The sequence below is a fragment of the [Clostridium] celerecrescens 18A genome (genome assembly GCF_002797975.1).
GTDB classification, from domain to species: domain Bacteria; phylum Bacillota; class Clostridia; order Lachnospirales; family Lachnospiraceae; genus Lacrimispora; species Lacrimispora celerecrescens.
Map to the genome: position 1 here is coordinate 749,731 of NZ_PGET01000001.1, position 57,671 is coordinate 807,401.

General features: G+C 41.6%; 62 protein-coding genes and 1 other annotated feature (2 of these 63 only partly in view). Of the genes, 50 read left to right on the top strand and 12 right to left on the bottom strand.

Annotated elements, in window-relative coordinates; all coding sequences use genetic code 11:
- The 17 genes from H171_RS03585 to H171_RS03660 form a co-directional block, all read left to right on the top strand.
- Positions 1-1,368, top strand: the 3' portion of a protein-coding gene (locus tag H171_RS03585) for a BglG family transcription antiterminator (RefSeq protein WP_166433589.1). 522 nt of this gene lie to the left of the window's left edge; only the last 1,368 of its 1,890 coding nucleotides appear in the window; the start codon falls outside the window, past its left edge; it ends in the stop codon at positions 1,366-1,368.
- Positions 1,369-1,402: 34 nt separating this feature from the next.
- Positions 1,403-1,735: a PTS sugar transporter subunit IIB gene (locus H171_RS03590; protein ID WP_100303923.1), complete on the top strand. Its 333-nt coding sequence runs from the start codon at positions 1,403-1,405 to the stop codon at positions 1,733-1,735.
- Complete coding sequence (locus H171_RS03595; RefSeq protein WP_100303924.1) at positions 1,732-2,964, top strand: PTS sugar transporter subunit IIC; 1,233 nt, start codon at positions 1,732-1,734, stop codon at positions 2,962-2,964. Before H171_RS03590 ends, H171_RS03595 begins: the two co-directional genes overlap by 4 nt.
- Positions 2,965-2,989: 25 nt before the next feature.
- The gene (locus tag H171_RS03600; protein WP_100303925.1) at positions 2,990-3,355 is read left to right on the top strand and encodes a PTS lactose/cellobiose transporter subunit IIA; all 366 of its coding nucleotides are present in this window, start codon (positions 2,990-2,992) and stop codon (positions 3,353-3,355) included.
- A 12-nt stretch (positions 3,356-3,367) separates the two neighbouring features.
- Positions 3,368-4,825 carry a glycoside hydrolase family 1 protein gene (locus H171_RS03605; RefSeq protein WP_100303926.1) on the top strand — a complete coding sequence of 486 codons (1,458 nt, stop codon included), beginning with the start codon at positions 3,368-3,370 and terminating at the stop codon, positions 4,823-4,825.
- 160 nt (positions 4,826-4,985) lie between these two features.
- Positions 4,986-5,846: an AraC family transcriptional regulator gene (locus tag H171_RS03610; RefSeq protein WP_100303927.1), complete on the top strand. Its 861-nt coding sequence runs from the start codon at positions 4,986-4,988 to the stop codon at positions 5,844-5,846.
- Between the two features lie 40 nt (positions 5,847-5,886).
- Complete coding sequence (locus H171_RS03615) at positions 5,887-6,645, top strand: class I SAM-dependent methyltransferase (protein WP_100303928.1); 759 nt, start codon at positions 5,887-5,889, stop codon at positions 6,643-6,645.
- Between the two features lie 291 nt (positions 6,646-6,936).
- Entirely contained in the window at positions 6,937-7,092 is a 156-nt protein-coding gene (locus H171_RS24865; RefSeq protein WP_157803108.1) for a DUF6506 family protein, read from the top strand.
- A gap of 44 nt (positions 7,093-7,136) precedes the next feature.
- The gene (locus H171_RS03620; RefSeq protein ID WP_100303929.1) at positions 7,137-7,637 is read left to right on the top strand and encodes a GNAT family N-acetyltransferase; all 501 of its coding nucleotides are present in this window, start codon (positions 7,137-7,139) and stop codon (positions 7,635-7,637) included.
- A gap of 53 nt (positions 7,638-7,690) precedes the next feature.
- The gene (locus tag H171_RS03625) at positions 7,691-8,353 is read left to right on the top strand and encodes a response regulator transcription factor (RefSeq protein ID WP_100303930.1); all 663 of its coding nucleotides are present in this window, start codon (positions 7,691-7,693) and stop codon (positions 8,351-8,353) included.
- A complete protein-coding gene (locus H171_RS03630; protein WP_100303931.1) occupies positions 8,350-9,360 on the top strand; it encodes a sensor histidine kinase in 1,011 nt (336 codons plus the stop codon). The genes H171_RS03625 and H171_RS03630 overlap by 4 nt, the downstream gene beginning before the upstream one ends.
- 135 nt (positions 9,361-9,495) lie before the next feature.
- A complete protein-coding gene (locus H171_RS03635) occupies positions 9,496-9,957 on the top strand; it encodes a VOC family protein (RefSeq protein ID WP_100307406.1) in 462 nt (153 codons plus the stop codon).
- A 236-nt stretch (positions 9,958-10,193) separates the two neighbouring features.
- Complete coding sequence (locus H171_RS03640) at positions 10,194-10,823, top strand: biosynthetic peptidoglycan transglycosylase (protein ID WP_100303932.1); 630 nt, start codon at positions 10,194-10,196, stop codon at positions 10,821-10,823.
- 184 nt (positions 10,824-11,007) lie between these two features.
- Positions 11,008-11,820 carry a TraX family protein gene (locus tag H171_RS03645; RefSeq protein WP_100303933.1) on the top strand — a complete coding sequence of 271 codons (813 nt, stop codon included), beginning with the start codon at positions 11,008-11,010 and terminating at the stop codon, positions 11,818-11,820.
- Between the two features lie 17 nt (positions 11,821-11,837).
- Entirely contained in the window at positions 11,838-12,602 is a 765-nt protein-coding gene (locus H171_RS03650; RefSeq protein ID WP_100303934.1) for an ABC transporter ATP-binding protein, read from the top strand.
- The gene (locus H171_RS03655; RefSeq protein WP_100303935.1) at positions 12,592-14,565 is read left to right on the top strand and encodes an FtsX-like permease family protein; all 1,974 of its coding nucleotides are present in this window, start codon (positions 12,592-12,594) and stop codon (positions 14,563-14,565) included. Before H171_RS03650 ends, H171_RS03655 begins: the two co-directional genes overlap by 11 nt.
- Before the next feature lie 140 nt (positions 14,566-14,705).
- The gene (locus tag H171_RS03660; RefSeq protein WP_100303936.1) at positions 14,706-15,305 is read left to right on the top strand and encodes a hypothetical protein; all 600 of its coding nucleotides are present in this window, start codon (positions 14,706-14,708) and stop codon (positions 15,303-15,305) included.
- Between the two features lie 120 nt (positions 15,306-15,425).
- On the opposite strand, the gene H171_RS03665 is transcribed toward H171_RS03660, so the two are convergent.
- Entirely contained in the window at positions 15,426-15,770 is a 345-nt protein-coding gene (locus H171_RS03665) for a cupin domain-containing protein (RefSeq protein WP_100303937.1), read from the bottom strand.
- A 139-nt stretch (positions 15,771-15,909) separates the two neighbouring features.
- Here H171_RS03665 and H171_RS03670 point away from each other — a divergent pair, with 139 nt between their 5' ends.
- The 4 genes from H171_RS03670 (at position 15,910) to H171_RS03685 (ending at position 19,597) form a co-directional block, all read left to right on the top strand.
- Positions 15,910-16,791, top strand: coding sequence for a LysR family transcriptional regulator (locus tag H171_RS03670; protein ID WP_100303938.1), 882 nt, complete (start codon positions 15,910-15,912; stop codon positions 16,789-16,791).
- 257 nt (positions 16,792-17,048) lie between these two features.
- Positions 17,049-17,609 carry a YdeI/OmpD-associated family protein gene (locus tag H171_RS03675; RefSeq protein ID WP_242976851.1) on the top strand — a complete coding sequence of 187 codons (561 nt, stop codon included), beginning with the start codon at positions 17,049-17,051 and terminating at the stop codon, positions 17,607-17,609.
- A 337-nt stretch (positions 17,610-17,946) separates the two neighbouring features.
- Entirely contained in the window at positions 17,947-19,029 is a 1,083-nt protein-coding gene (locus tag H171_RS03680) for a DUF1648 domain-containing protein (RefSeq protein ID WP_100303939.1), read from the top strand.
- 46 nt (positions 19,030-19,075) lie between these two features.
- On the top strand, positions 19,076-19,597 hold the full coding sequence (locus H171_RS03685) for a GNAT family N-acetyltransferase (RefSeq protein ID WP_157803109.1): 522 nt from the start codon (positions 19,076-19,078) through the stop codon (positions 19,595-19,597).
- A gap of 64 nt (positions 19,598-19,661) precedes the next feature.
- Here H171_RS03685 and H171_RS03690 read toward each other — a convergent pair whose 3' ends face one another.
- Positions 19,662-21,356 carry a flavin monoamine oxidase family protein gene (locus H171_RS03690; RefSeq protein ID WP_100303941.1) on the bottom strand — a complete coding sequence of 565 codons (1,695 nt, stop codon included), beginning with the start codon at positions 21,354-21,356 and terminating at the stop codon, positions 19,662-19,664.
- A gap of 254 nt (positions 21,357-21,610) precedes the next feature.
- Between H171_RS03690 and H171_RS03695 the strand changes: the two genes are divergently transcribed.
- The 3 genes from H171_RS03695 (at position 21,611) to H171_RS03705 (ending at position 24,226) form a co-directional block, all read left to right on the top strand.
- A complete protein-coding gene (locus H171_RS03695; protein WP_100303942.1) occupies positions 21,611-22,573 on the top strand; it encodes a helix-turn-helix transcriptional regulator in 963 nt (320 codons plus the stop codon).
- A gap of 80 nt (positions 22,574-22,653) precedes the next feature.
- The gene (locus H171_RS03700) at positions 22,654-23,169 is read left to right on the top strand and encodes a VOC family protein (RefSeq protein ID WP_100303943.1); all 516 of its coding nucleotides are present in this window, start codon (positions 22,654-22,656) and stop codon (positions 23,167-23,169) included.
- Between the two features lie 46 nt (positions 23,170-23,215).
- Positions 23,216-24,226 carry a GNAT family N-acetyltransferase gene (locus H171_RS03705; protein WP_100303944.1) on the top strand — a complete coding sequence of 337 codons (1,011 nt, stop codon included), beginning with the start codon at positions 23,216-23,218 and terminating at the stop codon, positions 24,224-24,226.
- Between the two features lie 141 nt (positions 24,227-24,367).
- Here H171_RS03705 and H171_RS03710 read toward each other — a convergent pair whose 3' ends face one another.
- Complete coding sequence (locus H171_RS03710; RefSeq protein ID WP_100303945.1) at positions 24,368-25,609, bottom strand: GNAT family N-acetyltransferase; 1,242 nt, start codon at positions 25,607-25,609, stop codon at positions 24,368-24,370.
- A 238-nt stretch (positions 25,610-25,847) separates the two neighbouring features.
- Between H171_RS03710 and H171_RS03715 the strand changes: the two genes are divergently transcribed.
- From H171_RS03715 to H171_RS03800, 19 genes are all read left to right on the top strand, one after another.
- Entirely contained in the window at positions 25,848-27,107 is a 1,260-nt protein-coding gene (locus tag H171_RS03715; protein WP_100303946.1) for an alkaline phosphatase family protein, read from the top strand.
- 4 nt (positions 27,108-27,111) lie between these two features.
- Positions 27,112-28,326, top strand: coding sequence for an ROK family protein (locus H171_RS03720; protein WP_100303947.1), 1,215 nt, complete (start codon positions 27,112-27,114; stop codon positions 28,324-28,326).
- Between the two features lie 72 nt (positions 28,327-28,398).
- Positions 28,399-29,718 (top strand): ABC transporter substrate-binding protein, encoded by a 1,320-nt coding sequence (locus tag H171_RS03725; protein WP_100303948.1) that lies wholly within the window; start codon positions 28,399-28,401, stop codon positions 29,716-29,718.
- A 71-nt stretch (positions 29,719-29,789) separates the two neighbouring features.
- Complete coding sequence (locus tag H171_RS03730) at positions 29,790-30,680, top strand: carbohydrate ABC transporter permease (protein WP_100303949.1); 891 nt, start codon at positions 29,790-29,792, stop codon at positions 30,678-30,680.
- Positions 30,681-30,700: 20 nt separating this feature from the next.
- Positions 30,701-31,534 carry a carbohydrate ABC transporter permease gene (locus tag H171_RS03735; RefSeq protein WP_100303950.1) on the top strand — a complete coding sequence of 278 codons (834 nt, stop codon included), beginning with the start codon at positions 30,701-30,703 and terminating at the stop codon, positions 31,532-31,534.
- 12 nt (positions 31,535-31,546) lie between these two features.
- On the top strand, positions 31,547-32,323 hold the full coding sequence (locus H171_RS03740) for a PHP domain-containing protein (RefSeq protein WP_157803110.1): 777 nt from the start codon (positions 31,547-31,549) through the stop codon (positions 32,321-32,323).
- Positions 32,324-32,353: 30 nt separating this feature from the next.
- Positions 32,354-33,343 (top strand): Gfo/Idh/MocA family protein, encoded by a 990-nt coding sequence (locus H171_RS03745; RefSeq protein WP_100303952.1) that lies wholly within the window; start codon positions 32,354-32,356, stop codon positions 33,341-33,343.
- A gap of 102 nt (positions 33,344-33,445) precedes the next feature.
- Positions 33,446-34,450 carry a Gfo/Idh/MocA family protein gene (locus H171_RS03750; RefSeq protein WP_100303953.1) on the top strand — a complete coding sequence of 335 codons (1,005 nt, stop codon included), beginning with the start codon at positions 33,446-33,448 and terminating at the stop codon, positions 34,448-34,450.
- Positions 34,451-34,466: 16 nt separating this feature from the next.
- Positions 34,467-35,483: a Gfo/Idh/MocA family protein gene (locus H171_RS03755; RefSeq protein ID WP_100303954.1), complete on the top strand. Its 1,017-nt coding sequence runs from the start codon at positions 34,467-34,469 to the stop codon at positions 35,481-35,483.
- Between the two features lie 146 nt (positions 35,484-35,629).
- Positions 35,630-36,322 (top strand): aspartate/glutamate racemase family protein, encoded by a 693-nt coding sequence (locus H171_RS03760; protein ID WP_100303955.1) that lies wholly within the window; start codon positions 35,630-35,632, stop codon positions 36,320-36,322.
- A gap of 26 nt (positions 36,323-36,348) precedes the next feature.
- A complete protein-coding gene (locus tag H171_RS03765; RefSeq protein WP_100303956.1) occupies positions 36,349-37,044 on the top strand; it encodes a metallophosphoesterase family protein in 696 nt (231 codons plus the stop codon).
- A 61-nt stretch (positions 37,045-37,105) separates the two neighbouring features.
- A complete protein-coding gene (locus tag H171_RS03770) occupies positions 37,106-37,537 on the top strand; it encodes a GNAT family N-acetyltransferase (protein WP_207655171.1) in 432 nt (143 codons plus the stop codon).
- A 187-nt stretch (positions 37,538-37,724) separates the two neighbouring features.
- Positions 37,725-38,018: an MBL fold metallo-hydrolase gene (locus tag H171_RS03775; protein ID WP_242976853.1), complete on the top strand. Its 294-nt coding sequence runs from the start codon at positions 37,725-37,727 to the stop codon at positions 38,016-38,018.
- A 176-nt stretch (positions 38,019-38,194) separates the two neighbouring features.
- A complete protein-coding gene (locus tag H171_RS03780; protein WP_100303957.1) occupies positions 38,195-38,599 on the top strand; it encodes a VOC family protein in 405 nt (134 codons plus the stop codon).
- A gap of 30 nt (positions 38,600-38,629) precedes the next feature.
- Entirely contained in the window at positions 38,630-38,767 is a 138-nt protein-coding gene (locus H171_RS24050) for a hypothetical protein (RefSeq protein ID WP_157803111.1), read from the top strand.
- A complete protein-coding gene (locus H171_RS03785) occupies positions 38,757-39,296 on the top strand; it encodes a hypothetical protein (protein WP_100303958.1) in 540 nt (179 codons plus the stop codon). The genes H171_RS24050 and H171_RS03785 overlap by 11 nt, the downstream gene beginning before the upstream one ends.
- Before the next feature lie 172 nt (positions 39,297-39,468).
- A complete protein-coding gene (locus H171_RS03790; protein ID WP_330404281.1) occupies positions 39,469-40,704 on the top strand; it encodes an MBOAT family O-acyltransferase in 1,236 nt (411 codons plus the stop codon).
- An 11-nt stretch (positions 40,705-40,715) separates the two neighbouring features.
- Positions 40,716-41,822, top strand: a complete 1,107-nt coding sequence (locus H171_RS03795; protein WP_100303959.1) for a DHHW family protein — start codon at positions 40,716-40,718, stop codon at positions 41,820-41,822.
- Positions 41,823-41,885: 63 nt separating this feature from the next.
- Positions 41,886-42,482 (top strand): DNA-3-methyladenine glycosylase, encoded by a 597-nt coding sequence (locus tag H171_RS03800; RefSeq protein ID WP_100303960.1) that lies wholly within the window; start codon positions 41,886-41,888, stop codon positions 42,480-42,482.
- Between the two features lie 26 nt (positions 42,483-42,508).
- Here the strand turns inward: H171_RS03800 and H171_RS03805 are convergent, their stop codons facing one another.
- The gene (locus H171_RS03805) at positions 42,509-43,240 is read right to left on the bottom strand and encodes a class I SAM-dependent methyltransferase (protein ID WP_100303961.1); all 732 of its coding nucleotides are present in this window, start codon (positions 43,238-43,240) and stop codon (positions 42,509-42,511) included.
- Between the two features lie 358 nt (positions 43,241-43,598).
- Between H171_RS03805 and H171_RS03810 the strand changes: the two genes are divergently transcribed.
- The 6 genes from H171_RS03810 to H171_RS03835 all read left to right on the top strand — a co-directional run bounded on the left by H171_RS03810 (position 43,599) and on the right by H171_RS03835 (position 48,865).
- Complete coding sequence (locus H171_RS03810; RefSeq protein WP_242976854.1) at positions 43,599-44,174, top strand: NUDIX hydrolase; 576 nt, start codon at positions 43,599-43,601, stop codon at positions 44,172-44,174.
- 54 nt (positions 44,175-44,228) lie between these two features.
- On the top strand, positions 44,229-45,179 hold the full coding sequence (gene msrB / locus H171_RS03815) for a peptide-methionine (R)-S-oxide reductase MsrB (protein WP_100303963.1): 951 nt from the start codon (positions 44,229-44,231) through the stop codon (positions 45,177-45,179).
- Positions 45,180-45,259: 80 nt separating this feature from the next.
- Complete coding sequence (locus tag H171_RS03820) at positions 45,260-45,802, top strand: beta-class carbonic anhydrase (protein ID WP_100303964.1); 543 nt, start codon at positions 45,260-45,262, stop codon at positions 45,800-45,802.
- 41 nt (positions 45,803-45,843) lie between these two features.
- Complete coding sequence (locus H171_RS03825; protein WP_100303965.1) at positions 45,844-46,212, top strand: HsmA family protein; 369 nt, start codon at positions 45,844-45,846, stop codon at positions 46,210-46,212.
- Between the two features lie 45 nt (positions 46,213-46,257).
- Positions 46,258-47,247: a Gfo/Idh/MocA family protein gene (locus tag H171_RS03830; protein WP_100303966.1), complete on the top strand. Its 990-nt coding sequence runs from the start codon at positions 46,258-46,260 to the stop codon at positions 47,245-47,247.
- Between the two features lie 78 nt (positions 47,248-47,325).
- Positions 47,326-47,579 (top strand) — a binding site (T-box leader).
- Positions 47,580-47,647: 68 nt separating this feature from the next.
- Positions 47,648-48,865 (top strand): pyridoxal phosphate-dependent aminotransferase, encoded by a 1,218-nt coding sequence (locus H171_RS03835; RefSeq protein WP_100303967.1) that lies wholly within the window; start codon positions 47,648-47,650, stop codon positions 48,863-48,865.
- 56 nt (positions 48,866-48,921) lie between these two features.
- On the opposite strand, the gene H171_RS03840 is transcribed toward H171_RS03835, so the two are convergent.
- The 8 genes from H171_RS03840 to H171_RS24785 all read right to left on the bottom strand — a co-directional run bounded on the left by H171_RS03840 (position 48,922) and on the right by H171_RS24785 (position 57,207).
- Positions 48,922-49,887, bottom strand: coding sequence for a hypothetical protein (locus H171_RS03840; protein WP_100303968.1), 966 nt, complete (start codon positions 49,885-49,887; stop codon positions 48,922-48,924).
- Positions 49,888-49,898: 11 nt separating this feature from the next.
- Complete coding sequence (locus H171_RS03845; RefSeq protein WP_100303969.1) at positions 49,899-51,482, bottom strand: MBOAT family O-acyltransferase; 1,584 nt, start codon at positions 51,480-51,482, stop codon at positions 49,899-49,901.
- A 3-nt stretch (positions 51,483-51,485) separates the two neighbouring features.
- Positions 51,486-51,713, bottom strand: a complete 228-nt coding sequence (locus tag H171_RS03850) for an acyl carrier protein (RefSeq protein ID WP_100303970.1) — start codon at positions 51,711-51,713, stop codon at positions 51,486-51,488.
- Positions 51,714-51,726: 13 nt separating this feature from the next.
- On the bottom strand, positions 51,727-52,899 hold the full coding sequence (locus H171_RS03855) for a diaminopimelate decarboxylase family protein (RefSeq protein ID WP_100303971.1): 1,173 nt from the start codon (positions 52,897-52,899) through the stop codon (positions 51,727-51,729).
- Complete coding sequence (locus tag H171_RS03860; RefSeq protein ID WP_100303972.1) at positions 52,896-54,413, bottom strand: amino acid adenylation domain-containing protein; 1,518 nt, start codon at positions 54,411-54,413, stop codon at positions 52,896-52,898. The genes H171_RS03855 and H171_RS03860 overlap by 4 nt, the downstream gene beginning before the upstream one ends.
- Positions 54,414-54,419: 6 nt before the next feature.
- Positions 54,420-55,748: a HAMP domain-containing sensor histidine kinase gene (locus H171_RS03865; RefSeq protein WP_100303973.1), complete on the bottom strand. Its 1,329-nt coding sequence runs from the start codon at positions 55,746-55,748 to the stop codon at positions 54,420-54,422.
- Entirely contained in the window at positions 55,738-56,445 is a 708-nt protein-coding gene (locus tag H171_RS03870) for a response regulator transcription factor (RefSeq protein WP_100303974.1), read from the bottom strand. Before H171_RS03870 ends, H171_RS03865 begins: the two co-directional genes overlap by 11 nt.
- A 123-nt stretch (positions 56,446-56,568) precedes the next feature.
- Positions 56,569-57,207, bottom strand: a complete 639-nt coding sequence (locus H171_RS24785; RefSeq protein ID WP_100303975.1) for a DUF1801 domain-containing protein — start codon at positions 57,205-57,207, stop codon at positions 56,569-56,571.
- Positions 57,208-57,333: 126 nt separating this feature from the next.
- On the opposite strand from H171_RS24785, the gene H171_RS03880 reads away from it, so the two are divergent.
- Positions 57,334-57,671: the 5' portion of a ferritin family protein gene (locus tag H171_RS03880; RefSeq protein WP_157803112.1), read on the top strand. 223 nt of this gene lie beyond the right edge of the window; only the first 338 of its 561 coding nucleotides appear in the window; it begins with the start codon at positions 57,334-57,336; the stop codon falls past the right edge of the window.

Sequence of the window (57,671 nt, forward strand, 5' to 3'; positions counted from 1 at the left end):
TATGAAACTTTTGAAGAAGCTGAGATAATCAGAAAACAGATATTAGACAATATCCGCGAGAGGGGATATACCATTTACGAGACGGATATTTCCAACATTGTTCTCCAAATTCAGATTGCTCTTTACCGATGGAAGATGGGGAGTGGTATCACCATGGAAGAGGTCGACAGCAAGGAGTGGCTGCAGGAGAGCGATATTAAGGTGGCCGGGAGGTGCAGTCTGGGTTTGGAGCATGCTCTGGGAATATGTATTCCGGTACCGGAAATCAAGTATCTTGCCATTCATTTGTCAGGGAAAAAGAAGCTGCTGGCCAGTGAACATGGGAATGTGGTCATTGATATGGAGATAAATCAGCTGGTCAATGAGATGCTGGAAAACGTTTATCAGGTATTTCAGCTGGATTTTAAATCGGATTTTGACTTAAGCACATCTCTGAGACAGCATATGATATCCCTGCGGATAAGGCTTCGGTATCATTTAAAACTTGAAAATCCTATGTTAAAAGAAATTAAGGAGGTATACAGCTTTCCATATGCAGTAGCGGCGCAGGCGGCTACCGTACTTTCTGAATATTTTCATGCAATGGTATCTGAAGATGAAATTGGCTATCTGGCATTATGCTTTGCTCTTTCCATGGAGCGGAATAAGAAAAAGAAAAAGCGAAATATTCTGCTGGTTTGTGCATCAGGAGAGGGCAGCGCCAGGCTGTTTAAATACCGGTTCAAAGAATTATTCGAGGGATATTTAAATAAAGTAGAAATCTGCGATATTGGTTCTCTGCCGGGCAAGGATTTTAATGATGTGGATTATGTGTTTTCTACAGTTCCCATAGCATTCCCTGTTCCGGTTCCAATTTACCAGGTGCAGTATTTTTTTGACAGACATAATATTAACCAGGTAAAGTGGATTTTAGAAGATAATCATCCAGATACGATAAAGCGTTATTTTTCTGAGGATTTGTTTTTTGTAGATGTAAAAGGGGAGAACCGTGAAGAGGTGATTCACACGCTTTGTCAGCGCATTGGAATGGTGCGAAAGACACCGGAAGAATTTGAAGAAAGTGTCTTATACAGAGAGAAGATCATGCAGACGGATTTTTGCGGACAAATTGCAATTCCTCATCCTTATAAGCCCTTGACGGATGAAACCTTTGTATGTGTTGCAATTTTAAATAAGCCCATACGATGGTACCATTGTGATGTGCAGGTAGTATTTTTGCTGTCAATTTCAACCCGGAAAGAAAATCTAGAAACTTTTTACAGAACAGCGCCCCGGATTATGATGGATGAAGACTGTATGAAACGCTTAATTAAGGACAAACGTTATGAAACCTTGATGGGGATTATTGAAGATATGGAGAAATGTTAATAAGACTGATGTGCAAAATTACGGAGGAGTTATTATGGGTACACTGAGAGTGTTATTGTGTTGTGGTGCAGGCTTTTCCAGCGGATTTTTGGCCCAGAAAGCCAGGCAGGCCGCAAAAAAAAGAAATCTGGATATGTCAATTGATGCCAGAAGTGAAAGCGTAGTCAGCGAATATGTGAATAAGATGGATGTGCTGTTAGTTGGTCCTCATTATGAAGGGGCCCTGGCCAAATTGAAAGAGGAATATGAACCTCTCGGAATAAAAGTGAAATTGATTCCTTCCGCTATTTATTCCGCTTTAGATGGAGAAGAACTGGTGAATCTGGCGATTCTGGCAGAAAGTGAAAAAGGAGGGACGTTGGTATGAATGGGCTGATGATTTGGTTATCCGATGTTTTTGCTCCAAAAGCCAGGAAAGTATTTGCCAATCCATGGATTGATGCAGTAGCCAGTACCATGAAAAAGGTACTTCCCTTTATTTTGACAGGCTCGCTGATCTTTTTCTATAATGTATTCCGGTCTTATCTGGCCTTTTTACCGGATTTAAGTGTAATAGCTAACTTTACTTTTGGACTTTTAGCTGTATTCGTGGTGTTTATCGTAACGCATGAGGCTATGATTAAGCTGGATCATGGGCAATATCAGATCAACGCTTCCCTGACAGCAATAGCAGCTTATTTATTGCTCTGTAAACCGCAGGTAGTTGATGGTGTTTTTCAGATCGCTAATGGCAGAATCGGAGCCGCAGGCATCATGTTTGCATTAGTTGTGGGAATTTATGTGGCAGTTGTGTTTCATTTTTATGCAAAGCTCCATGTGCTGGAGAATAATATGGCACTTCCTGATTTTGTCAGTGAATGGATTAACAATATCATCCCCATTACCATCACATTGGGAATTGCCATGGTTTTAGGGAATGTTCTGGGACTTGATTTCTATCAGCTAATTGTAAATCTTTTTATGCCATTGCAGAGAGGGGCTCAGACTCTCCCCGGATTTATTATGATCTGTTTTGTTCCTGTTATCTTTTACTCTATGGGAATTTCCAGCTGGGTATTCAATGCGGTGACGACTCCGATTTTTATGGCCGCCATTGCAGAGAATATAGCCGCAGTTGCAAATGGAGGAGCACCGTTAAATATCGCTACCAGTGAAGCTGTTTTTACAGCGGCATTGATTACCATGGGCGGCAGGGGAGGAACTCTTCCTCTTAATGTACTGATGCTTAAGTCGAAATCAAAAAAGCTTAGGACGATGGGAAAGATTTGTATCGGCCCGTCCGTGTTTAATATCAACGAGCCATTGATGTTTGGTGCGCCGGTAGTTTTTAATCCTCTGCTTATGCTTCCTATCTGGATAAACAGTATAATTGGTCCTGCAATTGTCTGGCTCACCATGCACTTTGGTCTTTTGAATATACCATCAAAGATGATACAGGTGGGACAGATTCCAGCGCCGTTTTCCAGCGTAATGATTACAGAAGACTGGCGGGCTGTGCCTTTGTATATTGTGCTGTTTGCTTTGTATCTTGTAATTTGGTACCCGTTTTATAAGGTGTATGAAAAACAGTGTATGGAGGAAGAGGCAGTAAAGTAAAGAAAGAAATATGAGGAGTTAATTTATGGAAAAACCGCAATTTAAGGATGAGGACATGGTAGTACAAGTGGCAATGGAAATTGTCATGGCAGCAGGAGATGCCAGAAACAAGGCTGGCAAAGCTCTGGATTGTGTGGAGACCTTTGATTTTGATGAAGCAAAAGAATATCTGGAGGAGGCAAAGCATGATATATTAAAAGCGCACAATGCCCAGACCGAAATAATTCAGGCAGAAATCTCAGGAGAAGAATCCATCCCGCCAAGTCTGTTGTTCAACCATGCACAGGACACGCTGATGACAATTATGACAGAAGTGAACCTGGCGGAAAAGATGATAGTGTTATTTGAAAAGTTTTATAACAAGATCGAAGAAAAAACGGTACATAAATAAGGAGATGTCGGAATGAATCAAAAACCAAAACAGATGCCGAAAGGCTTTTTGTGGGGGGCCGCCACTAGTGCATATCAGGTGGAAGGAGCCGCTGCAGAGGATGGAAAGAAGCTGTCCCAGATGGACGTGTTAAACCAGAATACAGGCTTTTCGGATGCCAGTATTGCCAGTGACCATTACCACCGGTATAAAGAAGATATAGCGTTAATGAAAGAGTGTGGATTTAATGCCTACCGTTTTTCTTTTTCCTGGTCCAGAATTTTTCCTGATGGAGTAGGAGACGTAAACCCAAAGGGTGTCGCGTTTTATGATGACTTGATCGATGAATTGCTGCGCAATGGGATTACGCCGGTCCCAACAATTTATCATTATGATATGCCTATGGCTCTGGTAGAAAAATATGATGGCTGGATCAGCAGACAAAGTGTGGAGGATTTTGCTTCTTATGGAGAATTTTTGATTCTGAGATACGGGGACAGGATTAAAAACTGGCTGATTATCAATGAGCAGAGTATTATAGTGGAATTCTGGAAAAAGAAAAACTATATTCCACCCAAATACCATGATAATCCCCAGATAAAATTTCAGATCAACCATCATATGAACTTAGCCCAGGCGAAGGTAAGCAGTCTGATTCATAAATATGTAAAGGATGGGCGGGCTGGATCAGCAATCGGATACTCCCCGGTATATGGCCTAAATTCTTCTCCTAAAAACATGTTGGCCATGTTAAATGCAGAGGATTTAAAGAATCATTTCTTCCTGGATATTTATTTCAGAGGAGAATATGCACCTGGTGCCTTGAATTATCTGAAAGAGCACCAGATGGCGCCGGTGATTCAGGAGGGAGATATGGAGGCCATACGGGAGGGCCGTCTTGATTTCCTTGGGGTCAACTATTATGCAAGTAAATGTGTAAAATACCCTGATAAGGAGAAAAATCATCTCATAGAGGCAAAAAGCAACTTAACAGGACAAAAAGGTGCTATGGGAGCCTATGAGGTGATGCCTGATTTTTATGAATACATCAAAAATCCCAATGCAGATACCAATGACTGGGACTGGACCATTGATCCGGATGGAATGGAATACTTGCTGCGTGATATTTATGAAAGATATCGGATCCCGATGATGATTACAGAAAACGGAATTGGTGCCAGGGATATGCTGGAAGCGGATGGAAGAATTCATGATGACTATCGGATCGATTACTGGAAGAAGCATCTTAAAGCGATACATCGTGCAATAGAAATGGGCGTGGAAGTAGAAGGATTCCTACCATGGTCGTTTGTGGATGTGCTAAGCACCAGCAACGGGTATCAAAAGCGTTATGGGCTTGTATATGTCAATCGGGATGATGAGAGCCCGAAAGATTTGAACCGAATGAAAAAGGATAGTTTTTATTGGTACCAGAAGGTCATTGAAAGTAATGGAGCTCTTTTATGGAATACGGATCCATTTGTTAGATAAGCAAATATGAATCATATGAATAAGGTGCGTTCTCCGGACATGGAAACGCACTTTATTTATATTAAAATGAAATTCCTACATTAACTTAGCAAGGCAGGAGCATCTTTCGTATAAATTGAATGCTATAATACCTTATAAGAAATGTCAGGAGGGATATACATTGAATTACAGAGAACATATAGAAAAAAGTATTGAGTTCATGGAAGACCATATCAGGGAAAACATTACGATAGAAGAAATTGCAAATCAATCCGGGTACTCTCTTTATCATTTTTGCAGGGTTTTCAATCTATGCATGGGTGTCTCTGCCATGGAATACATACGAGAGCGCAGATTGTCCTTGGCATCTGCGGAATTATTCAAGGGAAGGAAAGTCATTGACATCGCTGTAGATTATGGGTTTGAGACATCCGGCGGTTTCACAAAAGCTTTCCGTAAAGCCTTTGGCTATACGCCTACACAGTATGTGGAGCAGATGTCCGTGTATGCTGATGTAAATAATGCGTGTCCTGTTATTGTAAAGAGGCCCTCATTTAAGGTTGCCGGATATGGAATTAAAACAGATATTACCGGAGCTGCCTATACAAAGGATATTGCTTCTTTCTGGAGCAATTATAATGGCGAAAATTTAGAAAGTAAAATGTACAAAATTCTGAATCCTGCAAAGCATGGGGAAGTGGGATTGTATATTCCTTTATCAGAAGAAGGCAATGCAATATATCTTTTGGGCGTGATTGTGGATGATTTTACAAATGTCGGGGAAGATATGCTGACAGCAGAAATTCCTAATGCTGAGTACGCCGTTTTTACTACCAATCCTGTGGATACCACCAATGATAAGGAGCAAAAAGAGTTTGCTAAGGTTATTGCAGGAACATGGAAGTATATTTTTGAAGATTGGTTTCAGGATAGCGGCTATGTTTACGACGAAAGTAAATTTGATTTTGAATTCTACGATGAACGATGTCATCATAGGCAGGATACGGTTATGGATATCTATATTCCTGTTAAAAAAGCATAATGACAGAATGAGTATGATCAGGAAGGAAAGGTGATAAAGGATGTTGAACTATTATGGAAGATTGTCTTCCGAGGTGTATGATCTGGATAAGCCTGTGGGCCATTCTTTTGGAGACATAGAATTTTATGCAGATCGGTTAAAGTCATGTAAAGGCCCGATTCTCGAACCGGCAACAGGAACCGGCCGTGCATTGATTCCGCTTTTAGAAAAAGGATTCCATATTGATGGATTTGACAGTTCAACGGATATGCTGCGTATCTGTCATGATAATTGCAAAAGGAGGGGCTTTAATCCTGATCTTTTTGAGGCAAAGATGGAGTCTTTTTCATTGGAATCAAAATATGAGGCTATTATCGTACCAACGGGAACCATTCTTTTATTATACAAAAGAGCTGATTCCATAAAAGCATTACAAAACTTTCATCAGCATCTATCCGACGGCGGCCGGATCATCGTTGATATATTATTACAAAGTGATATTTCAAAAGGAATTGTAACCACAAGGACTTGGGAGTGTCCGAATGGGGATATCATTACATTAGAAAATAAAATTGTAGAAGTTGATTATATCAATCAATATACGATTTCCCACGGTCGGTATGAAAAGTGGCGTGACGGCGCGCTTATACAGACGGAATTAGAGCGTTTTCCGCTGCGGTGGTATGGCGTGGAAGAGTTTCGGTCATTGCTTGAAAACATCGGATTTAAAGATATTGAGATTTCTTCAGATTATAAACCGGGTAGATATCCAACATCACCAGAGGATATTATCACTTTTGAAGCTGTGGCAGCGAAATAACAAATAAACGTGCCTGCTAAAACGATAAGCAAAGATTATTGACGAATGATCCCATAAAATATATAATGATAACCAGTTGAAATGAATATTGTTATATAAAGTAAAAGATTAGGTTTTCTAGGGTTCCGCAGTTTTAACCGGTCTGTGACCAAGAGAGAACTCAGAGTTTTATAATTGAGGTGCGGAATAATAAAGGCCTGGGAGATATCTGTTTGATATCTTTCAGGCTTTATTGTCACTTGCTGCTGATTCGCCGGCTTGGGAAAGGAGAAGATAATATGAAGAAAAAATTTGCATGGGGCAGTTGAATTATACGGAGCATTTGGTGAAGAAGGCGCGCAAAAATTGATAGAACTGACAAACAATAAAATTGCTATAGGTTATGTCACCCACAAGCCGGAACAGGATCAGCTATTTGCTGGTTTCTTTTCAAACTTTGACCGATGAAACGAAAGCCATGCACAGTTAATAAACAGGAGGTATAAGGTTTTATGAATGTTATCATCAGACCTATTGAGGAAAATGATGCGGAATCACTTTGGCAAATGATGTCCGCACTTGATGCTGAAACAAAATATATGATGTATGAGCCAAAAGAACGGATGAAAAATATCGATAGAATAAAATCCACCATCAAGGAAGCTGTCACAGGCAATAATCTGTTTTTAGTTGCCGAAGCAGATCATGTAATTGTTGGATATATATCTGCGCAAAAAGGCATTTTAAGAAGAGTAAAACATTCTGCATATATCGTAGTGGGAATTCGTGCAGCCTATCAGCGGCAGGGAATCGGTACCTCATTTTTTAAGCAGCTGGACAAGTGGGCCGATGAGAAAGGGGTTACCAGGTTTGAATTAACGGTAATGTGTATCAATGATGCTGCGAGACGCCTCTACGAAAAAAATGGATTTGTCGTTGAAGGAATAAAGAAAAATTCCATGGTTGTGGACGGGACGTATGTGGACGAATATTATATGGCCAAGCTATTATAAGTGATGGGTATAATATCAATCCAATAAACGGAAATTTGGGAGGTTATTTCGATTTGAAGCTGTTTATTATAGAAGACGATATCGTTCTGAGAACAGAATTGGTTTCGCTGCTGGAAAGCTATAATTATTCTTGTGAAACAAGTGATAACTTTAAAAATATAATATCGGAAGCAACGGATTCAGATGCAGATTTGATTTTGCTTGATATCAATCTGCCTTATTATGATGGATATCATGTATGCCGGGAGATCCGTAAGGTTTCGGATGTGCCAATTATGGTTGTAACAAGCCGTAACAATGACATGGATGAACTGATGAGCATGAACCTGGGCGCAGATGATTTTATAACAAAACCCTATAACATTCAGATCTTGCTTGCCAGGATCGGAGCCATACTTAAACGCACCAACCAAAAGAATTATTCATCAGAAGTAGAATATAAGGGATTAACATTATCAATGGCAAAAAGCACGGTATATTATGAAAACAAAGAGGTTGAGCTTACGAAAAATGAATTACGGATTCTCTCTGCTTTAATGCAAAACGCAAACAGTATTATTTCACGGGATGATTTAATGGATGAGCTTTGGCAGTCGGATGAATTCGTTGATGACAATACACTGACTGTTAATGTGAACCGTCTGCGTAAAAAGCTGGAAGAAATCGGTGCTGCAGATTTTATAAAGACCAAGCGTGGCCAGGGGTATATGATATGAAGTTTTCAAGCTTTTTGAAAGATAAGATCCTGTTTTTATTGGCGCAAAGCTTTATTGCTGTTTTTTTGGTCTTCCTGTTAGATGTCTACCATATCAGCCGTTATGCCATAATACTTATTTGTACGACCATTATCATAACCTCTTTCGTTGCACTGGCTTACGAATACCTGATACGCAGCAGATATTATAAGAGATTAAATAAAACACTGGAGTCAATGGAGCAAAAGCAGTATGTCGCTTCCCTGTTAGAAGAGCCTAATTTTGCCGAAGCGGAAGTTCTGTGTGAAATTCTTAAGCGTGTTACGAAAGCTATGAACGATGAGATTGCATCCTATAAGATATCCCAGGAAGAATACCGGGAATATATTGAAACATGGATTCACGAGATTAAGATCCCTATTTCCTGCATCGATCTGATCTGTCAAAATAACCGCAATGACATAACAAAGAAAATATCCGAGGAAACTGTACGGGTAGATTCTTATATCGAACAGGCTCTTTATTATGCCCGGAGCAAAAATGTAGCGTCTGACTACAGCATCAGAAGGCTTTCTCTTGACAGTTTAGTGAAGGCCGCTGTAAAGAAACATTCAAAACAGCTGATAGGGTGCGGCGCACAGGTGAAACTGGACGATCTTGATCATACGGTTTATGCCGATGAAAAGTGGCTAGATTTCATTATTGGGCAGATTATTGCAAATAGCATCAAATATAAAAAGGCTGCTTTGACCCTATGGTTTTCGGCATCAGAAAACCAGGAGAATATTATTCTTTTTGTCCGGGATAACGGAATTGGAATTTCTGAAGGCGACCTTGGGAGAGTGTTCGAAAAGGGATTTACGGGTGAAAACGGAAGAGCATTCGCCAAATCTACGGGGATCGGTCTGTACCTTTGCAAAGAGCTTTGTAATAAGATGTATCTTGGTCTGGAAGCAGAGTCAACCGTGGGTGACGGTACAACAATTAAAATAACATTTCCAAAAGACAGACAGTCATTCCTGCAGTAAAGGGTTCCGCTTTAAATTTATCGCCCAGAAGTGAACTATAATTGTAGAATTGAAACTTGTACTGTATAATTGAGTTTGCAGCAAAGATATGCAGAACATTATTAATTATAAAACGGAAGAGGGGGATTAATGGTCATGTTCCGCTATGTACACACAAATATTATTGCTAAAGATGCAAATAAACTGATTGATTTTTATAAAAAGGTGTTTCACTGCAAAAGCATCAATGAAACACGTGATCTGCGAGGGGGATGGTTAGACGGACTAACAGGATTGAATGATGCACATATTACAGGAGAACATCTTCTTTTGCCCGGATACGTAGAAGACCATCCAACGCTTGAAATATTTTCATACGACTTGCTGGAAGGAACCATACCACCGGAGATTAATCGCCCGGGAATTGCACATATAGCTTTTGAAGTGGATGATGTGGAAGCAACCTTAGCGGAAGTTATTAGGGCGGGAGGAAGCAACGTCGGAGAGTTGGTTACTGCGGCATACCCAAACGGCAAAGAAGCGGTATTTGTTTATGCACGGGACCCTGAAGGCAATATTCTTGAACTGCAAAGCTGGAGACAGATAAATCAAACCTAAAGAATGAGGCGTTAATTTTAATTTATTGTTTTATGACGGCAACGCTGACAGAGCGTATAACACACGATACGCTGCAAGCAAAGCAGCGTGTCAACAATACAGGCTGTATGTTCCCTCTGCGGGAGCATACAGCCTTTTATCTTACAAATTTGTTCGATTGTCGTAAGTAAAATCTATGGTTCCATGATTCTTCTCCTGTTATACTGAGGAAGCAAATCAAGAAAGGAGTGATTTTGATGAAAAATAAAACAATTAGTATCAGTATATTGTTACTTGCTGTCATCAGCTTCCTTATGGGGAGTTTAAAAATATCTCCTATAGTTACTGCCGGATATGAAATGTATAGGAATGCGACAGAAGCCATAAGTGTGCCGGATAAAGTAGAGGAGCTTAAACAGCAAAACAGTTATATCGCATTTGATGAAATACCGGATGGATATAAAGAACAGGTGTTGCAGTCAGAAGACAAACGTTTTTACTATCATTTTGGGTTTGATCCCATAGCCATGGCAAGGGCTATGGCAAACAATCTGATCGCAGGAAGCTTCGTGCAAGGGGGGAGTACGATCACCCAGCAGCTTGCAAAAAATATGTACTTTTCTTTTGAAAAGAAATATGAACGGAAGGTGGCAGAATTATTTGTTGCTTTTCAGCTTGAAAAAGATCTTACAAAGGATGAAATACTGGAGCTTTATTGTAATATTGCTTACTACGGGGAAGGATGCTATGGACTGAAGCAGGCGGCGAACCATTATTACGGCGTTGAGCCTTTGGATCTGACAAACACGCAGATCAAGGCACTTGTATGGACAATTAAAAGCCCAAATAAGTACAATCCCAATGTTTACAAAGCGATTCCAGTATAAAAGATGTAAGCGTCCATTATCGTGCTGCTTACGCAAAATACTGCTTTGCAGCCCTTGGCCCGTTGTTTTCCTGATATAATAAAAAGTGACAAAAATGTTCGTTCCCTGTAAGCAAAATCAATGGCTGTACAGCTAAGATGGAATTATAATAGACATAAGTTAGAAATAGAAAAGGAGATCATAAATGTTACAAAAAGGATTAAATAGTTTTCAGATTAAAGTAATTGCTTTGGTGCTCATGGTATTCGATCATATTCACTATATTTTTTCAGGTATTCTCCAGGTTCCGCTGTGGTTTACCATGCTGGGCAGATTATCAGCACCTTTATTCATCTTTGCTACAGCCAATGGCATGAGATACACAAGAAACCCGTTAAAATATTTAATGCGTTTATGGTTTGGATTTGTATTTATGAACTTTGGCAATGATCTGATTAATCATTATTTCCCGTTGCCTAATGGGGGGATTATCATAAATAATATTTTTTCCACCCTATTTGTGATATGCCTGATCATATTCAGTATTCAGCGGATTTCCATATGCAGGAAAGAAAACCGTCCGTTTCTGCAATATGTATTATTAATGCTTGTTCCTGTTTTCAGCAGTATCATTATTTTTATGGCCATGTCTAATCCCAGCTTATTTTTAATAGCAAGAGGGATAATGTTCTTTGTTCCTTCCCTCTTATTCTGTGAAGGCGGTATTATACTGGTTATTTTAGGCGTTGGATTATATTTATGCAGCCAGGATAAAAAGAAAATAGGTATTTTTTATCTGGTGCTCAGTATTTTAGTCTTAGCAATGGGTTATAACCCCGAAGTCGGTGTGGAAAGCATGTTTTTGCATAATATCCAGTGGTGCATGGTATTTGCTTTACCATTTATGCTGCTTTACAATAAACAGAAGGGCCGTGGAATGAAATATTTCTTTTATGCCTTTTATCCGGCCCATATTTATGCTTTTACGATTTTAGCAAATATTATTTCTAAATACTAAGGGAGAGGACAGACACTATGAATACAATCTTAAAGGTTCAGAACCTTCAGAAATATTACGGGAACAAAGGAAATGTCACAAAGGCTGTTGATAATATCAGCTTTAATGTTTCGGAAGGAGAATATATCGGAATCATGGGGGCATCGGGAAGTGGTAAAACCACCATTCTAAATTGTGTTTCCACCATTGATGATGCTACCTCAGGTCATATTTATATTGATGGAACTGATGTCACTGAGATGAAAGCAGAAGCCTTATCTAAGTTCAGACGTGAAAAGCTTGGCTTTATTTTTCAGGATTTTAATCTTCTGGATACTCTGACTGCCCATGAAAATATTGCACTGGCCCTGGCAATTATGAAAGCTCCTGCAGGAGAAATGGATGAACGGATCCACCAGGCTGCCTCCCTTTTAAACATCACGGAGGTACTGCAAAAGTATCCGTATCAGATGTCAGGAGGACAAAAGCAGCGTGTAGCCGCAGCAAGGGCTATTATTACGAATCCAAGCCTGATTCTTGCCGATGAACCTACCGGTGCCCTGGATTCCAGGTCTGCAAAGATGCTTCTGGAAAGCTTTAAAAATCTCAATGAGCAGATAAATGCTGCCATTTTGATGGTAACCCATGATGCTTTTACCGCCAGCTATTGCAAACGCATTTTGTTCATCAAAGACGGAAAGCTGTTTAATGAGCTTATCCGGGGCAAGGAATCACGCAAAGAATTTTTTGACCGGATCATGGAGGTTATGGCCCTTCTTGGAGGTGATTTAAGTGCTGACTAAGCTTGTTTTTAAAAATGTAGGAAAAAGCATGCAGGATTATACGGTATATTTTTTCACTCTTGTTTTTGGCGTTTCTATCTTTTATATGTTTAACTCTATCTATGCACAAAAGGAAATCATGGTAGTGACGGAAATACTGACCGATTCCATGATTGCACTTAGAAAGATATTATCAGTCATATCTGTGTTTGTTGCAGTGATCCTGGGTTTTTTGATCGTCTATGCAAATAGTTTTTTCATCAGGCGTCGTAAAAAAGAAATGGGTATTTACATGACTCTTGGTATGAGCAAAGGTAAAATTTCTGCCATTCTTGTACTTGAAACATTTCTCATGGGACTCCTTGCTTTAATTGCAGGGCTGATCCTGGGTGTTTTTGGCTCCCAGTTTATGTCCGTGTTCACTGCTAAAATATTTGAGGCAGATATGACTGCCTATAAATTCATATTTTCTCCAGATGCAGCGGTGAAAAGTATCCTTTATTTTGCGGTAATTTTTTTAACCGTAATCATCTTCAATACAATTGCAGTCAATAAGTATAAACTGATTGATTTGATTTATGGCGGCCGGAAAAACGAGAGCTTAAAAATCAGAAGTACCAAATTATCTGTGCTGGTTTTCCTGGTATCCATTGTTTTTTTAGGAACTGCCTATGGATTGGTTTTGAAAAATGGAATTATTAATATTAATCGTATCTTCCTTTGGTCCATTATTTTAGGAATTGCTGGTACGCTGCTGTTTTTCTTTTCTCTTTCGGGAATACTTACAAAGCTGATACAATCAAATAGGAAGCTGTATTATAAAAACCTTACCATGTTTGTAACCCGTCAGCTAACCAGTAAGATCAACACGAATTTTATTTCCATATCCGTGGTCAGCATTGTTTTGCTTCTGGTAATTGGCATTTTTTCAACCGGTTATAGCATGAAAAATATTCTGTCAGCTGATTTAAAGGAGACTGCACCCTATGATGTCAGTTTTTATGGTGATGGGAAAGGGAATCATAAGACCATATATGAAAGCCTTCCTTTGTCAATAAAAGGTATTGATGCGATTAGCCATGAATATAGTATTTACCGCGGGGACCTTCATTTCAAGGATTACCCGGTTGATTATTCTTCCCTGTCCTTTGATATTGGGAAACGCGGCGTTGATTTTGTTATGTTTTCTGATTTTCAAAAGTTTATAGAAATGCAGGGAAAGGAAAAGAACGACCTTCCTGGAAACGGATATTTCATCATTGCGACCGGCGATGTCTACCTGCATATTGCACAGCAGTTCCTTGACAGAAATGTAACAATTACCCTTGGGGGTAAAACGCTCCAGCCAAAGGGGGAAGTGCAAAACATAAAGCTTTCCAACAGTGATTCCGGTATTACATTCGTCGTAGATGACGGATTTTCTGAGATCCTTGACAAATCTCCGGATCAGGTGCTTAACATGATATGCAAAACTGGGGAAGGATCAAAGGAACTTCAGGAAAAACTGATTCAATATAGAAACAGCGAAGATTATCAGGAAAAGGGCTTTTGGTACTATTCAAGCAGAGATGAGATCTATGCCTCATCGCTTGCCATGAAAGCCATCATATCCTTTTTAGCCATTTACCTTGGTATTGTGTTTATGGTTGCCTGCGCGGCAATACTTGCAATCCAGCAGCTTGCCCAGGCATCGGATAACAAGGAACGTTATGCATTGTTAAGGAAGCTGGGGGCTGAAAAGAAAATGCTGGACAGAGCATTGTTTGTACAAATTCTTTGTTACTTTTTACTTCCTTTTATACTTGGAATTGTTCATTCTATTGTTGGGCTTACGGCTGTAAATGATGTAATGATGGCCTTTGAGCGTGTGAATGTGATGGATAGCGTTCTTATCCCGGCATTATTTATCGTTTTTATTTATGGCGTTTATTTTGGATTGACTTATATCGGATGTAAACATATATTAAGAAGAGATCAATATTAAAATGTATTTGAAAACCTTAAAGCAGGTCCGTGTTTTTCACACATTGAAAAACATGGACTTTTTATAACATTGTTTTTCTTTACGAAACGCAAGACTGGTACTATAATTCATCTATAGTATAAATGAAGTGAGGAGAAAAGATGAAGAAAGAATTGTCCTATTTTAGAGTTGGAGATTCCTTTGGCGGAAATCAGGATTGGTTCCGGGACCCAATGATGCATCTTGGTGGCTGTGGGGCAGCAGCAGCTTGTGATGCCTGCATCAATACAGCGCTCCATGACAATAAAACCCATCTGTATCCCTTTGATATTCAAAGACTTGACAAGGATGATTATATAAATTTTTCCAAGATAATGAAGCCTTATTTAAAGCCCCGATTTCATGGAATCGATACACTGGAAATATTTATGGATGGGTTTTATAAATATTTGCAGGATGTGGGTGCTCCGGATGTACAGCTCACAGGCTGCCCGGGGGAGGTTCCGGCTAAGGAAGCAGCCAGGGAAATCATAAGCCAGATTGACAAGGGGATCTCGATTCCTTTCTTACTGCTGCGGCATAAGAATGTAAATTTTAAGGATCTGGTCTGGCATTGGTTCATGCTTGTGGGATATGAAGAATTCGAAGATGAATTTTTTGTAAAAATTGCAACCTATGGAGGGTTTCGCTGGCTGTCTTTTTATGAGCTGTGGGAGACTGGCTTCGGGCGCAAAGGTGGGATGGTATTGATTAGAGTTTAGCAGTCACAGTAAGGTGGCAGCTCTTCTCTGATAAAGAAAGTGGCTTTTGGTACATGGAGGACCTACAATCCAAAAGCCGCTCATATGAAAAATGGTACAAATAAACGGTTTTGCGTTCAATTATTCCTCATAATAATCTCCGCTGTTTTCTTTGTTTAAAGTCCCTGACAACTCAATCATCAAAAATTTCGTCAAAACTGTTACCACTGGCCGGTGCTTTACACCCTTGGGAACAATTATAAATTCCCCTGTGTTAACTTTTGATTTTTCTCCCTCCGTTTCCAAGTAAAAGCTGCCCTCAATTACGTAAAACAGTTCGTCGGAATTTTCATGAACATGAAAATCCAATGTCCGATTTTCAACTTGTACGATACTTAGAATATTTCCATTTAAAAAGCCTGCTTTTTTATAAGTATATAACTCGGTGATTTTATTGGCTTCTGTTAAAAGATTAATTACATCCATATGCCATGCCTCCATATTTTTTTGACTTTCTTCCTGATCCCATGATACTATGTAATACATCAATCTGTAAAATTGATTGTTTCGATTGTTACGATCTTGAATACAGATGATCATGCTATGGACAGGAGGGGGATCCCATATGGATTTAAAGCGTTTGCATACTTTCTTAATATTAAGTGAAATAAAGAATTTCACAAAGACTGCTGAATATCTTCATTACGCACAATCTAATGTTACTACCCAAATACAGCAACTGGAAGAAGAATTAGGTGTAAGGCTTTTTGAGCGTATTGGCAAAAACATCACCCTTACTCCAGAGGGAGAAGAATTGATCGTTTATGCCCGGCAAATGCTTAATTTGTCGAATAATTTAAAGCACAAATTCGCTGATAAAAATGACTATGGCCGTATCACCATTGGTGCGTCTGAATCTATATGTATCTATCGGCTGCCTGAAATTATAAAAGCCTATCAAATAGAACATCCCAATGTTGAATTGTTTTTAAAAGTTTTGGACACAACCGACTTTATGCCTTTGCTTACGAATAATACAATTGATATTGCATTTACTCTTGATGTCCCCATAAGTAATCCTTCCATAATTACTGAATTACAGATTGAGGAAACGATTTGTGCGTTTTCTGTTCCTGAATACCCGCTTGCAAAAAAGACAGAAGTGGTGATAGAGGATTTTTCTGGTATTCCTTTCATCCTAACAGGGAAAGGATGCTGTTACCGAAAAATGTTTGAAAAAGCTTTAGCTGAAGCTTCCATAACTCCAAAAGTTGTTCTTGAAACAAGCAGCCTGCAGGTAATAAAACAAACGGTACTTAGCGGGCTTGGGGTATGTGTACTTCCGCAGCTATCTGTGCAGAAAGAGTTAGAAAACGGGGAACTGGTACCGCTTAGCTATATGATAAACGATAAAATTGCTTCACAATTGATATATCATAGAGATAAATGGCTTTCGAAAAATCTGGAAGATTTTATTGCCACTGTAAAAAAAGTTATCAGCAATTGATTGATAAGAAATCATTCTAGCCTTTAAGGATTGCTATGGGAAGACCATATCCATATGGTTTTATTGAATGATAAAGTTTAGGAAAGTAATATCTTAAGAATCTTCAATTTTTAAGTAAAGTGGGATAGACTGAATGTATGAAGTGTTATAGAATATATTTATAGCAGGGCAAATAACTGCAGACCATTTTATATTGAAGCACGGTAGTACATTTTAGTACGGTTAAAATAAAATTAATGAATCGGATGGTGACCATTTTGATTGAACATTTGCTATTTACTTCACGGGATAAATTTAGAAATTGGTTAGAAGAAAATTGCCTCTCCAGCGGCGGAATCTGGCTGTTATTTGGAAAAGCAGGCGGGCCAAAGACCATAGGGGCAAATGAAGCGCTTGAAGAAGCCCTTTGTTTCGGTTGGATTGACGGTCAAATGAAGAGCATTGACGATAATAGATATATAAAATATTTCTCTTCCCGCAGAGAAAATAGTAAGTGGTCGGAGAAAAATAAAGCGCTTGTTGAAAAACTTGAAAAACAAGGACTAATGACTGATTATGGCAAAATTAAAATAGAAGAAGCTAAGAAAAATGGTCAATGGGATGCTCCCAAACCTGCAGAGATTACTGATGAACAAATAGGGCTTTTAAATGATTTGTTAAGAGCGCACGAACCGGCCTATACGAATTTTCAGACGATGACACCATCTGTAAAAAAGACATATACACGGGCATATCTTGATGCCAAAACAGACTCCGGTCGAATTAAGCGTCTGGCATGGATGGTTGAACGATTAAATAAAAACCTAAAGCCAATGTAATTATGCACAAACGATAATCTAAATAACCAATATTTTATGTTTCCAAAGGTGCAGATAGTAAAACCATGAGGGAGTGTCAGGGATTAACAAGCGGCTTCGCCATCCTTGACACCCCCTTACTTCATTTTGTGACATTTGGGGATAGTCAAGGCTAAATTTAAATGGCTATAAATCATAAAATTGACAAATCCTATTTTAGTGCTATATTTGATGTATGATGAAAGTAAGGGAGACGTATGATCTGCCGATTGTCATTTATTCCTGGACGTCGGCAAAGAATGGCTTGCAGTTATAATGTATGACCTTTTGAATAAAAGCATAGAAGGAGGAAATTGTCTTGAGTGAAAATTTAAGTTATATCATTGGGATAATGGGGTTCTCATGGGTTCTTGTATTATTTTCCACTGCTTTAACCCCATATTTTATACAAAAAAATATCTGCTTTGGTATTTCTATACCTGTTAGCGAATATAACGATCCTAAGATAAAATTATTGCGGCGCAATTACTGCATCAGCTGTCTTGTGATTGGTTTGGTTTTGGGAATTGGAAGCACTATTTGTTATATCTGGATGCCGGCAGAGCGGGCGTTATGGCTCCAGCTTACCGGTATATTCCTGTATCTCGCTGCCAGTACTTTCATTTATTTTTTCGCGCGTTCAGAGATCAAGGCGATCAAACAAGAACGTGATTGGGAGATTGATACGGAGACAGTGACAAATAACAGTGAAAAGCCGGATAAAACCATTGGTACTGCGTGGTATCTTTTGTATCTTGTTCCGATTGGCATTGCAGTTATTGCAGCAGTGTTTAAATATCCATCGTTACCCGGTCAAATCCCCATGCATTACAACCTTGCAGGAGAAGTGGACCGCTATGCTGCAAAATCCGTAGGTACTTTTGCTGTGATGCCATTGATCCAAAGCTTCACCGGCCTTCTGTTTGCAGGAATCAATTTTGGCATTGGCACGTCCAGGCATCAGCGGAATCACCGGAGAACTCAGGCCTTTCATGGTATAATGAGTTTTTTCTTATATGCTGTCGGATTTATGGTAATGCTGTTATTTACCTGCATTCAACTTACTATGCTGTCCATAATAAATGAAAAGCTGATGATGGTTCTGCCCTTTGCCTTTATTGCTGTTGTTTTTTTGAGCTGTATTTATCTTGGGGTAAAGGTCGGCCAGGGAGGAAGCCGGTTGGATATAAGGGATGATGTGACAGGAAACAAGGTGGATGATGACCGTTATTGGCTGGGTGGTTTTCTGTATTGCAACAAAGAAGATCCATCTCTTTTTGTAGAAAAACGATTCGGAATAGGTTATACCTTAAATTTTGGAAATCCTAAAAGTCTCATAGCGATCGCTGCACTTATAATCTTTATTTTAGCAACTACGGTGCTTCCAATCCTGTTAGAGTGAACTGAGGCGGTTTTTATAATTTAGAAATAGGAAAGGAGGAATAATATTGTTAGGAAATAAAATAATAGGGCAGCATGAATACAATATCCGGTTATTGTCAGGCGATGATGAGGTAGACGTACAAGATCTATGTGAAAGATGCTCGGACTTTTTTGAATTAACTGAAGGCAGACCGCCTGAAAAGGATGCAGGAACAAGCATTCTGTTTGACTTGCCGCCGGGTAAAGCAATGAAAGACAAGTTTGTATTTGGAGTATATAAAAAGAATGTTTTAATTGCTGTAATTGATATGGTTAAAGATTATAAAGCGACTGGAGAGTGGATAATAGGCTTACTTATGCTTGACCCAAAGGAAAGAGGAAAAAGTTTGGGAAGAAAATTACATGATTCTATAAAAGACTGGGTTCTGGAAGAACATGGCAGGGCATTAAGAATCGGGGTTTTAGAAGATAACCACATAGGGTATAAGTTTTGGTGTAAGATGGGATATATAGAAGTAGAAAGAGTGAAAAAGGCCTATGGAAATAAGGAACATACCGTAAAAGTTATGAATTTATTTCTTAAATGATCCGCTGCCCCATGTTACAGGGCAGCGGTTTTATGCATGGGCTTTAGCCTGAAACGGCTTTTACTCATGACGATGTAGAATTAAGCTGATCGTGAAACGTATTCGCCAGCTGATTGGCGGCTTCTTTACCGGTATATAATGCCCCCTGCATCCAGCCATGTTTTGTGGATAGGTGTTCACCGGCAAAGTAGACTCTCTGATTAAATTCCGGTTTCAGCATCTCATAGGCAAATAGTTTTTTCTGACCTGGAAGTGCCATAGCAAAAGCTCCCCGGATATTGGGTTGATTATCCCAAACAACGGTCTTATGGTCTTCCACTATGGAATCTAAGAATCTTCTTGGCAATCCGTGAACTTCCTCCACATTACTTCTTATCAGTTTATACCGGGGGATTTCGCTCATATTTCCCACCCTTGTTGCATTTAAATGATAATTATAGGAAGCCACCAGTACTCCAGGTTCATCCGGCGAACAGGAGGAAATATCGGGGCAAAGGATATGATCTCCAGGATAAAAGATGGACTGAATAGGCAGGTCTGTCTGGGAAAATCCCCCCACCATTCTTCCGTAATCGGTATCCTGCTCCCAAAAGCGTTTATTGCACATAAATAGTGTTTTTTGCGAATTAATATAATTAAATTCTAAAATAGCCTGCATCTTAAGGTTACTGAAATATGGCTTGATTTCAACCTCTCTTAAAGTGGAGTAGGGAATCGCACATACAACGTAATCAAATACATCGGTAGTTCTCCTGAGATTCCGCACATTACGATGAGTCAGAATGACTTGATTGTTATAAGGCGACTGATAAATACCTATAACCGTCTGTCCAGGCTGATATTTAACCGTGCCAAGCTGAGCAGCCGGAATATTTTGATACTGAGTCGGATTATCTGTGAGAAGGGATTGGACAAAAGCATATGGCAGATTTACAATTCCGCCTTCGATGGTATAGATGTTACGGTAATCAAGAGTATATTCCTCATGGGTGATTTCATCATAACTGACATTCAGTAAAGCACCGGTACCTGGGCTGACTCCTGAGATCAAGCTGATCGCCCCCTGGCTCAATCCCAGATTTTCCAGGGTCTGCCGGACGGAATAGTTTGTAAGAGTCAGATATTCCGGGGAATATTCCGGTAAAATTTGTATTAGTTCTGAACGGATTTCAGGCGGAAGCTGCAACATAAGATACAAAAAGGCATAGTCATCAAGCTCTGGCCAGGGAGTGCTTCTTTCCTGAGGGGTCAAATCGTATAAAGGATAAAGCATTTGTTCAATGGAGTCTGATGTTCTTAAACGGGTATTATGTACATATAAAAAATTATTTCGCTTCCTTACGGACAGTGGAAGGGTGTTGAGGCCTAATAAATTGATGTAATGCCAGGTGGTCTCATGAGTTACCGGGATTCTATGAGCGCCGAATTCATTGTAGTATTTGCCTTCCGGATCAAAATAATAGGTATAAACTCTTCCTCCGATTCTATTTTCATTGGCTTCCAGAATTGTAATATCGGCTCCCAGCTTACGAAGCTCGAATGCGGCGGATAAGCCGGCCAGACCTCCTCCGATGATACCGATTTTTACCCCTTTCATTTCTCCCGGCGATGCATAATTTGTGATATCCGGGGGAGGACTTAGTAAATTAACAATATATTCGTAATCTTCCGGACGGCCCGCCGTTTCTAATGATGTTCTGATCATTTCGCGCCGTTGTTCATTCGTGGGGTTTATAACTTGATTTAATGGAACCGCCATTGATTATACCTCATAATATCATTACAGTTTAATATATTGGAAACCTTTCGTGAATATAACAAAATAGGGGAGTCATGAGCTGCAGGCCGGCATAATTTGGATCTCATGGACGTGGCATAAGGAAAACGCTGTACAGAGATTGAGTTTCTGATTGTAATTTTAATGATTATTGTGTAAATTAATTACAGAAGATAAATATCTTAGATGCAGTTTTGATAATGAATGGGAAACATAGGAGAAAATGAGGTTAATCAATGTCAAAAAACGATAATATGCTGGCAATTCTCTGGATGCTGAATTCAGGGACAAAAATTACTGCAAAACAAATAGCGGAAAGGCTGGAGATCAATATACGGACTGTATACCGCTATATTGACTCGCTTTGTGCCAGCGGGGTACCGATCGTATCCGATGCAGGCCAGAATGGCGGATATAGTCTGCTGAATGATTTTATCAATGCGCCCTTATTTTTTGATGTAGATGAGCAAAAGGCCATTCTCCATGCAGCTGTGTTTGCAAAAGAAGCAGGGTACCCTTTTAATGAAGCATTAAGCAGGGCAACAGAAAAACTGAAAATGTATTCCAACCGGGAACAGAAACGCATTGTCGATCGCCATTTAACCGGTTTTGAAGTGATAAGCCGCGAGATCGATTCTTCTGTTAAGCCGAAATTGGTAGAGATAGAGCGGGCTGTGGCAAATGAGTATTCCGTGGAAATTGAATATCGTACAAGCCATGAAGAAGAATCCAGGCAAAGGATAATTGATCCATACGGTGTAATTTACTGGAACAATAAATGGTATACCATTGGATTCTGCCATCTGAGAAATGAAATCCGCAGCTTTCGTGCTGAGCGGATTTTACAGATAAACCGGACGCAAATGACGTTTAAACGTCCGGAAGCCTTTTCCGCCAAAAAATTCTTCCTACAGAATCTTTTACCTGACCTGGCAAATAAGGACAGGGTGGTTTCAGTCGTGATCAGAGGCAGGGCAGAGGCATTGGATGACTTGAGCATTCACTGGTTTTTAGGTCATTATCTGAAAGAGAGGACTCCAAATCAGGCTGTCTTTTTACTTGAAGAAAGAGTTATGAATGGATATGTGCCAAATTTTCTATTATCCTATGGGAGAGCCATTGAGATCATAGAGCCTGAGAACCTGAAAAAAAGACTGGCAGACATTGCGTTGGAGCTAATGGAATATTATCAAAATTAACGATAATACTGACAGCTGCTGTCAGGGTAGATAATATATAATGAGATTATATTGATGATTAGTAATAAGGAGGAAGAGCAATGGCGAAATACATGGGAGCAACAGGAGATCATACAAAAAATGGGCTGCCGAATGGGTTTACATCCATAACACCATTCATCGTAGTAAATAATCCCTCAGAAGCAATTATGTTTTATCAGTCCGTATTCCACGCAAGGGTTAAGGACAGCACAGAATTTTCCGATGAAAACGGTAATAGTATCATTGTTCATGCGGAACTTGATTTTGGAACTGGCTTTTTGCAGCTGGGAGCTGCGAATCCGGCTTATCAACTGGTTTTACCACCAGGGGATGATAATGCATGCTATTCTTTGGCAATTTATGTTTCCGATGTTGATGAGGTGTTTGATCATGCGGTGGTAAAAGGAGCAAAAATCCGGGAGAAAGTTTCAAACTTTGTTTCAGGGGATCGGTTTGGAAGTATTCTGGATCCATTTGGTGTGAGATGGACCATTATGACCAGGATCGAGGATTTATCAGAAGAAGAAAGCAGCCGGAGAGTAGAAGAATGGGCGAAACGCATGAGTACGGAATAAAGTGGGGAATACAAACTGTAAAATAAATGAAGTGGGGAGATAAGATATGAAATTTTATGAATTCAGGCCGATCAGTAATGATGATGTGCCAGCTATGGCTGACCTGTTGACGTGCAGGCAGAATCTTGAGAGTAATGAATTCCCATCTTTAAGAAACAGCTGTCTCAATACAATATATATCGAGGATTTACTTGAAAAACTATTCAAAAATAATAAATCAATTGGGATAGGTGCATTTGTAAATGATGAATTGGTCGGCTATATCGTAGGAAAGATAAAGATTGACCATGAGAGAGGCAGGCATGTCTGGGTGCCTTATGAAGGGATTGCAGTGAGGAGAGACCAGCCCTCAGAACTCATAAGAACTCTCTATGCTAAAGTTTCTGACCTGTGGATCCAAAAAGGCTGTTTTCACCAATATGCATTAATACCTCTTGGGAGCAAGGGGTATTATGAGGCTTTCCTTGGGTTGAGCTTTTCTATCCAGCAAGTACATGGGATAATGAATATTGGAGATTACAATGCATTTGAAACTGCATCTGATGCAGAAATCAGAATCGCCGGTAAAGCAGATAGGGAAGCAATGGGGAGAATGTCTGGAATCATCTTTTCCTATCAAAATTCTGCGCCTGTGTTTGAACCAGCTTTACCTGAGATTGTAGTGAGAATAAGGGAAGGATATAAAGGGCTTGCAGAGGATGAGGAAGCAATGATCCTCATTGCGGAAAAAGACAGAAAGGAATTGGGATTTCAGGTATACGAACCAGTTATTCCGGATTTAATGACGCCTGATGATGGAGTGGAGCTAAGTATCGCAGGCATTTACCCAACCCAAATGAGAGGCGGTGTTGGGAAGAAATTAATGAATGAAGGCAGCAGGCTGGTAAAAGAAAAAGGATATCAGAGAATCATAACTGATTGGAGGATAACCAATCTTGCCTCTTCGACATTTTGGCCAAAGTGCGGATTTAAGCCTATGGCTTACAGAATGGTTCGATATATTGATAATAATTTCACATGGGCAAACTTCAACAATCCGAGTTTGAAGGAGTTGTAGGACTGTTTTTTAGATAATAAATCCGGCTATCTGTCCAGTAGTTCATATGCTTGTGAAAAACGGCGGCTTAAAAAAAGCCGCCGTTTTTTAGTTTTGCCCATTTCCGTTTTACTCACTAAGGAGCAGACGGGCCATCAGGAATTAAAAGTAATCTGAAATCGCACACTTTTTCTTCGGAAAAACTTTCAGCAGAGTATCATTGCCGCATCGACGGCATTCAGCCGGCAGACAGGGGAGCTCTTCCTCTGTAACACCTCTGCAAATTAGCCTGGAGAACAGAGTGATATCCATGACAGTATCGGCCTGGGTTTCGGAACCGTCCGCATTATAATGGAGAGAGGAATAACGGCCTTCCTTCCAGCCCAGTTCCCATAAACCGCTATTGGCAGGGAGCCAGGAGTCGTTGAGAAAGAGACGAATAGAACCGTTTCCGAGGTATTGTGCAGCCTTTAAGACTTCCTCTGCGTGGACGACTCGTACCATGCCGTGCATTATCTGATGGATGGTAGCCGCACGTCCTGCCGGCAGATTAAATTCCAAGCAGAGAAGATCAAACGGGACGAAGTCCGGAAGGGGGATGCAAACTCTGTCATAATAGGCCTGTCTGCTTTTACAGAAATGAATCAGTCCCATAAGTCCTTCTATGTCTGAATATACAAATTCATGACAGTTCATGGTAACAGTCTGTTTTTCATCTGTAATTTTCGAGTAGATGAGGTAGCCGCAGGGGGATCCGGCTTCGTTGTAATACAGGTAGGTAAAACGGAAGTCACGGTCTGGTTCATATTGCCCCACGGCGTGGTGCCATTCGATTTCCTCCCGCATGACTGAAAGATTACATCCGGCAAAGAAAGCGTGATAAAGCATTTTTAAATCTTCCAGCCGTGATGGCTGATAAAGCTCTATGGTGCCAAGATCCTTGTAATCAGGAAGCTGTGCCATAGGGAAATTCCAATGTTTTCTGCGTACGCAGTAGGTGTATCCAAACTGGCCGTAATACGTTCCTGAGAATGGATAAAGGTAAGAAAATTGGATATTATGGGTGTGCCATTCTTTTAACATTGCTCCAAATAGAGCTTTCATCACCCCTTTGCCCTGGCAGCAGGGCATGGCAGCTACATCGCCGACCGCGGCCATAGAAGCCGCTTCACCGTCAAATTCCACTGAGCAGACGCAATGGGAAACACATGCCTGCATGGCTTTCTGTTCATCGAACCAGGCCAGGGTGTTACGGTAATCCCGCTTCATTCGGGTAACCGGATGCTTTTGTATGTTAGCGGCAGATTCCGCAGCGCAGGAGGCGCCGTCTATGGTCCGTTCAAAGACTGTAAAGCATATACGTCTGGATTCTTCCAGTTCATCTTCCTGTATTGCTCTTATCATAAAGTAATCCCCTTTCCAATTTATTTCAAATATAACACAAGCAGGTCTTTAGGACAAGAATTTGCCTACTTCTTTTAACTAAGTTTAATGATTAAAAAAAGTTTGTGAAATAAAGTGAAAAATGTCCAATAAAAAGAGAAAAAACAAAAAGATAATTGACATTATAGATAGCTTGAATTATATTTAAGCCGAATTATTTTAGTGACTAAAAATAGAATGAGGGAGGATACAGAGTTCGATGACGAAAAAACGTCTCATCTACATCAATCTTGATGGTTTTGGAAAATACTATTATGATCAGATGAGTGCAGGGAAGGAGGCCCTCCCTAATATAAAAAAGCTTGTGAAAAGAGGTGTTTTATTTGAACAGGCTTATACTGGAATACCGTCCATTACCGTCCCAATGCAGACAGGAATTGTCAGCGGCTGCTATTCAGACCGAACGGGAAACTGCGATAAGTATTGGGATAGGGAGGCCAATGAAATAATTCTTACAGGACGCCTTAACCGGGCGCAGACCATAGGTGAAACACTTGCAGAGGAAGGAAGAACCTTCGTATCCATCCAGCAGTTTGCGCTGGAAGGAAAGGGCGCTGTCAGGGGGAAGAGAGACAGGCTTTATACGGAACCTGGTGGTGACTACAGGATACGTTTCTCCATGTTATTGAAGCTTATACGGGAAAATGTCATAGAGGATAAGGGAACCGTATATGAGTATCCGGAATTTCCGGAAGCCGTGTTCCTGTACATAGACGATCTGGATTCTGTGGGTCATAATCCTCCCTGGTGCTATGCAGATTCGGAACGAAAGCGTGTTGATAACGTCTGCCGGGTGCTGGAGGGAATTGATGAGATGCTGGGGGAGATGTTTAACAGTCTGGAAGAGAAAGGACTGTTTGATTCTATGTATCTCCTTCTGACCACAGACCATGGCATGATTAGCTACAGAGGGAAAAGCCGGTTAGGTGACTTTATATGCGCCCTGGAGGAATGGGGATTCCGAGTAGCTGTATGTAAAGAAGGAAAAGTGGAAATGAAGGATTATGATATCCTTTTAACCTCCCATGATATTCAGTGTCAGATGTTCTTGAATGAAAAGTCAGAAGACTTGAGGGCAATGAAGGTGGAAGCTTTAAAGAAATGCATCATTAAGCTGCCTTATGTGGAAACAGTCATGACAGCGAAGGAGCTTGCGGACCGGGGCGTGTACCGGGATTATGCAGACCTTTTAATCAGTCCGGCGGAGGGAGAAAGCTTTTCCTTATATCCCCTTGACCAGGAACATTTATATGCGACCCATGACAGCCTTCATAAGAAATGCCAGCACATTTTTACAGCAATGGCAGGGCCTGGTATAAGGTCAGATTACCGGGAAAACTCCCTGGTGTACACTAAGGATCTAATTCCCACGCTGGCATATTGTTTGGGCTGGAAACAACCCAGAGATGCAACCGGCAGGTGGCTTACTTCGATTCTGAGAGAAGAAATGGAAAGGTGATTGTTTGAAGGCAGGAAAAGAGACAATTAAATACATAAACAAGCAAAACATATTGAATGTTTTCCGGGAAAAGAATGAAGTGACCAAAGCCGAGATCATGGGAGTTACGAAATTAAGCGCGGCTACGGTATCGAATCTGATTCAGGAGCTAATGGAAGAAACACTCCTGACAGAGAAATATTACGGTGAGTCCAGCGGCGGCAGAAAACCTATGATATACAGCTTAAATGGAGAAAGGGTTAGAATTCTTACTGTTAAAGTGACTACAAAAGGGATTCTTGCAGGAATTGTGAATCTGAAAGGTGAAATTATCTGGCATAAATCCTTACCAGTTAGAATTCACGATGAGGCTACATTTCGCAGTGCGATGAAAGAGGCAGCAGCTCAGCTTAAGGAACAGCAGCGAAATCTGATGGAACAGATATCTATTGTTGCATACAGTATACCGGGTGTTATTTGCTACAGTACAAGAAGTATCGTTTATTCCGCTGCACTATATCTGGAGAATGTTGATCTCCAGGCTTTGAGCGACCGGTTATTTAATAAGGATATGGAGGTTTACGTATTTAAGGATACGGATGCCCTGATTCTGGGGGAGTATTACGGAACAGGAAAGGACAGCCGAAACATGGTATACCTTCTGTGTGATCAGGGCGTCGGCATGTCGGTGATTAGTGAGGGGAACCTCCTGCGGCTAACTGGCTGCGGCCTTGAAATCGGACATACCACGATAGATCTTCATGGACTGCCGTGCAAATGCTCGTCTACAGGCTGTGTGGGGACACTTCTGGGAGAAAAGCCTGCGGCAGCGCAGTACACACAGATATATGAAACGATTTATCCGGAAACCATATTTGATGGTACTACGCTTTCTTACGATGTGCTGATTGACAGGTCATTAGAAGGAAAGGACAAAATTGCCTCAAGGGTCATGAGAGAGCAGATTGAATTACTTTCTGTGGTCGTGGTCAATACAGTTAATCTATTCAATCCCGATCTGGTAGTAATTGGCGGACCAGTGGCGAGAATTCCTGAAATGGCTGGTACAGTGGAGGCGTGGGTGAAGAAAAAGGCGCTTAAGCCATTTACCTCTAGTATATCGATTAAGGCTCCCACGCTGGGAAATCACGCATCGTTATATGGTATGGCGGAGTATGTGCTGGACAAAGAAGTATTTACTGCGGTTTCTATCAGAAAACTGACAGGATTTCTAGCCTGAAAAAACACCGCAAAAGCGGGTTTTGGTGTTTTGCAAACGCCTAAATATTCTAAATAAGAGGAGGATTTCATAATGAAGAAAATGGTATCACTGATGGTCGCAGCGGCGTTAGTGGCTGGAGGAATCTCTGGCTGTTCAAAGGCAGCTGTAAAGGAGACATCCGGAGGGGCAGCAGGCCAGGAAAAGACAGCAGAAACAACAGCTTCCCAGGAAAGCGGCGGTGGAGAAAAGTCTCCAGTGACGCTGACATACTGGCAGCATTCCAGTGCGGCGAGAGATGATATGATGACCGAGCTTGTCAAAACATTTGAAGAGCAGAATCCGGATATTAAGGTAAATCTGGAATTTATTCCGGAGGCAGATTACAGTCAGAAACTGATTCCTGCACTTGCAACTGATACAGCTCCCGATGTATTTCAGATACAGTCCGGAATGGTGTCAAAACTTGCGCAGTCCGGAGCCATAAAACCACTGGCTGAAAGCGTTATGTCTGCAGATTCGATCACGGCTGGTTTTGTGCCTGCGGCAGTAGATGGTTTGAAATACGACGGCAAATATTACGGTATGCCTACAGACTTACAGACAATCGTACTGTTATGGAATAAAAAGTTGGTGTCTGAGGCTGGTCTTGATGCGGAAAAAGGTCCGCAGACCTGGGAAGAATTTTTTGATTGGGCGAGAAAGCTGACAAAGACAGAAGACGGCAAGCTGGTTCAGTCCGGATGGGGTGGAACGGGATATGCACCGGAAGTGCTTTCCATAATAAAGCAGTACGGTGGTACCTTCTATGATGACACGGCAGGTCAGTACGTATTTGCTGACGATCCGAAGGTCCTGGAGGCGATAAAAGCTTACATAGCGTCATACAAAACCGACAAGGTATATAACACGGAATTCGTAAAAAGCTGGGCCGGTTTCAGGCAGGGTCTGATCGGCATGATGTTAGGCCATCCAGCCATGATCGGCAATTTACCGCAAACAGCTCCCGATCTGGATTTTGGAGTGGGGCTGATTCCGGCAAAGGGAGAGAGCCGTGCAACCTGCGTGACCTCATGGGGCTACGTAATGAGCGCGAAGGCTCCAGATGAGGCGGCTACCCGGTTCATACAGTTTTTAAGCAGCGAGGACGTGGAAAAGCAGTGGACAGAGAAGACGGGAGAGCTGCCGGCCAGAAAAACACTCTTAGAGGATGCGGGCTTAAAATCAGAGCTGAAAGTGGCGGTTGCCATTGAATCCCTGAATGATTCATTTGTTGGGGTGCTCCAGACCTCTGCGCTTAATACCATCTGGACAGAATCTATGGATCGGATTTTAAAGACAGATGAACCGCTTGAAACCATCTTAAAGGATGCCCAGAGCAAAATGAATGATGAATTAAAGAATCCGGTATAAAAATCAAAAAAGGGTGCCAAGCGGCAGGTCCCGCTTGGTGCTTCCAAGTACTTACGTTAGGAGGTTTTTGAATGAAAGTATCTCAAGGCGCAGTAAGTCGGAACCGGATTACTATGCACAAGGCAGTGCCGTATTTTTTTATTGCACCATCCATCATTTATATATTTCTTGTTACTCTGGTGCCGGCCATCATGGCTCTGCCCATCAGCTTTACAGACTGGTCGGCCTTAAGCCCGAAAAAAAATTTTGTAGGACTTGATAATTATATCAGGCTCATGGGGGATAAGGATTTTTGGAAGTCGTGCCTTGTCATGGGCCAATTTTTTATCTATGTGCCTCTAGTTATGGCCGCAGGTCTGGGTACTGCGCTGCTGCTGAATATAAAAATTAAGGGCGTCAAATTATTCCGTCTTATATTTTATTCACCGGTTATTACCTCCACAATTGCTGCGGCGATTCTGTTCGAATATTTCTTCCAGCCCAGTTTTGGTCTGTTTAACAGTATCTTAGGCTTTTTTGGCCTAAAGAGTCTTGGCTGGGTGGAAAATGCCTCTACAGCCGTACTGTCTGTTATTATCTTCAAGGTGTGGAAGGGGTTCGGAGAGGCCATGTTGATCTATCTGGCAGGACTTCAGGATGTTCCAGCCGAGATAAAAGAAGCATCCGCCATCGATGGAGCAAGCGGCTGGCAGACATTCCGATACATTACGTTTCCTATGCTGCGCCCTGCCCATATTTACCTTCTCATGAAAAATGTAATCGGCGTTTTTATGATTTTCCAGGAGACCTATATGTTAAAGGGACCGCTAAACAGCACCAGAACTGTTGTGAACTACATTTACGAAAAAGGATTTCAAAGCTATCAGATGGGATACGCATCCGCAATGTCCTTCGGTCTGTTTTTTATTGTGCTGCTCATTACTTTGGTCCAATATAAAGCAACCAAAATGGATGTATTATAGGAAGGAGACAGTGCAACCAAATGAATAAAGAAAAAACGAAAAAAGTGGCTGTGAGGGTCTTTTTCTTCCTCATAACCCTAGGACTGGCTGTTATTATTGCCTTCCCCTTTGTGTGGATGATATTTGCTTCTTTCAAAGAATCGAAAGAATTTTATGTATTGAAGCCAACATTGCTGCCGGAACATTTTATTCTGGATAATTTCAGGCAACTGTTTGAAAAATTGAATATAGGTCTTTATTACTGGAACAGCGTGATAGTTACAGTCACACAGGTGTTTTCAACAATTGTTATCGTCCTGTTGGCAGGTTATGGATTTGCAAAGTATGAATTTAAGGGAAAGAATGTACTATTTCTTATGGTTCTGTCTTCTACCATGATTCCATGGGTGGCCACGATTATCCCGCTTTATATCATGGCAAACCAGTTAAAGCTGGTAAATACCATGGCCGGCTTAATCATACCAGGGATGGCAGATGCCTTCAGCATCTTTTTGGCAAGAAATTTCATGTCGGCCATTCCAACGCCGCTTTTAGAAGCTGCAAGGATAGACGGAGCGGGAGAATTGCTGATTTTCAGGAAAATCGTAATTCCTGCAGTAAAGCCTCTGATTGCGGTCATTGCCATTCAAAAGATGGTAGGAAGCTGGAATGCATTCCAGTGGCCTCTTCTTGTGGTGAACTCAGATAAGTTAAGGACACTTCCACTAGCCATTGCCAAGCTGTCTAGCCAGTATTACGATTCATACAACTTAAAAATGGCTGCTGCTGCTGTGGCTATCATTCCGGTTTTAATCATATACATCATATTCCAGAGATATTTAGTGGAAGGCGTGTCGCTATCCGGAATTAAATAGGAAGGTATGGTTATGGTAGATTATCATGTACATACAACATTTTCCGATGGGGAAAGGACTCCAAAGGAAGTCATAGATCTGGCTGTCGCTCTGGGCATTGAAAAGCTGGCAATTACGGACCATTTCGATGTATATGATCCGGGGCTTTCAGGACATCAAAAGACTACAGGGGAGTTACTCCGTCATTTTGACAGAATCAGAAATTTGGCTGGGGGAAAACCGATTACGGTCTATTGCGGCATTGAGACCTGTACGGATGAATACGGGCATTTGCGCATTGACCGGGAATGCCTTTCTGCCTGTGATCTCATTATAACCAGTCCCCATTATATAGAGGGAGACTATCCCTTTCGGCAGGGAGTGTATTTCTGTGATGCCTACTGGCTGGCTTATAAGAAAAAGTTGCTTATGATGGCAGCAGGAGAAGGACACGTACTGGGTCACCCGGAAGGATACCTTCCCATCGGGCCGATGCTGGTCGAGGGTACGACTTATGAGGGAAGACAGGAAATCTGCAGAAGCATCAGCGTGGAATACTTTGATCCTGCATTTATCCAGGAGTTGGGAGAGCAGCTTAAGAAAAGTGGGAAGGCATATGAGCTGCATGGTGCCACGAAAACGCCAAGAGAATGGGTGGTAGAGGCGTTGGCAAAGCAGGACATTTTATTTTCGCCAGGAAGCGACGCTCATGCTGTCAACATCCTTGGGAAAAATGAGCGGGCTATGGAATTGGTAAAAAAATACAATCTTAAATTGTATGAACCGGAACACGGTCGTACATGCAGATAAAGAAAAGACAGAAAGTAGAGGGATGCGGTAATGGTAAAAATTGCATTGATCGGCTGCGGAACTATGGGAAGAACCCATGCCGGTGGATATTTAAAGATTAAGGAGGCAGCTGTAACGGCCTTCTGCGATATACAAGAGGAGCGGGCGGTGAAGCTGGCAGAGCACCACGGCGCTAAAGCGTTCAAAAGCTTCGAAGAAATGTTGGAGCAGGGAGACTTTGACATGCTGGATGTGTGCCTTCCTACTTATCTCCATAAGGAATACGCCATTGCAGCCATGAATAAGGGGAAGCACGTTTTTTGTGAAAAGCCCATTGCTCTGACAATGGAAGATGGTGAGGCCATGCTGGAAGCGGCCAGAGCAAATGAAGTAAAGTTTTCTGTGGGTCATGTGCTGCGCTTTTTCCCAGCTTACAAACAGGCAGGGGAACAGATTGAAAATGGCAGACTGGGGGTTCCGAGGCTGATCAGGACTACAAGAAATCAAGCGTTTCCTCAGTGGAGCTGGGAGAACTGGTATCAGGACTATGCAAAAAGCGGAGGCCCCATCTTGGATCTGGTGATTCACGATGTGGACTGGATCATCCGCAACATTGGAGCAGTAGAACGGGTTTATGCGAAAAGCTTTAACGGCACAGTGGCAGGTCAGGAGCACTGTATCCTTCTGCTTCGCCTGAAAAATGGAGCCATAGCCCATGTAGAGGGGAGTTGGGCTTACCCCAGCGGTTCTGCTTTCCATGTAACCTATGAAATTGTGGGAACAAAGGCACAAATTGAATTCGATAATCTGACCACCTCTCCTGTGATCAAGCAGACTTGTGAAAATGGCCTGCACAAGTTAGAGGCATTTTCACCGGTCGAGGGGTTATCAGAGCCCTATTGTGCGGAATTGAATGAATTTGTGCGTTCTATCGAATATAACTTACCTTTGGCGGTAACCGGTCAGGAAGCCGTAGAAGCATTGAAGGTAGTATTGTCGGGCATACAGTCATCTAAGTCAGGACAGCCGGTGAGCTTATAGCGGTATGCCATTCCAACTTAAGTGTAATAAAAAAAACAAGACGAGAGGTGCAGGGGTTCATAACCCCGTTGATGCCATTCGCAGAAAGGCAAACTATAAAGAATGAAGAATATAAAAATAGGTGTAATCAGCTTTGAACATATGCATGCTGTAAGTTATACAAAAGCCCTGCTGGCGCTTCCGGGAGTGGAGCTTTTGGGCATAGCCGACGAGGACGAATTTCGGGGAACTAAGATGGCTTATGAGTTTAATACCAAATATTTTAAGGATTACCATGACCTTCTTAATGAAGCAGTGGACGGGGTTATTATCTGTACCAACAATAAAATGCACTGTCAGGTGTCGGTTGATGCCGCACGAAAAGGAAAACATATTTTGGTTGAGAAGCCTTTTGCCCTGACTGCGGCTGAGGCCAAGCAGATGGTTAAGGCCGCAGATGAGGCCGGAGTCCGTATTATGAATGCATTTCCCATGCGCTTTAACCCGAATATTACGGCCGCAAGGGAGATAGTGGAACGCGGGGAAATAGGGGATATTTTAAGCATAACAGGCATTAACCACGGGAAAATACCGTCCGGTTGGTTTTTGAATAAGGAACTGTCGGGAGGCGGCGGAGTGATGGATCATACCGTTCATCTGGCTGACTTGATTCGCTGGTTTACAAATAGCGAGTACCGTTCGGTTTACTGTGAAAGCGGTAATCTGATTCATAACCGGCAGATCGATGACTGCGGAATAGTCATGGCTGAAATGGAAAGCGGAGCGTTTGTCACCATTGACTGCAGTTGGGCACATCATAAAAATTACCCCATCTGGCCTCAGGTGGATATGGAAATTATCGGGACAAAGGGTGTGCTGGAGGTAAAGGCCTTCGGACAGGTCAACCACATCGTGGATGAAGCAGGTGACATCATCGAGGACGTGATATGGAATGAAGGTGGTGACGAGGGATTGATACGTGAGTTCGTGGAGGTCTTAAGAACCGGGAAAGAACCACTGGCGTCAGGAAAAGACGGAGCCAGGGCCTTAGAGGTGGCTGTAGCCGCCTACCAGTCCACGGACAGCCATATAACCACCAGAGTGGAACATATTGAATTTGACAGATAGAGAGAGGCTTAGAAGAATGAAGGCAGGAATTATTGGCTGCGGGAAAATCTTTCCTATGCACGCGGTTTCAATCAAAAAGCAGCCATGCGTACAGCTTGTGGCAGTATGCGACAGTAACAGAGAACTTGCAGAGAAGACGGGAAAGCAGTACGGATGCAGCTACTATACGGAATACCGGGAAATGATAGCAAAGGAGGAGCTTGATGCGGTACATATCTGTACCCCTCACTATCTTCATGCGGAAATGGCTGTCTATGCCTTGGAGCATGGAATCAATGTATTAACAGAAAAGCCCATGGCCATTGAACTGGAGGATGCAAAACGGATGGAAGCGGCGGCTGAAAAAAACGAACGGGTTTTAGTGGTTAGCTTTCAAAACCGTTATAATCCAGGCTCGCTTCTGATTAAAAAGACATTGGAATCGGGAGGACTGGGAAGTATTATTTCCGCTAAGGCTTCCGTAACCTGGAACCGGTCTGATGAGTATTATTCCAGGAGTAACTGGAAGGGGACATGGGAGAAGGAGGGCGGTGGTGTGATCATTGATCAGGCTATTCACACGCTGGATCTTATGAACTGGTTTATTGATTCTGAGATTCAGTGGGTTGATGCCACCATCAGCAGCAGGGCCCATAAGACCATAAGGGTGGAAGATTGCGCGGAAGGGCTAATCCATTATAAAAGCGGGATTAATGCCAGCTTTTATGCAATGAATTATTATACTTATGATGCGCCAGTGGAGATTGAGCTGCACTGCGAAAAGGGTATGGTGAATCTGACCGGAGAGAAGGCGGTGATTGTTTTTCATGATGGACGGCAGGTGGTAGCGGACAGGAACCCCATGGAAACCTTTGACTTTGGAAATGTAAAGCAGTACTGGGGTGTGGGGCATATGAAAGAGATTCAGAATTTTTATTCCTGCCTGGCAGAGGGGAAGATACCGCGTAATACATCAAGAGAGGTGATGGCGGCGCAGGAGCTGGTGTGTGCAATTTATAAAAGTGGGAAAGAAGGAAGACGGGTTTTATGTTGAAGAAAAGGGAGACTGGAAAATCTCCCTTTTCTTTTATTATTTTCACTCGATATACAGGCAAAGACAGATTTATCTTTTAGCAGTTAAAGACAATGTAAGATAATTATGATATGATATCAATAAATAATTAGGGGGAGGAAACAAAAATGAAAACAATAGGACTGATTGGCGGAATGAGTTGGGAAAGCACGGTTACTTACTATAAAATTGTAAATGAAACAGTGAAAAATGAGCTGGGAGGATTACATTCAGCAAACGTGCTTTTATATAGTGTGGATTTTTCTGAAATTGAGAAGTGCCAGGCAGACGGTGACTGGGATAAAAGTGCTGCTATTTTATCAGCAGCAGCTAAAAATCTTGAAAAAGCAGGGGCGGAGTTTATTGTGATCTGTACAAATACGATGCACAAGGTAGTTCCCCAGATCCAAAGCAGCATTACGATTCCTGTTATTCATATAGCGGAGGCAACGGCAAATGAATTAAAATATCATAACATTACAAAAGTCGCATTGTTGGGTACAAAATATACCATGACTCAGGATTTTTATAAAGATAAGTTAATTAATGCAGGAATTACAGTTCTTATCCCAGATGAAGAGGAAATTGAAATTGTGAATGATGTGATTTACAATGAATTGTGTCTGGGAATTATTTCAGAGGCATCGAAAGAAAAATACCTCAGCATTATTCGCGGCCTTGCAGAACAAGGTGCACAGGGAGTTATTCTCGGCTGTACAGAAATCGGCCTGCTGATACAGCAAAAGGATTTGGAATTGCCTGTTTTTGATACTGCACAAATTCATGCTGTAAGGGCTGCAAAGCTATCCATTGAAAAATAAATGCCGATATAAGGAGGTAATTATAAATGGATTTTGCAGTACTATCAGATATACATGGCAACTACATTGCTTTGGAAAAATGCGTGGAATACGCATTGTCTAGAGGCGTAAAAGCCTTTGCTTTTTTAGGAGATTATGTTGGTGAACTGGCATATCCTGAAAAGACAATGAAAATGATTTTTGAAATGGCTGAGAAGTACAACTGCTATTTCATCAGAGGAAATAAAGAAGATTATTGGATAGATTATTATAATAACGGTGAACTTGGCTGGAAAGATAAAGATTCCACAACAGGGTCTTTGCTGTATTCTATGATAGTATGCGGGCATACTCACATTCAGACCAAATTTGAAATTAACGGAAAAACGGTACTAAATGCTGGATCAGTCGGAGTTCCTTTGTTTAGTAATAGAAAATCTCAATTTTTGATTTTACATCAAACAGGCAAACAATGGAAAGAAGAATTTATTAGTATTGAATATGATGTAGAAAAGGTAATAGAGGAATTACATACATCAGGACTTAACAAATATGCACCATACTGGTGCATTGTAACAGAAAACTTATTACGAAACGGTAATATATCGCCTGGCACAGTATTGAAAAGGGCTATGGCATTATGTAAAGCTGAAACCGGTACTTGCATATGGCCAGATATTCCCGAACAGTATTGGAGACAAGCAGTAGAAGAGATTTTGGTAAATAAGCAAATTAAAGTCTGATTCAATCATCAGGCAGTGAACGATTCTATTATATATAGTTAGAAAGTTGAGGGAGGAAAATATGGATATACAGATAGTATATGAAGCTCCAAAAGCCCAGGATTACATAAGTCTTCGGTTACGTGCGGGAATGAGTAATAAAGATTTGGAAAGAAGCAAAATTGCTTTAAAGAATTCTCTGTTTGCTGTATCTCTGTATGATAAAGAAAAACTGATCGGTTTTGGCAGGGTAGTTGGGGATGGAGGCATCACCTACGTTGTAAGTGATATAATGGTTGATGGAGAATACCGGCGGAGAGGTTATGCGGAACAAATCATGCAGGCCATTGACCGTTACTTTGATGAGAACACACATGAGGACAGCTATATTTGCCTGATAGCGAATTGCCCTGCTGACCAGCTGTACAATAAGCATAGATTTGAATACTTGCCGGATAACAGATGTGGAATGCTTCGAAATCAGAGTAAAGAGAACAGTTATCGGTGTATTTAAAGTGGAAGTAAAAACTCTTTCCTGTAAAGAGCACTTATAATATTTCTGCCCCGGATTCACAAAATAGAAATACGACAGGAGAATCTTTTAATGGAATTTAGACAACTAACAGATTGCGTGTTTTGCAGCATGTTTGATAAAGCGGCCGACACAAGTGGTAACCTCCGATCTTTCTTTTGGCGAATCCATGGAAATTGATCTGGGGGATATAACTGCGGAACTTTATCATGTGGAATCTCCTCATAGTGAGGATTGTGTCTGTATCCTGATACGTCAGGAAAGAGTATTATTCATCGGAGATGCGGTTGGGGTTGATTATTATAACAACTGCTTCTTAGATAAAGAGAAACTTCGTTCATTAATTACATCGATAGAAGGATTTGATTTTGATATTTGTGTCATGGGACATGCCGAACCAATGAGTAAGGATAATATCCTCCATATCATGCATTCTCTTTTGGAACGCCAGGAGAACGTATAATAATCAAAGGCTGCATAATTATAACTTATGCAGCCTTTTTTATGGAATGTAAAGTTTATTTAAGAAAATCGTTGCTTTGCGAGAGTTTGTTTTCATGGTATATTTAAAACCAGAAAGTAAAAAATAACAATGATCATTAAAATTACTTGATACAAATAAAAACAGGAGGTTTTACTATGCTAGGTCATTATTTGATGTTTAATAGAAACTGCGAAGAGGCAATTAAAACTTATGAAAAAGCATTTAACGGTACGATTACTGAGATGCGGAAATATAGTGATATGCCGCCAAACCCCGCTTTCCCTATTCCCGAAGAAAACAAAAATCTGGTTCTTCATGCCCGTCTTCAGATTGAAGGCACGGAAATTATGTGTGCCGATAGTTCTGAGAAAAACACAAATGGCAATAATATGTATGTTTCCATTACAACCAAGGATGAGGTGCTTGTGAAAGCTGCCTGGGATCTTTTAAAACAGGAAGGTAAGATCTATATGGATCTTATCCCATCATTTTTTGCAACATTACATGGATCCTTACAGGATAAATATGGCGTCAACTGGATGTTTACGGCTTTAAAATAGATACTGGATGCAGCGGCAAGGAATTGTCAAATGAAAATTCTTAAGATAGGGAACACCAGGAGAACCATTGACTTTCATAAGGGAGAGGAAGTGGACGAGGAGGCGTTTCAGGAATTCTATACTGATTTAATGAAAATAAAGGAGATCGTTTATAAAGATGAAAAATAAGATATCAGCAATTTTTATATTTGCGGCCATGGTTATGGTTTTAGTAACCGGATGCAAAAAGACAGAGGGCGGAGGTAATATGCCGGAAGCTTTGAAAGGAGATTTAACCTCAATTATTGGTACAATATACGAGAAAGCTAAGGTTGATTTAAGGCTGGAAAACACACCCATTGATTTAACAAATAAGGATATGGTGAAATATAACATGGGCCTTGATGATGCTTCTAAAGTGAAGGAAGCCGTTGTATCCGAGGCGATGATCGGTTCACAGGCCTATTCCCTGGTACTTGCCCGTGTAAATAATGTATCCGATGCAGAAGCAGTTGCAAAGGATATGCTTAATGGGATTGATCCGAGGAAGTGGATTTGTGTTATGGCAGATGACCTTCAGATTGTTACCTACAATGATTTGATAATGCTTGTTATGGTTGATTCCAATTTAAAGGATGCTGTAACCTCCCAACAGGTTGTAGATGCCTTTAAGGAAATGTGCGGTACAGATTTCGACCTTAAGTTATCTAAATCGTGACAGCATGGTATTTTCAAGCATAACATTTTTATATTATTTTTTACCTCTGGTTATTGGCGTATACTTTGTATGCCCGAAGAAGTTGAAAAATGGTGTGTTGCTTTTTTCTTCCCTAATATTTTACGGCTGGGGAGAGCCGAAATACATCATATTTATGGGCCTTTCCATCTTGGTGAACTACATTCTTGGTTTGCTCATTGAGCGATACTCCGGTTCGGCATGGGGGAAGGTATGGCTGCTTGTTTCGGTGGTCTTTTCCCTTGGAATGCTGGGGTATTTTAAATATGTGGATTTTTTTATAGCAAACATTAATTCCATGACTGGATTATCAGTCCCGATGCTGAACGTAGTTCTTCCCCTTGGCATCAGCTTTTATACGTTTCAAATTCTCAGCTATACCATTGATGTTTACCGAAAAAACACAAAGGCCCAGAAGAATCTGTTATCATTGGCCACTTATGTGGCCTTCTTTCCTCAGCTGATCGCAGGTCCTATTGTAAGATATACGGATATCGCACAGGCTCTGGACAGAAGGGAGCACAGCTTTTTAAACGCCCGCATTGGAATTCGCAGGTTTTTATTTGGAATTTCAAAAAAGGTGCTGATCGCCAATACACTCGGAGAATTGTGCAAAGCCTTTGCAGACTCCCCGGAACAAAATGTTTTATTCTACTGGCTTTATGCAGTGGCCTTTACTTTACAGATTTACTTTGACTTTTCCGGATACAGTGATATGGCAATCGGTTTAGGCAAGATATTTGGCTTTGATTTTCAGGAGAATTTTAATTACCCATTTATTTCCAAAAGCATTACTGAATTCTGGCGCAGGTGGCATATGTCCCTAGGAACCTGGTTCAGGGATTATTTATACATTCCCTTAGGAGGAAACCGTGTTGGCAGGCTGCGCTGGCTCTTTAATATTTTTTTGGTATGGATGCTGACCGGTTTATGGCACGGTGCGGCATGGAATTTTATCATATGGGGATTGTTATTTGCTATTCTCCTGATGCTTGAGAAGCTGTGGATCGGCAGTTACTTAAAGAACATGCCGAAAAGCATTTCTCATTTGTATGTTATGCTTCTTGTAATTATAAGCTTCGTCATATTTGATGCACCTGATCTGAGTACATCAGCGGAACGGCTTCGTTCCATGTTCGGAATGAGCGGACTGGCGCTTACAGGAGTCCAGTCAGCCTATTATTTAAGAAGCTATCTTATCATATTTGTGATAGCCATAACCGGAAGCACTGATTTGCCAAAGAGAATCATAGGCAGAATCCGCAAGACACCATTTGGAGCGATTGCCCTTACTTGGGCAGAGCCTGTGGTATGCATGGTGATGCTTTTGCTGACAACCGCGTACTTAATTGATGCTTCCTTTAATCCATTTCTGTATTTTCGCTTTTAAGGAGGGCAGGAATGAAGAATAGAAAAACAAATCGGATGATTGTGATTTTGGTAGGAACGGCATGGGTTCTTCTGGCGCTTTCTTCCTGGCTTTCACCAACACAGGAAATATCAGCCAGTGAAAGAAGAACGCTTGCCGGTTTTCCCGAATTTACTCTTAAAAGCCTTGTTACGGCAGGTTTTATGGAGGGCTTTGAGCAATATGCCAAAGACCAGTTTCCCTGCCGCTTTTTATACCGTACCATAAAAGCGTATGTTAGGTTTTATCCATTGGGTCAGAAGGATAATAACGGTATCTATATTCAGGATGGCTATGCCGTAAAAATGGAGTACCCCTTGAATGAAGCTTCCATTCAAAAAGCGGCGGAAAAGTTCCGGTATCTGTATGAAACATATATGGATGGTAAAGACGTAAAAACCTATCTAACCATTGTTCCTGACAAGGGGTATTTTCTCTCCCAGGCAAATGGCTATCCCTCCATGGACTATCAGAAGCTGTTTGATATGATGAAGGCAGATACAGATTTTGCGCAGTATATAGATCTAACGGATATTTTGGAAATTGAAGATTACTATAAGACAGATATTCACTGGAAACAGGAGCGGATCATTAAGGCCGCGGATAAAATCCGTAATGCTTTAGGAGAAGAGAAGGTAAACGCCGGACAATATAAGGAAATCGAAGCGGATAAACCCTTTTACGGAGTATATTATGGGCATTGTGCCCTTCCCATGAGACCGGACAAACTGAAATATCTTACCAGTGGCCCTATAGATGCCTGTACCGTTTATAATTGGGAGACAGGAAAGACCACAGCCGTGTATGATACCCAAAAGCTTACAGGAAATGATCCTTATGATGTGTATTTATCCGGTGCGGCGGCCCTTTTGGAAATCACCAATCCAAATGTAAAAAACGGAAAAGAGCTTGTGATATTCCGGGATTCCTTTGGAAGCAGTCTGGCGCCCCTTTTGCTTGATGGATATTCCAAAGTGACCATGGTTGACATCCGTTACATTGCCAGTAATTTGATCGGTGATTATATGACCTTTGATGATCAGGATGTGCTTTTTGTATACAGTACTTCGGTACTAAATTCCAGTACAATGTTCAAATAGGGCGGATGATAATCTGCTTTCAAAAATTCATCGTCGCTATGATACGAAAGGAAGGCTGAGGGGATGAAAAAACTAGACAGAGAATTCTATAACAGGGATTCGGTCCTGGTTGCCAGGGATCTATTGGGAAAGGTGTTTGTCCACGAGATTGAGGGACAGAGACTCGCCGTTAAGATTACAGAGGCAGAGGCATATATGGGCGTTGAAGATAAGGCTGCCCATTCTTACGGCGGAAAGAGGACACCAAGGGTGGAAGTGATGTATGGAGATCCTGGTTATGCTTATATGTTTCTTATCTATGGGATGTACAGCTGCTTCAATGTAGTAACAAGGGAGAAGGGGATTCCACAGGCAGTTTTAATAAGGGCTGCCGAACCATTGGAGGGAATCCGGTGGATGGCGCAAAAGAGATTTGGAAAGGAGTATGAGCAGCTTTCCAAAAGCCAGCGCAAGGGTCTTATAAACGGACCGGGAAAGTTTTGCAGCGCATTATCATTGGATAGAAGCTTTAACGGCATAGACTTATGCGGGGATCAGGTCTATTTTGAGGAAGGCACAGACAAAAATTTCAATATCATTGAAACAAAACGTGTAGGAATTGACTATGCAGAGGAGGCCAGAGACTACCTTTGGCGGTTTTGTATAGAAGGGAGCGAATAGGCTCCCTTTTTCTCGTTCTGATAACGTTATTTTTTCCTTGCTGAAATGATCAGCATCATGGGCCGGCGAAGCTCATTTTCCATGCCTTCCACGGTTTGAAGCAGATGCTCTGATGGCTGAGGTTCCACAACACCGGTTAATTCAAAGCCTGCCTGTATCAAACCATTCAAATAGGTGGTCAGGGTCTTATGATATTTCGTAACATTTTCTCCAAGGAAACTGGCCTGTCTATGTCCCTCAAAAAAGTAATTGTCAACCGGAAAATGAAGGATCTTTCCGGTTTCATCGTAATACCATTCCTGACTGCCATACGCTGTAAAAACCGGGTGCTCTACAGAAAAGACAAAATCACCGCCCTTAACAAGACAACAGGATACCTTTTCAACAATCTGTTCAAATGATTCCAGATAGTGGAACGCAAGAGAGCTTATGACTGCATCAAATGTATTTTCACTGAAAGATATTTCTTCTATTGGCATGTTGTGATAACAGATTTTATCACTTGTCTTTTCCTTAGCAATTGCAAGCATTTTTTCGGAAATGTCAATGCCTGTAACAGCTTTGGCCCCATGCTCTATGGCATACTGACAATGCCAGCCAAATCCACAGCCTAAATCCAGCACCCGTTTGGCTTTGAATTCTGGCAGCATTGATTCAAGAGTCTTCCATTCCCCTGCACCGGCAAGCCCTTTTGTAGAACGGTCCATTTGACTGTATTTTTCAAAGAATGCTTTGTTATCGTAAGGATTCTGTTTCATTGTTGATTTCATCTCCTCCTGTCACTTTTAACGCATATCCCCATGTTTCTTTTTTGAAGATTTAAAGGGATTATAGCACAATAATCTGAAAAAAGCTTTAAGATTCCAATCATGAATCATAGTAGTTACGCATCTTCCTAATATCATTCTGCCGGTCTGGCACATGGAAAAAAAGGATGAATATATAGTATATAAGTAGGAATTACTATTGTTATTATATAAGATTTAGTGTAAAATTTATATAGCATTTATCCCATGGTTTTGAGGATCGGTCCATGCCCGGGCTGATTCACAAAACTTCAAGCGGAAGGAGGCCATTATTCTGGAAAAAGAACAATTTTCAATCCGGCGACCTGGAATGATCGGAGAAGAAAAATTCAGGCAGTATGCGGTTCTGATTCCCCTGATCCATATTTCAGGAGTCACTTATCTGCTATTTGAAAAAAGGTCTAATGAGTTAAAGCGGCAGCCGGGAGAGGTTTGTTTTCCAGGCGGAAAGCTTGAAGCTGGAGAAACCCTTCAGGAATGTGCGGTACGTGAGACAGTTGAAGAACTGAACATATCTCCTCAGCAGATTGAGGTGATGGGACCGGGAGATATTTATCTGTCACCCTTTAACTTAATGATCCATCCATTTATTGGCACTATAAGTGATTATCAGGACACATTCAGCAGAGATGAAGTAGAAGAAGTTATAAAAATACCACTGGATTTACTCCGCAGTCAGGAACCAGAGAGATTTGTGAGTAAACTGATTTCGGAGCCGCCGGAGGATTTTCCGTATGAATGGATTCCGGGAGGGGTAAAATACCCTTGGGCAAAAGGAACTTATGACGTCTTGTTTTATAGATATGAAGACTGGATCATATGGGGTATGACGGCTCAGATCGTGAAGTCAGCGTTGAAGCTGATGGAAGAATATCATATCATTTGATTCCATGATGGAGAAAAAGGCAGTTTTTTATACTTTTAGAGAGAGGTGATTTCTATGAAGAAAGAAATTTATCTGGCAGGCGGATGCTTTTGGGGAACAGAAAAGTACCTGGAAAATATTCCGGGCATCCTGTTTACAGAGGTGGGATATGCCAATGGTAAAACAGAGAATCCGACTTATAAGGAAGTATGCAGCTATGATACCGGGCATGCAGAAACGGTGAAGGTGGAATACGACGACAGCATAATAGGTCTTACCTATTTGCTGCAGCTTTATTATGACGTGATCAATCCCATAAGCGTGAACCGCCAGGGAGGCGATGTTGGTTCCCAGTACCGGACAGGAATCTATTTCACGGCTGACAGGGATGAGACAGTGATCCAGGATTCCATAAATGAGCTTCAGAAAAAATATAAAGAAAAAATAGCGATTGAAGTAAAGCCTCTTTCCTGTTACTACCGGGCAGAGGAGTACCATCAGAAATATTTGGACAAAAACCCAGGAGGATACTGCCATATTGGTGCCGATAAATTTGAAAAGGCAAAGAAGGCGGAGGATAAAAGCAAAAAATATGGAAAAAGAACAACGGAAGAATTAAAAGAAAACTTAACGAGTCTGCAGTTTGAAGTAACACACAACAGTGCAACAGAGCCTCCCTTTCAAAATGAATACTTTGATAAATTCGATGAGGGAATTTATGTAGATATTACAACAGGGGAACCGCTTTTTATGTCAACTGATAAATTTGAGTCAGGCTGCGGCTGGCCCAGCTTTTCTAAGCCGATTGACTCAGAGATCATTAAGACCCATGAGGACCGGAGCTTTGGAAGAATACGCACGGAAGTGAGGAGCAAGCTGGGAGATGCCCATCTGGGCCATGTATTTGACGATGGTCCTATAGACCGTGGAGGACTGCGCTATTGTATTAACAGCGCTTCTTTAAGGTTTATTCCCAAAGAAAAGATGGAGAAGGAAGGATACGGAGATTATCTGAAACTGTTTTAACCTCATAAAGTAACGAAGCGGATTGCGGATATCCGGTTGACTGACAGGACTGAAATAAAAATGCGGAAGAAGAATGAAGGATGATTAATGAAATACTGAAATTCAATAAAGAGTTTGTTGAAAACAAAGGATATGTAAAATATATTACCAATAAGTTTCCGGATAAAAAAGTCGCTATTGTATCCTGTATGGACACAAGATTAACGGAATTATTGCCGATGGCCCTTGGGCTTAAAAATGGGGATGCAAAAATCATCAAAAATGCCGGGGGTATTATATCCCACCCATTTGGAAGTGCCATGAGGAGCCTGCTGATCGGTATTTATGAATTGGATGTCAAGGAAATCCTCGTAATCGGTCATACCGATTGCGGGGCCAGACATACGGACAGCAAGAAAATCATTGAAAAAATGAAACAGCGGGGAATCGAGCAAAAGAATATCGACCTGGTAAAATACTATGGCATTGATTTTGATTCATGGCTGGGAGGATTTAAGGATCTGGATTTGTCCATCAAAAATTCCGTTGATCTGATTCGCAACCATCCATTTGTTCCGGAGGAGATCATGATACACGGTCTGGTAATAGATTCTGTTACCGGTGAATTAAGAAAGGTTATTTAAGCAGCAGTTCTTGGCGGATTTCGCATAAAAGGAGGATTTTCATGCTAGTTTATGCAGTGATATCGATTACTTTGGCATTGGTATTTTATACGATCGGCGTATGGAGCGAACGGATCCAGGGCCAGCTAAAAAAGTGGCATCTGGTAATTTTCTGGTTAGGCCTGGTCTTTGATACCATCGGCACCTTATTAATGGATAAACTCGCCTCTAACGGTTTCCAGCTTAATTTTCACGGAGTAACCGGCCTTCTTGCCATTCTGTTAATGGTGTTTCATGCGGTTTGGGCTACCATAGTTGTGGTAAGGGATAATAAAGAAGCCAGAGCTGATTTTCACAAGTTCAGCATTATTGTATGGATTATCTGGCTGATTCCATATGTGTCTGGTGCAGCATTGGGTATGGTAAGGTAGTGTGGGATAAAGTAACCACTAATTTGTACTTGAGAGGAGATAAGGATGAAATTAGGCATTATTGGATCAGGGAAGATTGTAAAGGAGTTTCTGCCAATCGTTCATTATTTGGATAAGGTGGAGCTTGCGGCCATTTGCTGTACGAAAAGAAGTGAAGCAGTGGGAAGAGAACTTGGTGAAAAATATAACATAAAACAAATTTTTACAGATTATCAGGACTTCTTAAACAGTGATGTAGATACGGTTTATGTGGCTCTGCCTAACCATTTGCACTTTCAGTTTACGAAAGAGGCACTGGAGGCAGGAAAGCATGTGATTATAGAAAAACCCTTTACCACCACCTTTAAAGAAGCCCATATATTAAGCGGGCTGGCAAGAGAAAAAAGGCTGTTTTTATTTGAAGCTGTTACGACCCTGTATCTGCCGAATTATAAAAGAATTAAAGAGCTTCTGCCAACCCTGGGAAACATAAAAATCGTTCAGTTCAACTATTCCCAGTACTCCAGTAGATATGACAGCTTCAAAGAGGGGCGCATTCTGCCTGCCTTTGATCCCAATTGTTCCGGCGGTGCGCTCATGGACATTAATATCTATAACATCCATTATGTTGCAGGATTATTCGGAAGACCGCTTAAGGTGGAATACTTCCCCAATGTGGAGAGAGGGATTGATACCTCTGGAATTTTAATTTTGGACTACGGCACTTTTAAATGTACTTGCATTGGAGCAAAGGACTGCAAGGCTTCTGCCGCTAATTATATCCAGGGGGAGAAGGGGGTCATCCGTCAGGATACGCCTGCCAGCATCTGCAGAGGCTTTGAAATCATCAGGAATGATGAGACTAAATCCCTTGTAAATGAAGATAATTTCGAACACCGTATGGTGAATGAATTTATGGAATTCCAGGATATGATCTGCGGTAATGATCTGGAAAGGTGCTATCAGCTTCTGGACCACACCCTGCTTGTAAGCGAAATTCAGACAACTGCAAGACATAAAGGAGGAATCCGGTTCCCGGCAGATGAGGAAATTTAAGACAGGGTTATCCGCGGTGATAAATTATTTTTAGTAATTGACAATTCTTCCTGCCTGTGTTATTATTGCGGAAATAGTGAAAAGGCAATGAAGAGAAATAGTACATATACAATAAATTTCAGAGAGAAGATGGTTGGTGCGAATCTTTATTTTAGTATATCGAAGCAGTCTCGGAGCTTTGAACCGAAAAATGGTTTCCCTGATTTCAAGGAGATGTTTAGTAGGCTTCAACGTATTCCCACGTTACAGGGGCACGATATGATGGTATCGTAGAGAGTGCAGAGATTTCTCTGAATTTAGGTGGTAACACGGATTGTACATTCGCCCTAAACGTTTCGACGTTTAGGGCGTTTTTTTATTACCTTCACTTATTAAATTACATAGAAAGAGGAGAGCAATGATGAGAAATTTTGAAAAATCCAGTAAGCTGGATCATGTGTGTTATGATATCAGAGGTCCGGTCATGGATGAAGCAAACCGGATGATCGATCAGGGAGTTGATATATTAAAATTAAACATTGGAAATCCGGCTCCCTTTGGTTTTCGTGCGCCGGAAGAACTGCTTAAGCAAATGAATGAAAACCTGTCCTGTACGGAAGGCTACTCGGATTCCAAAGGGCTGCTGTCAGCCAGAAGGGCCATTGTAAAATACTGTCAGAAAAAAGGGATTGAACAAGTTACTGTAGATGATGTATACACGGGAAATGGCGTAAGCGAACTGATTACCTTAGCCATGCAGGGGCTGTTAAACAGTGGGGATGAGATTCTGGTACCTTCTCCGGACTATCCTTTATGGACTGCGTCCGTAACACTTTCGGGAGGAACCGCTGTCCATTACATGTGCGACGAAGAGGCGGAGTGGTACCCGGATATCAACGATATCAAAAGTAAAATTACAAGCAGAACCAAGGGGATTGTCATCATCAACCCCAACAATCCTACCGGAACCCTGTATCCCAGGGAAGTCCTTGAGGAGATTGTGGAAGTATGCCGGAAACATGGACTGATCATCTTTGCAGATGAAATTTATGACAGACTAGTATTTGACGGCCTGGAACATGTATCTATTGCCTCTCTGGCACCGGATCTTTTGACCATCACATTCAATGGCCTTTCAAAGTCCCATCTAATTGCAGGATACCGCTGTGGCTGGATGAGCCTTTGCGGTGATAAATCCTTTGCAAAAGGGTATGTGGAAGGGATAAACTTATTGTCCTCCATGAGGCTTTGCTCCAATGTTCCGGCCCAGTCCGTGATCGAGGCTGCACTGGAAATGGAGGAGGAAACAAAACAATTGATGATACCGGGCGGGAGAATATACGAACAGAGAAAATACACCTACCAGGCGTTAAATGAGATTCCGGGAATTTCGGTGATAAAACCAAAAGCAGCCTTTTACATGTTTCCTAAAATTAATACCAGTAAATTTAATATTTATGATGATGAAAAGTTTGTATTAGACTTTTTAAAGGATAAGAAGATTCTGCTGACTCATGGAGGCGGGTTCCACTGGGAAAAACCGGATCATTTCCGGGTCGTTTACCTTCCGGAGCTAAGCCAGTTAAAAGTGGCATGTGATAAGCTGGCGGATTTCATGTCCTATTACATACAAAAATAGTGACAAAAGAGCATTGGAAACAGCCTGTATTCCAGCTGCCCAATGCTCTTTAAGTGTTAATGCTGTTCCGTCAGTTTGAGATAATTTTTATACTCTTTGTTCCAGCCTGCAAACAGATCATTTTTCCGGTGGTCGGTTAAGTCTGTGTGCTCTGATAAATATTTCCCCATATAGTCTGATACTTTTTTTGCTCCAAAGTAGTTTAAGTGATCACCGTCATCGCGGGAATCGTTTGCCCAGTCAATGCCCAGGGTATCGATATCTAAATTTAAGTCAATGTAAGTCAGCTGGTTTTCGTTGGCATAGGCTGCGGCTGCATTGTGCTTGGCGTAGGACCAGCATTTTGGCGAAGGTGCGCTGTATAGGATCAGCTGGATATCCTTATGCCTGCACAGGCCAGCGATTTTGTTTAAGTATAGTAAGGGCTGCTCGTCAATCACATAAACATCGTCTGTTTCAGTGACATAAGGCCCTCGTTTGTAGGGATTCACGATTGCGCTGTACTGATATCCCTTATAAACCGTAGGCTGCTCCTGCTTTATCCTATGGCCTAAAGTTTTCAGCATATAAAAATGAAAGTATTTCCAGTTGTCATGGTATTTATAAATGGGAAATATTTTTTTGACTGTTTCTTCGATGGAAGTTTCAAGGGTATTGATGTATTTAAAATCCCGGTAAAATGCATTGGTTTCCAGGAAAACAACCTTTGGCTGCTGGTTTTTAAGCACCCGATCCAGCAGATAGTAAGTATCCTGAAGCTGCTGGCTTGGGACGCCGCAGTTATATCCTGTGTAGCCGTAATCATTCCATACTTCCATGGGTGAAATGCTGGCGCTGCATTCGCTGTCCCCGATCGCCACATAATCTATGGTGTTTTTTGGTTCCTTTAGGATGCCGTTTGCCTTTTTATATAAGCTGTCTCCCATGTTATTGTATGGAATCAGCAGGTAGGAGGCAATGTACAATAAAAGAAAAAGTCCGGTTAAAAATGACAATGTTTTTATCCTGTTTTTGCTCTTCATCTCATCACCCCTTAAAATCCGGCATAAATTAGTTTTGCAGGTATATATCCTTCGCCGTATGCCCCCAAAACTATGACAAGGAGGATTGCGGCGTAAAGGAAGGTCCAGCGGGCAAACATATTCCAGCCGGAAATCCTTTCACGGATAGAGATCCCCCGTTCATGGATCACGCCCACGGCATATACCGCAAGAAAACCAAAGAATACGGCAATGAAATCCGGCAGAGTCAGACCAAGCTTAAGGAGTGAGCCGTCAGTGACCGCAGACCAGTGAAAGCCGGTGAAAATGGACCGGAACATATTCATGCCGGCGGTCAGATTGCTGGCCCGGAAGAAAAGTTCTCCTGTAAATACAAGGAAAAGCAGCTTCACTGTCTGAAAACTCCTGTACAAGCTGCAGGTCCTATCGATCCTTAAGGTACTTGTAATCCTTTGGACCGCCGGTTCCAACAGATTCCCCATGAGAATGAGGACAAAATAATACATTCCAAAGAAAATATAGTTCCAGCCTGTTCCGTGCCACAGTCCGTTTAAGATCCACACGCCAAACAAAGCGGCAGAAGAGGAGATAATCTGCCCCAAATGCTTTCCGAATTTCGCCCGTGATTTCTTTCCCAGATTCTTGACGAATTTGGTTAGGGATATGGGATAAAAGATATAATCCTTTAACCAGGCGCCAAGGGTGATATGCCAGCGTCTCCAGAATTCCGATGCGGTTTTGGAGAAAAAGGGCTGACGGAAGTTTTCGGGAATGGATACTCCAAACATTTCTCCTGTACCGATGGTCATGTCAATACAGCCGGAAAAATCTGCATATAGCTGAAAGGTATATAAAACGGCACCAGTGATAACGATGATCCCGCCGTAATGATTGGGGGTATCAAAGATCGTTTCCACAAGCAGATTAAGCCGGTCTGCAATAACAAGTTTTTTAAATAATCCCCACATGATCCGCTGAAGGCCGTAAGTGACGTTCTTGTATTCCAAAGGCTTTCCCTGACAGAGGGCTTTGGCAGTCTGGGAGTAGCGGCAGATAGGGCCTTCCAACAGTGTTGGAAAGAAGGAGAGATACAAGGCCAGTCTGCCTAAATTGTCGTCAGCCTCTATTTTTTCATAATAAACGTCGATCAGGTATGAGACCGCCTGCAGGGTGTAAAAGGAAATACCGATTGGCAGGGCGAACTTCATGGCAGGCAGAAGCCTTGGGAAAGATACTGCTTTTAATACCAGGTTAAAGTTTTCGAAAAAGAAACCTGAGTATTTTAAAATCAATAAAATGCTAAGCTGCAATCCGATCCCAAGCCATAAGATCCTGCGGCGTTTGGTCTCATAGGCTGCTTTTTCTGCCTTTTTATTCTCGGGGGCGTGAACTGCCGATAGAAAGTCCTTTTTACAGGAAGTAAGCCACAGACCGGTGTGGTGAATGGAAAGGGTGGAAAAAAGCAGGTATACCAGCAGCTTTCCGCTAAAAGAAAGAAAAAAGACATAACTGGCAGTAAGCAGTACTTTATAACGGAAGCTTTGGGGCGCAAGCTGATAGGCCAGCAATACAACCGGCATAAAGATGAATAGGTACAGGAGTGAATTGTAGGCCATCCTTTATTCCTCATTTAACCGATGGATCATATCCCAAATTGCCTTTGCAGAGTTAAAATTAGCGGGTATCATGTCTATGGGAGTGATCTCAATGCCAAATGCATCTTCGAGCTCCGGTATGAGAGAGAGAATGGAAAACGAGTCTAAGAGCCCTCCGTCAATGAGTCTTGTTTCTGTTTCATAATCAATGCCTGGGTTAATATCATTTAAGATCTCTAATAATTGTTCCATGGTTTTGTCTCCTTTATAGTTGAAAATAATTGAAAGCATTCGTTTGTAAATGAGGTCTTGCAATATGGAAGTTGTCTTTAGCAGAATAGAGAAGGATCTGCGGCAGATCCCGGCTTAAAAATAAGGACATGCCTTCTGTTGCAGAATAAGCACCGGTTTTTTGGAATATGATCCGGTCTCCTATCTGCAGGTTTTGAAAAGGGTATTTCTTTACAAGCACATCATTCACCGTGCAAAGAGAGCCGCAGACCGTCCATTCTTTTTTCTCTCCTTCCCGGTGATTAAAATGAAGGATAGGCGGCTTTTTCATGGCCAGCATTTGCCCGTAATAATTTAGCTGGTGGATACCGCCGTCAACAATGCAGTAGGGCTCTCCCTTGTTTGTCTTCTGATCCACCACGCTGGTCACGTAGAATCCACAAGGTGCGGCGATAAATCTACCCATCTCCAGTGTGACCCTGCCGCCGAACGAAAGATTTTTGATGCACTTGGCAAGGCCATTTAACATCTGATCTTCTTCATTTTTCTCACCTTCAAAATAGCAGACAGGAAGACCGGGACCATACTCCAGCCGTTTGACAGGAAAGCCGTATTCCTGATTTAATTCCCGGCATAACTGGTCCAGCATATGAAGTTCGTTTTCCAGTTTTGCTATTGATTTCTTTTGGGTTCCGGAAAAGTACTGGATACCTTCAATGGTTATAAATTCATGGGAGCCGCCTTCCATGATCTGCCGGATCATGCTTTCATCCATACCGAACTGATTCCCGGACGTCAGGCGGAGGAGGACGCGTATGGGTGTTTGAAGCTTTGAGCTGCAGTCTCTAAGAATCTGCCAGTGGGAGAGGGACTCGACGGTATAAATGATCTTATCTCCATAATGTCTCAGCGCGTATTCTATGTCCTCAGGCTTCTTATGTACACCGGACATGATAACTTTCCCCATGTCGATTCCGGCTCTTTCGCAGATGGTGAATTCGCCGGGAGAGCAGACCTCAAAGGAGTCCACTACTTCCTCTAAATCCTTAATGACAAATGAATTGGCCTTCATGGCATAGCATAATTCCACGTCCTCTCCAAGAAAATCCCTGATTTTTCTGATCTGTTCAGCTAGGATATCCGTATCAAAAATGTAGAAGGGGGGGTGGTACTCATGAATGTCATATTCAAACCTTATCTCGTTCATGGCTGTTTTCCTTTACACACTTCCAATAATTTTTTTCTGTCTATTTTTCCGTTAGCAGTGACTGGCAGTTCCGGTAGGGAATAAAACGCGGATGGAATCATATAAACCGGAAGAGATTCCCTCATCCGTACTGAAATTTCCCTTCCCTCCATACCACCGACATAAAATGCCCCGATCCGGTTTTTCTCCTCATCAAAGACGCAGCATGCCCGCTGAATGAGCGGATAGCTGTTTATGACGGCTTCGATCTCTTCCAGTTCTATGCGGTGTCCCATGTGCTTGATCTGAAAGTCCTTGCGTCCGGCAAAGCAAAGCTCCCCGTTCTCATGGTAGAAGGCCAGGTCCCCGGTCCGGTAAATTGTTTCCAGGCAGTGCATGTTAAGGGGATTCTGGACAAATACCTTTTTTGTCTGCTCCGGATTGTTATAATATCCCAGGGCCAAAGCAGTTCCGGATACGCAAATCTCTCCAATCTGGTCCTTTTCAGTGACTAGTTTGTCATCCTGATCCAGGAGGAAGACCTTTTCATTGGGAAATGCCTTTCCAATAGGAAGGGTTTCATGGGCTTCAAATTTCCGTTCCACAGGGTAGTAGGTACAGTTGCATGTGATTTCTGTAGGTCCGTATAAGTTTACGTAGATCGCATCAGGGAGGTAATTCTGCCAGGTTGTTAAATGCTTAACAGGCATTGCTTCGCCGCTGAATAAGACCTTATTAACCCTGGAGGGAACCCTATAGGTGAATCCCTTTAATTGGGGAATCAGGCACAGAGCGGAAACCGCCCAGATCAGGGTTGTTACCTGGTGTTCGCATAAGAAGTCTAGGAGCTCCGTCGGGATGGAAAATAATTTTTTCGGGATTATGACCATGGTGGCTCCCGCTTTAAGGGTGGAGTAGATATCTTTAACAGACACATCAAAGTCAAAGGGGGCCTGATTCCCGATTTTGTCCTCCCCGGTTATGCCGAACATGGAAGGAAAATATTCCATAAAATCAATCACCGACCGGTGGCTCACCAATACCCCCTTAGGGACGCCGGTAGAGCCTGAGGTAAAGTTGCAGTACAGTGGATCGATATCCAGGGAAAGATCACGGATAAGTGTTAGGGACTCCTCCCTTATTTCGCTTTTCACAATCTCATGGTAATCAAACAGATTGCCGGAAAATTCCACGCCTTCGGGCATTACCCTGGTATCCCCTAAGGTGATGACAGAATTTGCTTTAAGCACCTTAAGAATCTGGCTGATCCGAACAGCCGGCTGTGCCGGGCTGATCAGTACATAAAAACAGCCGGAATATACAATGCCCATGAATGTTGTAAGAGCCTTCACACTTTTATCCATAAAAACCACAACAGGGTTTCCCGGTGATTCATAACCGGAAAGAAAGCTGCCGATCCGTTTTGCATGTAATAACAGTTCCTTATAAGAACAGCTATTCTCCTGATCTACCGCCGCAATTTTCTCAGGATAGATGCTTGCAGAGTGTTCAAGATACTCAAGTACGTTTCTCATAGGTTGTTACTCCTCTCTGTCTGGTTCGATTGGAAACGTCACACGAACTTTAAAATTTGTCCGGTTTTTTTGTATCTCAAAGGTACCATTCATCTGTTCTACTATTTTCAGGCAGGTTTTAAGTCCAATGTTGGTGCTTTCTAAAAACATGCTGTCCGTACGGATCTCATTGGAGATGGTGATGATCAGGTCATTGCCGTCTATATGGCTTTTGACAAAGACCGGCCTATCGATGCCGGCGTATTTTCTTACATTGGAAAACAGATTATCAAATAACCGTCTTAAATATTGGATATCAGCGGTTATGCTGCAGGATTCCTCTACAAATTCTGTTTTTACGTCAAGCCCCAGGTTGCCAAGATCAAATACGTACTCCATAAGCAGCTGCTGGAGAAGGATCTTAGCGTCAAAGGTCTCCATCTGCATCAATATCTTCTCTTTGCCGAATACAAGAAAATACTGGAACAGACGGTCAGATAATTCCTTTAGCTGAATGGATTTATTCTTGCAGCTTTTGATGTATTTGTCTAATTGTTCTTCCGAATGATAGCTTTTGGATTCCAGTATTTCCAAGTAGCCGATCAGTGAAGTAAGGGGAGTCCTGATGTCATGGGACATGGAAGTGATCAGCTCACTGTTTGCTTCCCAGGCGTCCTTTTCGCTCTTATATCGTGTAATAATAGAATTTCTCATGTTATCCGCATTTTTTGCCAGCAATGCAATCTCATCATTCCCTTTATAGAAAATGGGCTGCTCCAGATCCCCTTTTTCAATCAGGGATACCTCTTTTGACAATTGCATGATCCGGGCAATGATCCGGTGGTTATAGAAAATCAGGATCACAAACAGAAACAGGAAAAATACTCCCCATGAAATATAAGTTACCAGGTTATACCATTTGATTTCCGAGGAATCAATGATGGACACGGAATAGGTACCGTCGCTGAAGGTAATATCCCGTATGGCCTGTTTGCTGCTTTCCCCAATGGAACTGGCAGTTTCATAGGGAGCGTATGCATCATTCCAGAATCCGGATTCGTAGATGATCTCGTTGCCGTTAAAAATAGTTACGTAGACGTATTTATGGTTCTTTACCCATTTGGAAATGGATCTTACATTTTTCACTGATATGTTGTATTTATTAATGTAATTTTCAAAAGAGTTTTGATAACCGGTCAAACGTTTCCAGGCGGCATCTTCATTCATATGGTTCCTGGATACCAGATAATCGCCAAAAGCCTGGGAGGCAAAATACATCCCAAAGCTGATGACCGCGCCAAAGATCAATACAAATACTTGCTTATATCGTAAAGACGAGATCCATTTATGCTTCATCGATCTGATAGCCCTTTCCCCAAACGGTTCGTATGATGGTGGGATTGTTAAAATCCAATTCCAGTTTTTTTCGAAGCTTTAAAATGTGTACCATAACAGTATTCGTGGAAGAAGGGAGGAACTTATCATTCCATACGCCCTCGTAGATTGATTGTGCATCCTTGGCTTTTCCTCTGTTCCTTACCAGATACATCAAAACCTGGAACTCTGTGTCCGTAAGCTCGATTTTTTGATTTTCCCGATAAACAAAATGGCCTGCGGTATCGATCATAAGATCCTGCAGCCGGATCTCTGAGCTATTGGAAAGAGGTGCTCCTTTCCCTTTATAAACAACATATCGTCTTAAAAGAGAACGGACCTTCATGAGAAGCTCTGCCTGTGAAAATGGTTTTACAAGATAATCATCACCGCCGTTTTCATAGGCTTCTGTCTTATCACATTCTTTTGACTTTGCGGTTAAAAACAAAACGGGGGCAGAAGATATCCTACGGATCTGGGTACAGGCATCGATTCCTGATAAATCTGGCATCATAATGTCTAAAATAATAAGATCAATATCAGGATTATCTGTGACGGCCGCGACTGCATCACTTCCGTTTGCTGCTTCTGACACGGAATAGCCTTTGCTTTCCAGCTGAATGCGAAGGACTTCCCGGATGTCAGCATCATCATCCACTACCAATATCAATGTATTCATGGATCGGCAGTCTCCTTTTTATTAATTTAATATGAAAAATTATATCATTTATGGATAGAATAACAATGAAATCCAGGGGAATTAAGAATTATTAAGATTTGGTCCGTGATTATCAAAGACCGGTCAGGAATGACCGGTCTTTGTATTTTTTTTAGGGGAATATACCATGCCCATATAGGCATCGCCGGACCGCAGCTCATCAAGCATCTGGTCGATCCGTTTTTTGCGGGTTTCCGGACGCCTGGCCCTTGTGATCCAGCCGATATAGTCATTTTTTTGATAAGAAGGACGGGCATTGTAGGCCTCTGTTAAATTCTCTTTCCAAAGCTCCGCCATTACATCATCGGGCATGGGATAGCGGGGGCGCAATGTCTTTTCTTTTGTTTTTCCCGCTTTTTTCTCTTCCAGAAGAACGGCCTGTTCGGCTGTCCGAAAGCGGACCATCCTTCCTATAAGCTCAAGGGGGAGGGGCTTGTCATATGGAAACTGGACCGTGCCCTTTGAGTAATGGTATTCCTTCAGTTCTTCCTGAAAGGCATTGATTGCGGATGGGGCCGGATGAAATCCCACATGCTTTTTCCCTGCCGAGAAATGTACCAGATTGCCGTAATAGTCAAATGTGGCCATTCCCCAGCTGATTTTTTCCGTTGCTTCCGGTGCTGCCTCTTTTATGGTCTGGTACAGCTTTTCCAGAATAGCCTGTATATCCTGGCGTTGGCCTGCAATGTATTCTCCAATTGTAGTTGGGAGTTTCTGTTCCATACGATACCTCCTCTTTCTGCATCTTTGTTATATAATATCATATTTCCAATAATTTTGCCTAAAACCAACACTGGTTATTCAAAAATATCATAGAATATGGAAAGACTCTTATTTGGAGATAACAAAATGGGTTATTACGATTACGAAGGTTACCAGCCATATTCATATGGTTATATTCCACCATATTGGAATACACCGGCATCTCCCCTGTCATTTCAACAGATGATGAATCCTGACATTTTCACATATCCACAGAATCTTGATGGTGCCCTTGAATTGATTCTGGAAGCACTATCGGGTGAGACGGAGGACAGGGTATTTTATATGTGGTTAATAAACCAGGCTTCCTCAGAAGAGGATAAGCAGATTATATCCGGTATCCGTGACAATGAAATAGGACATTATACATTGTTCCGGCAAATTTATCAGGATTTAACCGGTGAGATGCCCCCATCTACGGAAGG

Coding starts and splice junctions, on each gene's coding strand:
- H171_RS03860 (WP_100303972.1), bottom strand. CDS start 54,413: ATGAGAAACGTACTTGAGTATCTTGAACACTCTGCAAGCATCTATCCT.
- H171_RS03865 (WP_100303973.1), bottom strand. CDS start 55,748: ATGAAGCATAAATGGATCTCGTCTTTACGATATAAGCAAGTATTTGTA.
- H171_RS03670 (WP_100303938.1), top strand. CDS start 15,910: ATGGATTTAAAGCGTTTGCATACTTTCTTAATATTAAGTGAAATAAAG.
- H171_RS24050 (WP_157803111.1), top strand. CDS start 38,630: ATGAAAATTCTTAAGATAGGGAACACCAGGAGAACCATTGACTTTCAT.
- H171_RS03620 (WP_100303929.1), top strand. CDS start 7,137: ATGAATGTTATCATCAGACCTATTGAGGAAAATGATGCGGAATCACTT.
- H171_RS03650 (WP_100303934.1), top strand. CDS start 11,838: ATGAATACAATCTTAAAGGTTCAGAACCTTCAGAAATATTACGGGAAC.
- H171_RS03810 (WP_242976854.1), top strand. CDS start 43,599: ATGATCGGAGAAGAAAAATTCAGGCAGTATGCGGTTCTGATTCCCCTG.
- H171_RS03665 (WP_100303937.1), bottom strand. CDS start 15,770: ATGGATGTAATTAATCTTTTAACAGAAGCCAATAAAATCACCGAGTTA.
- H171_RS03755 (WP_100303954.1), top strand. CDS start 34,467: ATGAAGGCAGGAATTATTGGCTGCGGGAAAATCTTTCCTATGCACGCG.
- H171_RS03780 (WP_100303957.1), top strand. CDS start 38,195: ATGCTAGGTCATTATTTGATGTTTAATAGAAACTGCGAAGAGGCAATT.
- H171_RS03660 (WP_100303936.1), top strand. CDS start 14,706: ATGAAGAAAGAATTGTCCTATTTTAGAGTTGGAGATTCCTTTGGCGGA.
- H171_RS03700 (WP_100303943.1), top strand. CDS start 22,654: ATGGCGAAATACATGGGAGCAACAGGAGATCATACAAAAAATGGGCTG.
- H171_RS03800 (WP_100303960.1), top strand. CDS start 41,886: ATGAAAAAACTAGACAGAGAATTCTATAACAGGGATTCGGTCCTGGTT.
- H171_RS03630 (WP_100303931.1), top strand. CDS start 8,350: ATGAAGTTTTCAAGCTTTTTGAAAGATAAGATCCTGTTTTTATTGGCG.
- H171_RS03870 (WP_100303974.1), bottom strand. CDS start 56,445: ATGAATACATTGATATTGGTAGTGGATGATGATGCTGACATCCGGGAA.
- H171_RS03595 (WP_100303924.1), top strand. CDS start 1,732: ATGAATGGGCTGATGATTTGGTTATCCGATGTTTTTGCTCCAAAAGCC.
- H171_RS03765 (WP_100303956.1), top strand. CDS start 36,349: ATGGATTTTGCAGTACTATCAGATATACATGGCAACTACATTGCTTTG.
- H171_RS03725 (WP_100303948.1), top strand. CDS start 28,399: ATGAAGAAAATGGTATCACTGATGGTCGCAGCGGCGTTAGTGGCTGGA.
- H171_RS03825 (WP_100303965.1), top strand. CDS start 45,844: ATGCTAGTTTATGCAGTGATATCGATTACTTTGGCATTGGTATTTTAT.
- H171_RS03690 (WP_100303941.1), bottom strand. CDS start 21,356: ATGGCGGTTCCATTAAATCAAGTTATAAACCCCACGAATGAACAACGG.
- H171_RS03710 (WP_100303945.1), bottom strand. CDS start 25,609: ATGATAAGAGCAATACAGGAAGATGAACTGGAAGAATCCAGACGTATA.
- msrB (WP_100303963.1), top strand. CDS start 44,229: ATGAAGAAAGAAATTTATCTGGCAGGCGGATGCTTTTGGGGAACAGAA.
- H171_RS03760 (WP_100303955.1), top strand. CDS start 35,630: ATGAAAACAATAGGACTGATTGGCGGAATGAGTTGGGAAAGCACGGTT.
- H171_RS03750 (WP_100303953.1), top strand. CDS start 33,446: ATGAAGAATATAAAAATAGGTGTAATCAGCTTTGAACATATGCATGCT.
- H171_RS03840 (WP_100303968.1), bottom strand. CDS start 49,887: ATGAAGAGCAAAAACAGGATAAAAACATTGTCATTTTTAACCGGACTT.
- H171_RS03835 (WP_100303967.1), top strand. CDS start 47,648: ATGAGAAATTTTGAAAAATCCAGTAAGCTGGATCATGTGTGTTATGAT.
- H171_RS03820 (WP_100303964.1), top strand. CDS start 45,260: ATGATTAATGAAATACTGAAATTCAATAAAGAGTTTGTTGAAAACAAA.
- H171_RS03745 (WP_100303952.1), top strand. CDS start 32,354: ATGGTAAAAATTGCATTGATCGGCTGCGGAACTATGGGAAGAACCCAT.
- H171_RS03795 (WP_100303959.1), top strand. CDS start 40,716: ATGAAGAATAGAAAAACAAATCGGATGATTGTGATTTTGGTAGGAACG.
- H171_RS03590 (WP_100303923.1), top strand. CDS start 1,403: ATGGGTACACTGAGAGTGTTATTGTGTTGTGGTGCAGGCTTTTCCAGC.
- H171_RS03775 (WP_242976853.1), top strand. CDS start 37,725: ATGGAAATTGATCTGGGGGATATAACTGCGGAACTTTATCATGTGGAA.
- H171_RS03645 (WP_100303933.1), top strand. CDS start 11,008: ATGTTACAAAAAGGATTAAATAGTTTTCAGATTAAAGTAATTGCTTTG.
- H171_RS03845 (WP_100303969.1), bottom strand. CDS start 51,482: ATGGCCTACAATTCACTCCTGTACCTATTCATCTTTATGCCGGTTGTA.
- H171_RS03730 (WP_100303949.1), top strand. CDS start 29,790: ATGAAAGTATCTCAAGGCGCAGTAAGTCGGAACCGGATTACTATGCAC.
- H171_RS03805 (WP_100303961.1), bottom strand. CDS start 43,240: ATGAAACAGAATCCTTACGATAACAAAGCATTCTTTGAAAAATACAGT.
- H171_RS03850 (WP_100303970.1), bottom strand. CDS start 51,713: ATGGAACAATTATTAGAGATCTTAAATGATATTAACCCAGGCATTGAT.
- H171_RS03785 (WP_100303958.1), top strand. CDS start 38,757: ATGAAAAATAAGATATCAGCAATTTTTATATTTGCGGCCATGGTTATG.
- H171_RS03600 (WP_100303925.1), top strand. CDS start 2,990: ATGGAAAAACCGCAATTTAAGGATGAGGACATGGTAGTACAAGTGGCA.
- H171_RS03640 (WP_100303932.1), top strand. CDS start 10,194: ATGAAAAATAAAACAATTAGTATCAGTATATTGTTACTTGCTGTCATC.
- H171_RS03695 (WP_100303942.1), top strand. CDS start 21,611: ATGTCAAAAAACGATAATATGCTGGCAATTCTCTGGATGCTGAATTCA.
- H171_RS03855 (WP_100303971.1), bottom strand. CDS start 52,899: ATGAACGAGATAAGGTTTGAATATGACATTCATGAGTACCACCCCCCC.
- H171_RS03770 (WP_207655171.1), top strand. CDS start 37,106: ATGGATATACAGATAGTATATGAAGCTCCAAAAGCCCAGGATTACATA.
- H171_RS03705 (WP_100303944.1), top strand. CDS start 23,216: ATGAAATTTTATGAATTCAGGCCGATCAGTAATGATGATGTGCCAGCT.
- H171_RS03735 (WP_100303950.1), top strand. CDS start 30,701: ATGAATAAAGAAAAAACGAAAAAAGTGGCTGTGAGGGTCTTTTTCTTC.
- H171_RS03715 (WP_100303946.1), top strand. CDS start 25,848: ATGACGAAAAAACGTCTCATCTACATCAATCTTGATGGTTTTGGAAAA.
- H171_RS03740 (WP_157803110.1), top strand. CDS start 31,547: ATGGTAGATTATCATGTACATACAACATTTTCCGATGGGGAAAGGACT.
- H171_RS03605 (WP_100303926.1), top strand. CDS start 3,368: ATGAATCAAAAACCAAAACAGATGCCGAAAGGCTTTTTGTGGGGGGCC.
- H171_RS03635 (WP_100307406.1), top strand. CDS start 9,496: ATGTTCCGCTATGTACACACAAATATTATTGCTAAAGATGCAAATAAA.
- H171_RS03615 (WP_100303928.1), top strand. CDS start 5,887: ATGTTGAACTATTATGGAAGATTGTCTTCCGAGGTGTATGATCTGGAT.
- H171_RS03830 (WP_100303966.1), top strand. CDS start 46,258: ATGAAATTAGGCATTATTGGATCAGGGAAGATTGTAAAGGAGTTTCTG.
- H171_RS24785 (WP_100303975.1), bottom strand. CDS start 57,207: ATGGAACAGAAACTCCCAACTACAATTGGAGAATACATTGCAGGCCAA.